This window comes from Lentzea sp. JNUCC 0626, assembly GCF_043632865.1.
Classification (GTDB): Bacteria; Actinomycetota; Actinomycetes; order Mycobacteriales; family Pseudonocardiaceae; genus Lentzea.
Genome location: NZ_CP171635.1, coordinates 8,209,475 through 8,264,969 on the forward strand (window position 1 = coordinate 8,209,475; position 55,495 = coordinate 8,264,969).

Below are 55,495 nucleotides of genomic sequence, written 5' to 3' on the forward strand. Positions count from 1 at the left end.
TTGATCCCGAAGAACAGGACCGTGTCGATCACGAAGCAGGTGCCCCCGACCAGGGCGAACTTGACTAGCTCACGATGCTTCAGCGCGATCGACCGGATCGGCTCCGGGAACCGCGAGATCACTGTTTCGCCTAGGGACACGAGGCGAGTCTACGGAGATCGGGTGAACGTGCCGGTCAGGTCGCGCACCAGCGTCGGGGAACACCCACCGGCGCATCGCCCAGAACTTGAACCCGGTGGCGAGCAGCATGCCGATGATGGAGCCCGACACGAAGTCCGCGACCTCTTCGGTCAGCACCGAGACGAACGGGGCCTGGAAGCCGAACAGGTGCCGCGACAGCCACAGCGGCAGGATGTTGATGGCCACGCCGAGGCCACTGACCAGGAAGAACAGCGCTGCCTCGTGGTGGCGTTCGCGGCCGCCGCGGGTGTGGAACGACCACTCGCGCGACAGGATGTACGAGGCGATGATCGCCACCAGGACGCCGATGACCTTCGCCGTCACGACCTTGTCGGTCAGCACGGTGAGCTTGAGCGCGTACCAGACGCCGTTGTCGATCAGGAACGTCGTGCCCCCGACCAGGGCGAATCTGATCAACTCGCGGTGCTTGTGCAGCAGGAACTGGAGTGGTTCGGGCAGCCGGCTCATGGCCCGGCGGACGACTGGCAGCACCGAGCCAGCTTACGGATCAAGGTAACGGTGCCTGCCTCCGGGTGTTACCTAACGCCACCCAGAGGCGCCTCACCTGCACGTTCAGTGACGAACGAAGATCAACATTTGATCAACTTCGAGGAGCCCGGCAGGCCCCACCAACCCCGGCAGGAGCCGGGTCAGCTCCGCGGCGGTTCGCAGTCCGGCCACCCGATGATCCCGCCGATCAGCCCGGGCAACAGCCCGTGCGGCGGCTCGCAAGGCTCCTCCGACCGAGGCGGAGTAGTCGTCGGCGGCACCGAAGGAGGCAACGACGGCGTCGGCAAGGTCGGCACCGTCGGCACGGTCGGAACCGTCGGCGAAGGCACCGTAGGCGTCTCCACCGGCGAAGTCGGCTCGGTGGACCCAGGCGTGGTCGGCTCGGTGGACCCCGGCTTGGTCGGCTCAGTAGGACGAGTCGGCTTGGTCGGCTGAGTCGTGGTGGGCACCGGAGTGGTGGTCGACGTCGGCGGGTTCGGCGGTTCCTCGCCCGGCGGATTCCCGGGCCACCCCTTCACCGGCACTGTCACGGTCTTCGTGGCGTTGCCGAGCGTCGCGGTGACGGTGATGTCGCCGCCCTTGCGCCCGAACGCCCAGAACGACATCCGGAACCGCTCCCCGCGCGGCAGGTCCGCGACGCAGTGGATCGCGTTCTCGCCGGCCTGCTTGCACTGCCGGTACGGCGCGAACACCACGAGGTTCTTGGAGGACGTCACGTCGATCTTCAACGTCCCGGCGCGCGGCCCCTTGTTCAGCACCGAGACGTCGGTGCGCGGGTGGTACCAGAACACGTCGTCCCAGGTCTTCACCGTCAGGTCGATGTCGTCGTTCACCGGCGGGACGTTGACCTCGACGCTGATGTTGACCGAGATCGCCGCGCCCGCGCTGATCACGCCGGTGATCCTGCCCGGCACGGCCGTGTCGGTCGCCCGCAGCCGGAACTGGAACGTCGCCTGCCCGCCCGGCGCGATCCCGGACGGCGTGACGCAGACGATCGTGCCGGTGCCGGCGGGGCACTCGACGGTCTGGTCGGCGGACCCGTCCGGCTGCAGCAGCCGCGCACCACCGAACCCGGCGGGTCCGCCGGTCGACACGACACCCGGAGGCAGGCTCAGCACCATGCTCGCGGGCGGTGCCGCCGTGCCACCGGTGTTGCGGATGGTGACCGGGAAGTCCTTGGGCTCCTCGCCGGGCGTGAGCGTGTACCCGTTCGGCACGGTCGGCGTGAACGACGGCGGCGTCGGTGCGGGCGGCTCGGGCGCCGGGGGTTCGGGAGCGGGCGGCGGCGCAGGGGGAGCGACCGAAGGAGGCGGCTCCGGAGTGGTCGTCGAGGGCGCCGGCGGCTCAGTCGTAGGAGTGGGAGCGGGAGGCACCGGCGGAACGGGCGGGCGCGGCGTCTGGACCTGCGTCTGCGCGGGCGGCGGCTGAATCGCCTCCACGACCGGCGCGGGCTGTTCCCCGCTGGCCGCGGCCAGCGCGATCACCACGGCGGCGGCCACGGCGGCAGCCGAACCTCCGACCGTCACGAGCTGACGGGGGATCGCGGCACCGATGGCACCGGCACCACCCGCGGCCGCACCGGCCCCGACGACCGCCGTGGTCGTCCCGGCCGTGACCAGGTACGCGGTGGCCCCGATGCCCAGCACCAGCGGCGCGACGAAGATCCGCAGCGCTCCGTTGACGTCCGCGAGTTCGGCGGCCAGCGCCCGGCACCGGCCGCACTCGTCGAGGTGCGCTTCGACCTGCGTCGCCTCGCGCTTGGACAGGCCACCGCGGGTCCACGCGCCCAGCCGGTCGACGGTCGCCTTGCAGCGTTCCGCCTCGGTCTCGGCCAGGTGCATCTGGAGGTACTGCTGCTTGAGGCCCTCACGGGCGCGGTAGGCGAGCGCGGACACGCCGTTGGCCGTCAGCCCGAGCAGCGGGGCGACCTCGGCGGGCGACTGGCCCTCGATCTCGGTGTGCCACAGCACCATCTGCCAGCGTTCGGGCAGGGCGGCGAACGCGCGCGCGGCCATCGACTTCTCGAGCCCGGCGACGGCGGTGTCGCTGAACGCGACGGGCGGCGCGACGTCGGTCATGTCCTCGGTGAGGTCGACCTTCTTGTCGCGGCGGGTCTTGTCGTACGCGGTGTGCCGCAACGCCGTGAGCAGGTACGCGCGGAACGCCGCATCGGGTCCGCGACCGGCCCTCAACGTGTCCAGGACCTTGGCGAACGCCTCGGAGACGAGGTCGTCGGCCTCGGCCTGCGAACGGGCCAACTGGCGGGCGAGGTTGTAGGCCGCCGAGACGTGGCGTTCGTACAACTGGCCGTAGGCGTCGATGGTCCCACCACGCACGGACTCGATGAGTTCAGCGTCGCTGGGTCCCTGGACGTCTGCAGGAACGATTGCCACAGTCTTCGTTTCCCTCCCTCGCGGCGCTCAGTGTGACTTACGGCGCCTGGCGGAGTCATCTCAATCCCCCGCGCGGGTTGCGTCACGAATCAGCGACGGGTGCGTCTCCCACCTGGAATCGGACGAGCCGAAGGGAGACCGGGTGGGTGTCGCACAAGCGGAACGCCTGCTGAAGTCCAGGTGGCGGACCGCCACCATGGCCGCCGGCTGGGCGTTCCCCGCAGACTGGCCGCTCGCCGAGGTCGACGACGTGTGCGCGGCGATGCTCGACGACGCGGACCCCGGCGACGCGCTGGTCCGGCTGGGCCGGGCACGGGCGGAGGCGGGCGCGGGGCTGAGCGAGACGCTGATGGACCTCGCCGCGCTGCACGCCGTGCTGACCGACGGGTCGCAGATCGTGTCGGCCAACGTCGACGCGCTCCCTTCACGGATGCTGCGCATGACAGCGCTGGGATGGGCGGACGTGGTGACGAAGCAGGCCGGCGAGTGCGCGGCCGAAGATCCTCTGACCGGGCTGGCGACTGCCGCCTACCTGCGAACACGACTGGGCGAGGTGTACCGGGAGACACCTGTCGCGCCGCTCGACTACGCGCTCGTGCTGCTCAGGCTCGACGTGCACCGCGCCACCGGCTGGTCCCGGGTCGTCGCGATGACGCTCGCGTCGGACGCGCTGCGCACCGTTTTCGACGGCGGCGAAACCCTGGCGACCCTCGGGCCGTGCGTCGCCGCGGTGCTCGTCCGCAGAGACGAACTGCTGGCCAGACGCGTCTCCAACCTGCGGGTGCTGGCGGCCGACCGGCTCGCCGACGACCCGAACGTCAGGCCGGTCGGACCCGCGAAGGTCTGGATCGAACGCCTGCCGGACACGCACGCGGAGGCGCGTGCCCTCCTCACCTCGCTAGGGCGCTGAACCCCCTGTCCCGCGCCTGGCGGCCCTCCCCGTGTCCCCACCGGGGTCGCTTCCCAACACGCTCAGAAGTGTTCTATTGTCCTAGTTCACTAGAACAATCTGGGGAGCGTGCGTGGTCGAGTTCCACGTTGACCGCGGCAGCGGCTTTCCCGCGTACCTGCAGCTAGGGCAGCAGGTCAGGGAGGCTCTGAGGCTCGGCTGGCTTCAGCCGGGTGATCGGCTGCCGACGGTGCGCGACGTCGTCGCCACGAGCGGCGTGAACGCGAACACCGTGCTCAAGGCCTACCGCGAGCTCGAGCTCGCCGGCCTCGTCGAAGCCCGACAGGGCTCCGGCACCTTCGTCAAGGCCACCTTGGGGTCCGCCGCCCCCGAGGACCTGGACCCGTTGCGCGAGGGACTCGCCAAGTGGGTCGCGGAGGCACGCTCCGCCGGGTTGGAGGACGAGGACATCTACGCGCTGCTGCGCGAAGTGCTGAGTGGGGGAGCGCAATGAGCGTGGTTGCGGCCGAAGTCTCGAAGTGGGCCGTGCGGAACGTCTCCTTCGAACTGCCGCCGGGCAGCGTCACGGCGATGGTCGGGGCCAACGGCTCCGGCAAGTCGACGCTGCTCAACGTGCTGGCCGGGCATCTCCCGGCCGATTCGGGGCACACGTCCATCGCGGGCCGCGTGGCGTACGTGCCCCAGCACAAGCCGATGTACAAGTCGTTCAAGGTCGCCGACGTCCTGAACTTCGGCCGCCGCATGAACGACGTCTGGGACAACGACCGGGCCGACGAGTGGCTCACCAGGTTCAAGGTCCCGCGCAGGCTTCAGATCGGCGACCTCTCCGGCGGCCAGCGCACGCACGTGACGCTGGCGCTCGCGCTGGGATCGCGCCCGGACGTGCTGCTGCTCGACGAACCGCTGGCCGAACTCGACCCGCTCGCGCGGCAGAGGGTCATGCGGGAGCTGCTGACCGAGGTGAACGACAGGGGCCTGACCCTGGTCTTCTCCACGCACGTCGTGGCGGAGATCGGCGGCGTCGCCGACCGGCTGCTCCTGCTGTCCAACGGCAGGCTGCTGGTCGACGGCGACACGGACGAACTGCTGGAAGAGCACGTCCTCTACACCGGTCCGCACGCCTCGAAATCACCCGTGGAAGGACCTGTGGTGCTCGCGAAGCACGGCAAGTCGCAGTCGTCGTTCCTGGTCCGCTCCGGCGGTCAGCGGATCGACGAACCCTGGACCGCCCGGTACGTGACGCTGGAGGAACTCGTCGTGGCCCACCTGGAGCGTGCGGCATGAGCCTCGACACGATCATCTGGCTGACCTGGCGCCAGCACCGCTGGCCGATCCTCGGTGTCACCGTCGTCGCCCTGCTCGCCTCCTACTCGCTGATCTTCACCGAGTCCGGGCCGGCGGCGATCGACTCGATGCCGATCACCGGCTTCTACGGGCTCATGGTGCAGCTCGGGTTCGGCGCGATCATCGGCATGTTCTGGGGAGCCCCGCTGCTCGCCCGCGAACTCGAGGAACGCACCTACTTCGTCGCGTGGGGCCAGGACGTCACCCCCGCGGAGTGGTTGCGCGGCAAGCTGCTCGCCTTCGGCGTGCTCACCCTGCTGCTGGGCGCGGTGATCGGCTTCGGCGACGGGTACGTCGGCTCGCGCCGGGTGTGGTCGGGCTTCGAGGCCAACCCGTTCGTGCAGGCCGGGTACGCGCTGCTCGGGCTGTCCCTGGGCGTGCTCATCGGCCTGCTGACCAGGCACGTCCTCACGGCGGTCGCGGGCACGCTGGTGTTCTTCGTGCTCGTGCGGTTCCTGCTGGCCTCCGCGCGCGACTACTACCTGCCGCCCGAACGCATCATCGTGCGCTGGGAGAACACCCCGGTCGTGCCGGAACGCGGGCTGACACTGGGCAGCGGGTTCGTCGGCCCCGACCTCGACCCGGTGTCGGTGCCGGACAACTGCCAGGTGGTCAACGAGAACACCTGCATGCGCAACACCAAGGCCGCCATCGGCACGTACGTCGACTACCAGCCGATCGACCGGATGACGTACTTCCAGATCTTCGAGATCTTCCTGTGCCTGCTGCTGACCACCGGGATCCTCTTCCTGACGTGGTGGCTGCTGCGCCGGGGTGGCGGGTGGAGGCCGACGCGGGCGCACCGGAAGGTGGGCGGCGTCGCGGCGGCCGGACCGGTGTCGGTCGTGTCCATCAGCGGTGCGGCGGTGGTCGTCGACGGGGCAATGGCCGAGCCCGAAGCCGGTGCGGTGGCGGTGCTCGTCGCCGATCCGGACGACGAGATCGAGTGGATGCCCGAACCCGAGAGCGCCGAGGCCCCGGAGGAGGAGCCCGAGGTCTCGACGGCTTCCGAGGTGCCCGAGGCGGATCAGAGCACGCCGGCCACCGATGCCGACAAGGCGGACGGGTAGCGCGGCCGGAAGCCGAGTTCCCGTTGGACGTGCTCGGTCGACACGATCCCGTTCCACGGGTCGAAGTCCTGCTGAACGGCCTCACCTGGGGGTAGGCCGTTCAGCAGGTGCAGTTCCAGCGCGGTGACGGGACTGTCGTCCGCGATGTTGAAGATCCCCTCGGCCCCGGCACCGAGCACCTTTTCGATCGCCTGGGCCACGTCCACGTGGTGCACCATGTGCAGCCGTTGGTGCGCGGGCCAGGTCGACGCCCACCGCAACGACTCCTCCAGGTGCGGGTCGTCGTCGCCGTAGACGAACGCCAGCCGCAGCACCGCAGCCGCCCGCGTGTCGAGAACTGCCTGCTCTCCCAACGCTTTGGTGCGCGGGTAGTCGCCGAACGCCGGGTCCGGCCCGGTCGGGTCGGTCTCCACGGCCGGCCGCCCCAGACCGTTGGGGTACACCAGGTTCGTGCTGATGTGGACGAACTGCGGCACCTTCGCGCTCAGCTCCGCCAGCGTGCGCGTGCCGTGCACGTTGACGCCCTCGAAGTCGGTGCTCGTGCGCAACGCGGCGGCCGCGTGCACCACGGCGTCCACGCCGTCGAGCAACTCCTTCACCGCCGCCGTGTCGGCGAGCCTCGTGGTCAGCGTGCGCACGTCGTGGCCCTGGTCCCGGAGCCGGGGGAGGAGCCTGCTGCCGACCCGTCCGGTCGACCCCGTCATCGCGATCTTCATGTGCTCCAGCGTCTTTCCGCGCCGCGCGACCAACCAGGGACAGTCGATCCCTGGCTACCTTGGAGGGCATGCAAGAGCTAGCGGGCTTTCTGCGCAGCCGTCGTGAACGGCTGGCACCCGTGCGTGACGGACGGAGGCGCACGCCCGGACGTCGTCGCGAGGAGGTGGCGGAGGCCGCGGGCATGTCCGTCGACTACTACTCACGACTCGAACAGGCGCGTGGGCCGCATCCGTCCGTGCCGGTGCTCAACGGGCTCGCACGGGCGTTGGAACTCGACGCCGACGAGCGCGCGCACCTGTTCCGGCTGGCAGGCGAGGCCGTGCCCGAGGAACCGGCGACGACGTCCATCCGGCCCGGGGTCCGGCTGCTGCTCGACCGGCTGCGCGACGACCTGGCCGTGGTGATCTCCGACCTCGGCGACGTGCTGGCCGCGACCCCGCGGGCCGAGGTGGTGTTCGGGGACGTGGTCGGGCGCAACCTGCTCCGGGACTTCTTCCTCGGCGACCAGAGCTGGGTGCCGGAGGAGGACCGCGAGGCCATCGCGCGTGGGCACGTTGCGGACCTGAGGGCGACCCTTGCGCGCAGGCCCGCCGCACGGCCGTTGGTCGACGAGTTGATGACTAGCCCGACGTTCGCGCGGTTGTGGGCGGGGCACGACGTGGCGGTGCGCCGGATGGCCCGCAAACGGCTGCGGCACCCGGTCGTGGGCCCGCTGGAGTTCGACTGCGAGGTGCTCGGCGCGCCTGAGCACGACCAGCGGCTCGTGATCCACGTCGCACCGGAGGGCAGCGTCACCGCGGCGCGGCTGGCTCTGCTGGTGAGCGCGGGAGAAGCCGCAGGTAGGATGCCTGAACCGTGGACTCTCGTACCCGTCTCCCCGTCGTCGGAATGATCGGCGGCGGGCAGCTCGCCCGCATGACGCACCAGGCCGCGATCCCGCTCGGGCAGTCGCTTCGCGTGCTCGCAGTCTCCGAGAACGACCCCGCCGCGCTCGTCGCGCGGGACGTGGTGCTCGGCACGCACACAGACCTCGACGCGTTGCGCGCGTTCGCGAAGGGCTGTGAGGTCGTCACGTTCGACCACGAGCACGTGCCGCAGGACCACCTGCGCGCGCTGGTCGCCGAGGGCGTCAAGGTGCACCCCGGGCCGGACGCTCTGCAATTTGCGCAGGACAAGTTGAAGATGCGCGTGCGGCTCGCCGAGCTGGGCCTGCCGGTGCCGCCGTTCGCGGAGGTGCACGAGGTCCGCGACGTGATGAAGTTCGGCGCGGCGAACGGCTGGCCGTGCGTGCTGAAGTCGATCCGCGGCGGCTACGACGGCCGTGGCGTGTGGATGCTGAACACCCCGCAGAGCGCCGAGCGGGTCGTGCCGGAGCTGCTCGAGGCCGGGACGCCGTTGATGGTCGAGCAGTGCGTGCCGATGCGCCGCGAGCTGGCCGCCGTCGTGGCGCGCTCGCCGTTCGGGCAGGGCGCCGCGTGGCCGGTCGTCGAGACCGTGCAGTCCGACGGCATCTGCGTCGAGGTGCTCGCGCCCGCTCCCGCGCTGGACGGTGCCGCGGCCCAGGAACTCGCGCTGAAGGTCGCCGACGCGCTGGGCGTCGTGGGCGTGCTGGCCGTCGAGCTGTTCGAGACCGCGGACGGCGTGGTCGTGAACGAGCTCGCGATGCGCCCGCACAACTCCGGCCACTGGTCGATCGAGGGTGCGCGCACGTCCCAGTTCGAACAGCACCTGCGCGCGGTCCTCGACTACCCGCTGGGCCGCACGGACCTGATGGCACCGGCCGTCGTCATGGCGAACGTCCTCGGGGCGGCGGAAACGCCCGCGATGGGCCCGGACGAGCGCGTGCACCACCTGTTCGCGCGGTTCCCGGACGCGCACGTGCACCTGTACGGCAAGGAGGAACGGCCGGGCCGCAAGGTCGGCCACGTGACGTTCCTCGGCAACGACATGACCGAGGTCCGCTCGCGCGCCCGGCTCGCGGCGGACTGGCTCTCCACGGGCGTCTGGTCAGACGGATACGACATTCACGGCGAAGAGCGGAGTGCGGAGTGACTCAGGTTGGCGTGATCATGGGCAGCGACTCGGACTGGCCGGTCATGAAGGCGGCCACCGAGGCGCTCGCCGAGTTCGACGTGTCGTTCGAGGTGAGCGTCGTCTCCGCGCACCGCACCGTGCAGCGCATGATCGACTACGCGAACTCCGCCGCCTCCCGCGGCCTGAGCGCCATCATCGCCGGCGCCGGCGGCGCGGCTCACCTGCCCGGCATGGTCGCCTCCGCCACCGTGCTTCCGGTGATCGGTGTCCCCGTCCCGCTGAAGTACCTCGACGGCATGGACTCGCTGCTCTCGATCGTGCAGATGCCCGCGGGCATCCCGGTCGCGACGATGGCCATCGGCGGCGCGCGAAACGCGGGCCTGATGGCCGTCCGCATCCTCGCCGCTTCCGACCCCGCCCTGCAGGAGCGAGTCGCCCGCTTCCAGGCGGAACTCGAGCAGCTCGTACTAGACAAGGACGCGGCTCTGCAGAAGTCCCTCTGAGTGCTCAACGGCACAGCAGCGCTCGACGTGAACGGGCGCTAACATCGTGCCGAGGACTCGCTACTGGGAGGTAACAAGGTGAACCCGAGCTTCGGCACCTATCAGCTCGCCGAGGAGCACGAGGCGCTGCGTGAGGCCGTCCGCTCGCTCGCCGAGAAGGAGATCAAGCCGCACGCGGCCGAGGTCGACGAGAACGAGCGCTTCCCGGTAGAGGCCCACAACGCCCTGGTCAAGGCGGGTTTTGCGGCCGTCCACGTGCCCGAGGACTACGACGGCCAGGGCGCGGACTCCGTGGCCACCTGCATCGTGATCGAGGAGGTGGCCCGCGTCTGCGCGTCCTCCTCCCTGATCCCGGCCGTGAACAAGCTCGGCACGATGCCGATCCTGCTCTCGGCCTCCGAAGAGCTGAAGCAGCTCGTCATGCCGTCCATCGCCTCGGGCGAGGCCATGGCCTCCTATGCCCTGTCCGAGCGCGAGGCCGGTTCGGACACCGCGTCCATGCGCACGCGCGCCGTCCTGGACGGCTCGGACTGGGTGCTCAACGGCACCAAGTGCTGGATCACCAACGCCGGCGAGTCCACCTGGTACACCGTCATGGCCGTGACGGACCCCAACGCCGCCAAGAAGTCCGCGGGCATCTCGGCGTTCGTCGTGCACAAGGACGACCCGGGCTTCTCCGTGGGCCCCAAGGAACGCAAGCTCGGCATCAAGGGCTCGCCGACCCGCGAGATCTACTTCGAGAACTGCACGATTCCTGCTAATCGCATCATCGGCGAGCCGGGCACGGGTCTGAAGACGGCACTCAAGACCCTGGACCACACCCGCCCGACCATCGGTGCCCAGGCCGTCGGCATTGCGCAGGGTGCTTTGGAGGCCGCGGTCGCGTACGTCAAGGACCGCAAGCAGTTCGGCAAGTCCATTTCGGACTTCCAGGGCGTCCAGTTCATGCTGGCCGACATGGCGATGAAGATCGAGGCGGCCCGCCACATGGTCTACGTCGCCGCCGCCAAGGCCGAACGAGGCGAGCCCAACATCGGCTTCATCACCGCGGCCGCCAAGTGCTTCGCCTCCGACGTGGCCATGGAGGTCACCACCGACGCCGTGCAGCTGTTCGGCGGCGCCGGCTACACCCGTGACTTCCCGGTCGAGCGCATGATGCGCGACGCCAAGATCACGCAGATCTACGAGGGCACCAACCAGATCCAGCGCGTCGTCATGTCGCGCGCGGTCCTGAACGGCTGAGGCTCCGAGTCGCCGTCCCGCTCGGCTCGTCGAGCGGGACGACGACGCAGCCACGCAGTTCGCGGATCACCGCCGAGGCAACGACTCGCCGCACCGCTGGGTCGTCGTACGTGAAGTTTCCGGCAGCAGCAACCGCTGGTGCGAGCACGCTCTTCTTGTAGAGCACTCCCCGGACGCCTACGACCGGACAGTCCTCCACCCGCACGGTCACCGCTCCTCGTTGCAGCGCAGGACACATGTGCATCGCCACCGGAACGCACGCCAGACACACCGGCGGTTCGACCGAAGCCATCCCGTTCGGCCATTGCGGCCAATCGCCGCGGTAATCCCGTTGCAGCCACAGGACTCCGTCGTCGTTCACGTCCGCTGGACCGCCACAAACCTGGCACAGCAACAGTTCCATCGCGCGCCTTTGCCGCAACGGATGGACTCGCGCGAACTCCGGCCGTCCGACTCGGTGTCGTAGCGCGGTCTGCTGCCACAACACTCCATGCCGGTCGCGGTCGCTCGGCAACTCCTTGGCGAACCCGATGCTGCCGTCGGCCCGTTCGACCAGCGTGCACGGCAGATCCTGTTCAGCACTCCACGCGGTCACGTACGGCGCGATGATGCCGGGCATGTCGACCACCTGTTCTTTAAAGAACTCAGCTCCGCTAGTGAAGCAAGTTCCATAAAGAACTGCAAGTCAGTCTTCCGAGGTGAACTTGTACTCGAGGATGTAGGCCGCCGAGTCGAGGACCATCTCGCTGATCTCGACGGGCTGGTCGGAGGCGGTGTACGCGGTCCTCGTGATCAGGACGATCGGCATGTCCGGCGTGAGGTCGAGAGCCTTGCGCTCGGCTTCGCGCGGCGTGCGCACCCGCAGCTCTTCGCGGAACTTGACCGGCTCATGACCCAGGTCCCTGAGCCTGGCGTAGGCGCCACCGTCGCCGGTGTTGACCTCGGTGATCGCAGATCCCGCGACCAGGGACTCCGGGTAGTACGACGTCGCGACCTGGACCGGCTTGTCGTCGACCACGTAGGTGCGCCGGCGAACGACCACGGTGGCGTTCTCGTCGAGTTCCAGCACCTCGGCGATCGAGGCGGGCGCGGCCTCCACGGCGACGGACACGTTCTCCGTCCTCGGGCGCGTGCCGACGTCGGTGGCCCAGATCGGTCGTCCCGATCCCCACGACGTGCTCGACCGCAAGCGGTCGGGAGACACTCGCCGGATCGGTTTGAACTCGCGGACGAACGTGCCCGAGCCCCGTTTCGCGATGATCAGGCCTTCGGACTTCAGCACGTCCAAGGCGTGACGTGCGGTCAGGTTCGCCACGCCGTAGCGGCTGATGATGTCGTTCTCGCCGGGAACCTTGCTGCCGGGCGGGAGCTCGCCGGAGTCGATCTGCCGCCGGAGGTCGTCCGCGATCTCGCGATAGCCAACCCGCCCTGGCTGGGCGTTGTCGGTCACGAGCTACCTCCTCGGCGGGGTGCATGTACAGCGACCAAAGTACCGGGCGCCCTGTTCAGGCCGTTCAGCACTCGTCCAACGATCCGGCGATCATCGCGCCCAACCAGTTGCGGTAGCCCAGGTTCAGGCTCTCCCACTCGGACAGCCCCCGATCCAGCTGATGCACCGCCAGCCGCCCCTTCCCGGTGACGGCCAGCGCGTACCGGTCCCCGCGAACGTGCTCGGCGACCACGGTTCTTCCACCTTCGACGTGCACCGCAGGCAGCCCAGCGGACCCGCTCCCGAACACCCGGAGCCGCCCGTCGACCACCAGCCCGCCGGTGTGCAGCACCACCGCACCCAGCCACGAGTCGACGTCGATCCCGAGCGCCGCCACGAGCGAGGGCCCGGCAGAGCTGGGCTCCAGCACGGTCACCGGGTACGGCGACTCGGCGACGGACCGGGTCACCGCCTCCCACGCGGACTTTTTCACGCCGCGCAGTCTGGCATCACCGGTCAGCCGGGCCGTGGACGACGACGGTCGCGTCGAGCGGCCCGAGCTTCGCGACGATCAACGGCTCGACGTCGGACCACACCAGGCCGCCGAGCCCGCACCCCAACGCTGGTACCGCGACCGACCGCAGTTCCAGCTCCTCGATCACGCGGGCCAGGTCGTCCAACCCGGCCGCCACGTCAGAGAGCTTCGAGCGCGACCGGAAGTGCTTCTTCGTCGGGAAGCTGATGAAGCAACGGTCCAGCGGGACCACGTGCACGCGTCCCAGCCGCACCTCACCGGTGGCACAGGCCGCCGCATAGGCCGAAAAGTAGGTGGGGTGGCGTTGCTTGAACTGCAACGCCAGTCCCTTGCCCATCACGCCGACGCAGTTCACCGCGTTGACCAAAGCCGCTACGTCGGCGTCCAACAGGTCGCCGGAACCCTGCACGATCACAACCCGCATCATGCAGGGCACCACCGACAAAAACCGTCAGGCCGAAACGCAGGTGCCGATCGCCTCGCCCACCGCGCCCTTCGCCCCCAGCACGCACGGCGACGAAGCCGTCAAGGACTTGTCGGCGAGTTGCTGGCCGAAGGCGATGGCCACGTTCATCACGCGCGTCGGGCTGCCGCTGTCCACGGCCGCCTTCACCGCCGCGGAACGTGCTTCCTCTGTGGTGCAAGAGATGTCGGTGCCGAACCCGGTGACGCGGGGCAGCCACAGGGCTTTCGTGCCGGCACCGCACGGCACGACGTCCCAGCGGGTTGCAGAGGCGTGCGCCGAAGGCGAGGACAGCACGGCGAAGCCGAGCACGAGGGCGAGAGCCACGAGGAAACGTCCCATGGCCCAGAACGTAACCAGACCCAGCGCCCACTACCGGGGAACCGTTGGCGCGAAAGGTGATTACGCAGCGAGAACAGACCACAAAGGACCTACAGCGTGGCGAGGACCTCGCCCAGGCGCTCGTACGAACGGCCCGCGCCGTCGGACATGCCGGTGGCCAGCACAGCGTCGCGGGCCTCCTGCGACACCAGCGTCATCGTGGTGGTCATGACGGTCCGGCCGCCCTCCTCCACGAAGGAAACAGTCGTCACGGCGGGCGGGTTGTCCTCGAAGATCTCGGTGTTCACGATCTTCGAGAACGGCGTGACCTCGGTGTACTCGCCGTACATCTCGAAAGCCGCAGAGCCGTCCGGCTGCGCCCAGCCGTAACGCCACTTGCCGCCCACGCGCAGGTCGACCTCGCAGATCGGCATCTCCCAGCCGTCGGGGCCGAGCAACCACCGGCGCAGCAGCGAAGGAGTGGTGAAAGCCTTCCACACCAACGAAGCCGGCGCGTCGAACGTGCGCGACATCGCGATCTCGGTGTCGGACGGGAGGGTGACGGTCGTGCCGAACTTGACGGTGCTCATCGCTCGTTCTCCTTCATCTCGGTCAAGAGTTCGTCCAGGCGTGCGTAGCTCGCATCCCAGAAGCGGCGGTAGTTCTCTGCCCACACGGAAACCTCCCGCAGAGGTGTCGCGTCGAGTTGGCAGGGACGCCACTGGGCCTCCCTGCCTCGGGTGATCAGGCCTGCCTTCTCCAGCACTCGCAGGTGTTTGGAGATCGCCGGGCCGCTGATGTCGAACGGCTCGGAGAGCTCCTTCACCGTTGCCGGGCCCTCGGTGAGCCGCGCGAGGATCGCGCGGCGCGTCGGGTCCGCCAGTGCGGCGAAGGTGGCGCTCAGTTGGTCCATCTCGTACCTAACCACTTGGTTATCTAACCTCTGGGTTAAGTAGACCCACGGGCAACGAGCCTGTCAACCCCCAACTTCAAGATCAACGACGTGGATAGCGCTTTCCAATCACGCACATCAGAACCAAAAATAGGCCAGAAGGACCGCTTTCCGCGAAGCATGGAATGGTAGCGGGGCTGAACAGAGTAATCTGCAAATTGCCGCTGGACAGCAGGTCAGAGGCCTCGCTACGTTCGCAAAGCCGCAAGTGAACCTCGTTTAGTGAGGTATTTCGAATGAGAGCGAAAAAAACTGTTTCGTTAGCGTTTGGATTTGTGCTGGCAGCTTCCGTGTTCGTGCCGACCGCGCAGGCGGCACCGAACGGCAGCTCCAGCAGCCTGGCCAGAACCTCCGACAACAAGATCCAGACGGCCGCCGCGGCCGAGCAGTACTGGACCGAGGAGCGGATGGCCAGCGCGATCCCGGCGCAGGCACCTGCCACGGTGAAGGCCGCTACCCCACACCAGCCCTCGGGTCGTGCGGGCAGCATCGAGGGCGTCGCACCCTCGGTGAAGGTCGCGAACCAGCAGGCGCAAGGCATCGGGACGATGCTCAACGAGTCGCAGACGGTCGGGAAGGTGTTCTTCACCAATCCGCAGAACGGCCTGAACTACGTCTGCTCCGGCGCGACCGTCAGCAGTGGCAAGAGGAAGCTCGTGCAGACGGCGGGCCACTGCGTGCACGGCGGTGCCGGCGGTACCTGGATGTCCAACTGGGCGTTCGTGCCCCGCTACCGCAACGGTGTGCGGCCGTTCGGCACGTGGAGCGCGTACACGTTGACCACGCGCACGGCGTGGATCAACTCCAGCAACCTCGACGAGGACATGGGCATCGTCGTCATGAACACCCTCGGCGGTCAGTCGATCGCGAACGTCGTGGGTGGCAACGGGTTGCGCTGGAACTGGGGCTACTCGGTGTTCGTCACGATCCTCGGCTACCCCGCGGGTCCGCCGTTCACCGGTGAGCTGCAGTACTTCTGCCAGGGCACGACCTGGAACGGCCACGGTCAGCAGGTGCGGGCCTGGTGCAACATGACCGGCGGCTCGTCCGGCGGTCCGTGGTTGCAGGAGTACAACGACCAGAACGGGCTGGGCTACATCAACAGCGTGGTCAGTCACCGGCACGCCGATCCGAACCAGATGGACGGGCCGTACTTCGACAACGACATCAAGAGCCTCTACGACTTCGCGGAGTCACTGTCCCCGTGACGTCGAATTCCGTTGGCCGGGCGCGGAAATCCCGCTCCCGGCCTTCGGGCAACCACATGCCCGCGCCGTTCCGTCCTACTCGCATGAGCACCCGAATCCTCCTCGCCGTCCTGCTCCTCGCCGCCACCACGGCCTGCGGCGCGAGCCCGAGCGACGCCCCGTACCAGGCCGCGAACCTGCGCGGGAAGGTCTACGTCTCGTCCTCGGTGCAGGAACAGGGCAAGCCGAAGACCCTGGTCGAGGGCACGAAGGTGGAGCTCAGATTCACCGACGACGACCGGCTGCTGGCCTCCGCCGGCTGCAACCAGATGCAGGGCCCGGTGACGCTCGACGGCGGCAAGGTCTCCGTCGCCGAACTCGGCATGACCGCGATGGGCTGCCCCAAGCCCGAACTGCACGAGCAGGACACGTGGCTGTCGAAGCTGCTCGAGGAGAAGCCCTCCTGGAAGCTCGACGGCACGAACCTCGTGCTCACCGGCGCGAACGCCGAGATCGTGCTCGCGGTCGAGCAGCCAGCCACCCTGGAGGGCACCTGGACCGTCGACGGCATCGTCGCGAACGACTCCGTCTCGTCCGTGCCCGCGGGCGCGAAGGTGACCATCACCTTCAAGGACGGCACCGTGGCCGTCGACAGCGGCTGCAACCGCAACGGCAACGCGGTGCCCTACGAGTTGTCCGGCCAGACGATCAAGGCGACGCTCGGCCCGCAGACCCTGAAGTCCTGCGGCGCGGTGGACGAGGTGGAAACGGCTGTGAACAAGGCGTTCGAGTCCGGTGCGGTCACCTACAAGATCAACCGCTCCTCGCTGATCCTCGACAACGCGTCGGGTGCCGGCGTGACGCTCAAGAAGTAGGTGCGGGTCATGGGAATCCGAGCGACGATCGTCGTCCTGGCCCTGCTGGCCACCGGGTGCGGCGCCAACTCCGCCGGTGGCGGCGGGGACGGCGTGCAGGGCAAGGTGTTCACGTCCACGTCGAGCACGCGAACCCTGGTCGAGGGCACGAAGATCGAACTGCGGTTCACCGCCGACGGCACGCTCAACGCGAACGCCGGCTGCAACCAGATGCAGGGCCCGGTCACGACTGACGGCGGCAAACTCGCGGTCGCCGACCTCAGCACCACCGACATGGCCTGTCCCACGCCGGGCGCGGGCGAACAGGACGCGTGGCTGTCGAAGCTGCTCACCGCACAACCGTCCTGGAAGCTCGACGGCACGAACCTGGTGATCACCGGGTCGGACGCGGAAGTCGTGCTGGTGCAACAACAACCGGCCACCCTCGAAGGCAAGTGGATCGTCGAGGGCGCCATCTCGGCGGACGCCGTGGAGTCGATGCCGGAGGGGAGCAACGCCACCCTGGAGTTCAAGGACGGCTTCATCTTCGTGACCGGTGACTGCAACAGCGGGTCCACCAAGGTGAGCAACGGCGATCAGTACGAAGTGGACGGTCAGACGATCACATTCGGAGAGCTCGCCGTCACCGCCATGATGTGCCCGCCGGACAAGATGGCCGCCGAGAGCGCGATGCTCACGGCACTGGGACGGCGGGAGGTGACCTTCCAGATCGAGGGCACCACGATGACCCTGACCAACGCCGACGGCAAGGGCGTCCAGCTGCGGAGGTGACCTGCGAACCTAAGGACTCGCTGTTGGGTTCCTGTCGAAATCATGAGGTCGTTCAAATCTGCACTACTTTTGGTTCGAGGTTGAACGACCTACAGCTGAACGACAGGATCGGGGAGCAAGAATCATGGTCAAGGACGTCGCCGCACTCATCGGCCGCATCGCCGTCGGCATCGTTTTCGTCGCGCACGGCTGGCAGAAGTTCACCGAGTGGGGCATGGCCGGCACCGCCGCGTCCTTCGAGAAGATGGGTGTGCCGCTGCCGGGGCTGTCCGCCTGGTTCGCCGCGACCGTCGAGGTCGCGGGCGGTCTCGCGCTGATCGCGGGCGTGGCGCTGCCGGTCGTCGGGATCCTGCTCGCGGTCGACATGCTCGGCGCGTGGCTGCTCGTGCACCTGCCGAACGGCCTGACCGGCGAGGGCGGCGCGGAGCTCGTGATCGTGCTCGGCGCGGCCGCCCTGGCCCTCGGCTTCAACGGTGGTGCCTACGCGGTGGACCGCGTGCTGTTCAAGAACAACAAGATCCTCAACCCTGCGGCTGCGTGATCTCCTGGGTGACCTTCTCGCTGTCCCGGCGCGCGGCCAGTCGGCCCGCGTCGGGACTGCTCACCTGAACCAGTGAGCCACCGGCCGCGAGCACGGCCAGAAACCCTTGCAGCACAGCGGCATCCGAGTCCCACTCCAGAGTGGACAGCACGCGCGGTTCGGAGTCGAACTGCTCGCCCAGCGAGCGGGCCGCCGCCACCACCTCATCCACAGTGGACTCACCCAGTGCGGGCGTCGAGCCCGGAACCGGTTCCCACGGCAGGAAGTCGTCGCCGTGCACGCGCACGTCGTCGTTGTAGTCGACCGGCGCGCCCGAACCCAGGCCCAGCGGGTGCAACGAGGCCACGGCCACGACGTCCGCGTCCGCCGTGCCACCGGGCGGCACGATCGCCACCTTCGCCGGGACACCGGCCCCGACCACGTGCGCACCGCACCACCAGGCGCCGAGCAGCACGCCGACGGTCTGCCAGTGCGCGGGCAGCAGCACCGCCACCGCGTCACCAGGTTCGACGTCGTGCTCGTCGCGCAGCCAGTTCGCCGTCTTCGCGGCCCAGTTCTTCACCGTCGCCCTGGACAGCTCGATCCGGGTGTCCGCCGCGTCGTCGTAGTGCGTGATCAACGGACGACCGGGGTCGGCCTTGAGCAACGGCGTGAAGAGGATCTCGGTGACGCTCACGCGGTGACTCCTAGTCGACGCAGGGCACATCCTGACGGGCTGCGACGGCATGGGCGCCGTCCAGCGAGAGCAGCTTTTCAGGACCGAACCGCGACGGCGCGGCCGGGGTGGACGGCGTTGTCGAAGACGGAGCCGGCTTCGCGGTCTCGCCGATGAGCTGCGCCACCCACGCCTTCACGGCCTCGCGGTCCACCGTCACGATGCTCTGCCCGCGGTCGTTGCGGGCGTCGATGCTCGTCACCGGGATCGTGGCGAACTCCACGTTGCCCGACGCGAGGCCCTGGGCCTGCGCCGCCAGCGTCGCGAGGTCGAGCTTCTGGTCCACCACAACGGACTTCGACACGGCGTCGAGCAGGCCGCTCATCTTGCCGGGGTCGGTGAACGTGCCCGCGGACAGCAGTTGCTTCATCGCCTGCGACATGAACACCTGCTGCCGCGTGATGCGGCCCAGGTCACCGCCGGGCATGTTCCGCTGCCGCACGAACGACAACGCGTCACCGCCCGAGATCAGCTGCGGCCCCGCCCGGAAGTTCGCGCCGGAGTTCGGGTCGGACGTGCCCGCCTTCAGGCACACCTGCACGCCGCCGATGACCTCGGTCAGCAGGTAGAAGCCGTAGAGGTTGATCTCCGCGTAGTGGTCGACGCGCATGCCCGTCAGATCCTGCACGGCCTGGACCAGGGCCTTGCGGCCCGCCTCGTCCGACTTCCGCTCGCGCTCGGCTTGGTCGCTCACGCCCTCGGCCTGAAGTCGTTCCGCGGTCAGGTACTTCACCGCGCCGTACGCCGAGTTGATCTTGTCCTCGCGGTAGCCGGCGATCGGCACGTACGTGTCGCGTGGAATCGAGATCGCGCTCGCCTTGCCGCCGTTGCGGGGGACGCGCATCACGATGATCGTGTCCGTGTTCACCGTGTCGGTGCCCTCGGTGCGCAACTTGCGCAACACGTCCGCGGGAAGCGGACGACCCTGTGCGTCCGTCCGGCTGTCGCTTCCCACCAGCAGGATGTCGGTCGCGCCGTCGTCCGCGGGCGGCGAGTTCGGGATGTCCTCCAGCACCTGCAGGATCTGCGTGGTGTTGGTGTTCTCCTTCACCAGCCGCAGGGCCGTCCAGAAGTAGCCCGAGAACGCCAACGTTGTCACGGCCACCAGCGCGACGACCGTACGGCCTATGACCCGTGCGGTCTTCTTCGCGCGTGCGGCAGTGCTCAACGTCCGGCCCCCCGTTGCTGTTCCTGAGTTCTCAGCGTAACTATCGTCAGAGCGTTACGCCGGGTTTCAGTTGACGCAGACCAGTCCGCCGGCCGTGATCGGCGGCACGCTGGAACTCGGGGCTGTCGAGGTGCCGGGAGCGCCCTGCACGTCGACGTCGGAGCTGTCGTCCTGCTGCTGGTAGTCGCCGCCGACGAAGACCTGCACCTGTCCCTTTCGGACGGACGCGTCCTCCTCGACACCCACGTTCGCACCGAGTTCCGCCGCGACCTTGCGGGCGGATCCCTCCTCGCCCGGCGCGTACCGGACGACCGTCGTGTCGCTGTTCTCCCGCGCGGAGTCCAGGGCGCCGCGCACGAAACCCTTGGCGGCCAACGTGTTCATCACCTGCGAGGCGAGGCCCTGGATGCCGGCCGCGTTGTAGACCGCGACGGTGATCGCCGAGTTCGGCGGCGCGGGCAGGTTCGTCGTCGTCACCGGGGCGGAGTTGCTCGTCGACGGCTTGTCGGCGGCCAGCGAGGTGATGAACTTGCGCACCTCGGCGGGGTTCACCGGCAGCACGTTGCCGTCGCTGTAGGTGTCCGTCGGGTCGCCCACCGGGATGGTCTTGAACTCGAAGTTGCCGCCCACCAGGCCCTGCATCTGCTCGGCGAACGTCGTGATGTCCCAGCCCGAGCTGAGGATCACCGACTTCTGCACCGCCTCGACGAGCCCGTTGAGCTTGGACGTGTCGGTCAGCGTGCCGGTCGACAGCACCTTCTTCGCGAGCGCTCCGATGAACACCTGCTGGCGCACGATCCGGTCGAGGTCGCCGCCGGGGAGGTTCTTGCGCTGCCGCACGAACGACAACGCGGACGCGCCCTCGATGGTCTGCTGGCCCGCCTGGAAGTTCGCGCCGGAGTCGCGGTCCTGCGTCGGCTCCTTCAGGCAGACCTCGACGCCGCCGATGGCCTGCGTGACCTCGTAGAAGCTGGCGAGGTTGACCTCGGCGTACCGGTCGATCCGCACGGTGCCGCCGGACATGTTCTCGATGGTCTTGATCAACGTCTTGCGGCCGGCCGCCATGGATTCGTCACGGATCCGCTTCTCGTCCGTGACGCCCTGCGACCGGAGCTTCTCGTCGACGGTGTTGCGCTGGCGGGCGAACGCCGAGTTGAGCTTGTGCTTGCCGAACCCGTCCGCCATCTCGACGTAGGAGTCGCGGGGGAACGAGATCGCGACCGCGCGCGTGCCGTCGACGGGGATGTGCACGAGGATCATCGTGTCGGTGTTCTGCTCGCCGTCGGGGATGCCGCCGTTGAGCATGGCCAGCACTTCCTGCGACAGCGGGTTGCCCTGCGCGTCGGTGCGGCTGTCCATGCCGACCAGCAGGATGTCCACCGCGCCGTCGAGCGGCTTGGGGCCCTGGATCGTCACGTCCTCCGCGATGACGTCGGTCTTGACGATGCCGTCGTTCGCGTTGCGGAGCTTGTTCCAGCCGTACGACGTGACGAGAAGCACAGCGACCGAGACGACCGCGACGACCGTCTTCCCCACCACGAGGAATGCGCGGAAAGCCGACGACGGCCGGGTGCTCACCACCCTGACCGGCAGAGTCCTGCCTTCCACAGTCGTTTCCTCCCCCACTACACCGAGTTTAGACGTTTATAAGTCACACGACGTGACGTTGCTGTGGGTTGCAGCGATTACGTAGGTGACAGACTGCTGTCGGGGTACACCACAGGAGGAAATGGCATGCGCGTACTGGTGACAGGTGGGGCCGGGTTCATCGGCTCGCACTACGTGCGGGAGTTGGTGAGCGGGTCCTACCCGGCGTTCGCCGGTGCCGAAGTCGTGGTGCTCGACAAGCTCACCTACGCCGGCAGCGAGACCAACCTCGCGCCGGTCGCGGGCAAGTTCGAGTTCGTCCAGGGGGACATCTGCGACGCGGCGCTGGTCGCGGACCAGATGCGCGGCGTGGACGTGGTCGTGCACTTCGCGGCTGAGTCGCACGTGGACAGGTCGATCACCGGATCCGCGGAGTTCGTCCTGACGAACGTCCTCGGCACCCAGACGCTGCTCCAGGGCGCTCTGAACGCGGGCGTGGGCAGGTTCGTGCACGTGTCGACGGACGAGGTCTACGGCTCGATCGAGACCGGTTCCTGGACCGAAACGCACATCCTCGAACCGAACTCGCCGTACTCGGCCTCGAAGGCCTCTTCGGATCTGCTCGCGCGCGCGTTCCACCGCACGCACGGCCTGCACGTGAGCATCACACGGTGTTCGAACAATTACGGGCCGTATCAGTTCCCCGAAAAGGTGATTCCGCTCTTCGTCACCAATTTGATCGACGGCGGGAAGGTGCCGCTCTACGGCGACGGCCTGAACGTGCGCGACTGGCTGCACGTCGCGGACCACTGCCGGGGCATCCAGCTCGTCGCCGAGGGCGGCCGGCCGGGCGAGATCTACAACATCGGCGGCGGCACCGAGCTCACCAACCGCGAGCTGACCGAGAAGCTGCTGGCCGCGACGGGCCGCGACTGGTCGGCCGTCGAGCCGGTGCAGGACCGCAAGGGCCACGACCGCCGCTACTCGGTCGACATCTCCAAGATCGCCTCCGAACTCGGCTACGCGCCGCAGGTCGACTTCACCGTCGGCCTCTCCGACACGGTCGAGTGGTATCGCGAGAACCGCGCGTGGTGGGAGCCGCTCAAGGAACGCGCCGCGCTGGCGAAGGGCTGATCTTCCGTGATCCTCGTTCCCGGTGGTCGTGGCCAGCTCGGCCACGACCTCGCTGAGCTGTCCTCCGACGTCCGTGCGCTGTCGTCCGCCGATCTCGACGTGACGAAGGTGACGGCCGACGACCTGGCGGGCGCGTCCGCGGTGATCAACTGCGCCGCCTACACCGCCGTCGACGCCGCCGAGACCGACGAGGACCGCGCGTTCGCGGTCAACGCCGTCGGTCCCGGCCTGCTCGCCGAGGCCTGTGCCTCGCTCGGCATCCCGCTCATCCACGTCTCCACGGACTACGTGTTCGCGGGTGACGGTGACCGCCCGTACGAGCCGTCCGACCCCGTGGGCCCGAAGTCCGCGTACGGCCGCACGAAGCTCGAAGGCGAACACCGCGTGCTGGAGGCGGGCGGCTACGTCGTGCGCACCGCGTGGGTCTACGGCGTGAACGGCTCGAACTTCGTGAAGACCATGGCGGCGCTGGAGTCCTCGCGGCCGTCGCTGTCCGTTGTGGACGATCAGCTGGGCTCACCGACGTGGTCGCACGACCTCGCGGCCGGGCTGCTCGAGCTGTCCTCGGTGCTGCCGGAACAGCGGTTGCTGCACGCGACCGGGGGCGGCGAGGTCACGTGGTTCGGGTTCGCCCGGGCCATCTTCGAGGAACTGGGCGCCGACCCGGCGCGCGTCCAGCCGTGCACCACCGCCGACTTCCCGCGACCGGCCCCGCGACCCGCCTACTCGGTGCTGTCGGGTGCGGCGTGGGCAGCAGCGGGACTACGTCCTTTGCCGCACTGGCGAAGCGCCCTTTCGGACGCATTCAAGGCGGGTGTGGTAGCTCCCCGTGCTGGTGCTGCGCCATTGGAGTGACCGGTCTGGCACGCTAGTTCCAAGTGCGGGACCCTTTTCGGCATGTTCGATTCCGGGCGCACACATCCGCGCCCCGCGACAGAAGAATCCGATCGGCGACGCTTCCTGACCTGCGTCGCCGTTGTCACGGGCTCGCGGCAGGTTTCGATGAGCCAGCTCGACAAGCGTTCGCCGAGGCCGCACTCTCGGTGAAGTCGTTGGGGCGTCAGGTCTTCCTGACGCCCCTCATCGTTTCTAGGCCCTGCTCAGCTGGTACGCCTCGACCGTCTTCTCCGCACACCGCCGCCAGGTGAACCCGGACGCGTGCGCCCGCCGTTCGCTCTGCGCTTCCGGGGTGGCCGGCGCCGCCACGGCCTGAGCCAGCCCGTCGGCCAGCGCCTCGACGTCCCCGACCGGCACGTGCAGGGCATGCCCACCCGCCACCTCGCGCAACGCGGGCACGTCCGAACAGACCACGGGGACGTTGCACGCCAACGCCTCCAGCACCGGCAGCCCGAAGCCCTCGTCCCGCGACGGCAGCACCAGCGCGGTGGCGCCGGCGACGACCGACCGCAGGTGCACGTCTGACAGGTACCCGGTCCGCAGCACCCGACCGTCCACACCGGACCGACCGGGTCCGACGATCACCAGCGGCGGCAGCGACGGGTCCGAGGCGTGCGCCTTGACCAGGTACTCGAGCCCCTTGCGCGGCCCGTCCGCGCCGACGAACAGCAGGTACTCCGACGGCAGCCCGAGGCGACCGCGCAACGTGGCCGACGGCGGGCGCGAGGCGAACCAGGCGGGGTCGACGCCCAGCGGCGTCACGACGATCTTCTCCAGCGGCACCGCGAACCGGTCCGCCACCACGGAGGCGACGGCCGCGGTCGGCGTGCAGATCACGTCCGCGCGGTGCGCCGAGAGCCGCACGAGTTCCGGCAGCCGGCGGTCGGACGGCGGCAGGTCGCCGGGCGCGTCCAGGAACGCCAGGTCGTGGATCGTGACGACGCGACCGGCCCGCACGGTCGGCGGCAGCACGAAGTTGGTGCCGTGCATCACGTCCGAGAACCCGGCCAGCATCTCGACCGGCGGGAACGGGGCGCGCAGCCACATCTGGCGCAACGCCCGTGCCGCGACGGGCAGGCCGCGCGCCGTGACGTCGTGCGGCAACACGGTCCGCAACGCGCGCCAGCCGCGCAGGGTGAACGCCACCGCCCGTACGTCGGCCTCTTCCGGCATGGAAGCCAGTTCTTCGGCCAGAGCCGCTGTGTAGCGGCCGATTCCGGTGCGATGTCCGAGCAGGGGTGTGCCGTCGAGCAGCACGGAGAGGGGTTTCTTGGGGGATCTAGCCATGCTTGCCACCACGCGCGATCTTGCGCAGACGCCCCGTCGCCCGCTTGGCCAACTCGGTCGGGCCACCCGCGTCCAGGTACTCGCGCACCAGCAGCAGGTCCCGCTTCACCTTGTCCGACCTGCTCAGCCCTGGTGTGCGCACCATGGGGGCCGAGCCGGGCAGACGGTCCGCGGCGGGCCTGGGATTGCGGCAGAACTCGGCCAGTGGCGCGAGTGCTGTCTCCCAGGTGAACCGCTCGCGTACGACGGCGATGCGCTCACGGCACGCGGCCGCGAACTCCTCGTCGTAGAGCACCTTCTCCAGCGCGTCGGCGAGAGCCTCCGGGTCCTCCGGCGGCACGACGACGCCCAAACCTTCCCGCAGCACCAGATCCGCGAACGAGTCGCCGGACGTGGTGACGATCGGCAGCCCCGCCCACAGGTAGTCGAGCACCCGCGTGCGGAACGCGAACGTGGTCTCCACGTGTTCGTAGTGCGTGGTGACACCGCAGTTCGCGTCGAGCAGCCAGTTCTGCCGCTCGGTGTACGGCACCCACCCGTCGTTGAAGAACACGTGCTCGCCGGTCAGCCCCAACTGTGCGGACAACGCCCGCGTCTGGCCGGCGATGTCCATGTCCGGGACCTCGGGGTTCGGGTGCTTCATGCCGAGGAAGTACAGCTTCGCGGACGGCTGCCGCTTGCGCAGGTGGTCCATCGCCTCGATCAGCGACAGCGGGTCGAACCAGCTGTAGACGCCACCCGCCCAGATCACGACCTTGTCCGCGTCCGTCACGCCCGGCACGACGCCCTTGATCGCGGGGCCGGTGCGCTGCGGCGGCTTGCCCGACAGTCCGAAGGGGACGATCCCGAGCAGCGACTGGGTCGTGGGGTCGTTGTCGTACAACGTCGGCGTGAGGCGGCCCAGCGCGGCCAGGTGACCGAGCCAGAAGTGCCGCTGCCGTTCCGACGCGCACAGGAAGAAGTCGCCGCGTTCGAGCTGCGTGTTCAGGACCTTGGTGACGGTCTCCAGGTCCAGCGCGCGCTTGTCGTCGGTGTCGTCCTTGCCCTGTTCCAGCAGTTCCAGGTGCATCGGGTCGTACATGTCGCAGACCACGATCTTGGTGGAGGACGCCTTCTTCAGCTCGGCGATCATCTCCAGCGCGTGGCCCTGCAGCACCACCACGTCCGCCCACGCGACGTGCGGCGGCAGTTCCTTCGGCCGGGCGCGCTCGACGGCGAACGGGGCGTCGGGCGGCGCGCACAGCGGGTTCGTCGTGACCAGCCGGACCTGGTGCTCGCCGGACAGCACGTCGGCCATGTGCCAGGCGCGGATCGCGGGACCGGCCATCCGGTCGGAGATCGCGTCACCGGTGATCACGAGGATCTTGCGCGGCTTGCCGAACACGTCGTCCAGGCCGAGCACGTCCACGAGGATGTCGTGCGCGGCGAGGTAGCGCGGCAGGGGATAGGCCGGTTCCAAAGCCTTGCGCATCAACGGAACCAGATCGGTGTCCGACATCCGGCGCGCGGCCTGCTCGATCTTGCGCGACTTCTGCAGCGACGGCATCGCCTCGACGAACTGGTCGATCGCGAGGAACCCGGCGAGGGCCTGGCGCGGCACCCCGACGGGCGCCTGGTCGTCCGCGGGATCGGCGGGGCGGCGGGTGATCTCCAGCTGCGTGGGATCGATCTCACCGCGGGCCGTCGCGCGGCGCACGCACAGTGCCAGCGCGGCCGGCAGCACCTTCGCCAGCGTCTCGTCGGAGAAGTTCTTGTACAGCGACATGAGCGCGTTGCGCTCCAGCAGGTACAGCTCGCGGCTGTGGTCGATCGAGCTCATCGACGCGTGGTGCCGGTGGAACGTGAGCGACGCCGGTTCGTAGCGGACCCGCCAGCCGCGCAGGTTGAGCCGCCAGCCGAGGTCGACGTCCTCGTAGAACATGAAGAACCGCTCGTCGAACCCGCCGAGCTGCTTGTAGAGCTCGGTGCGGACGAACAGCGCCGAGCCCGTGCCGAACAGCACGTCCTTCGGGCCGTCGTGGCTTCCGTCGTCGTCCTGGCCCGCGTGGCGCTTGTAGCCCATGCCGAACCAGGTCAGCCCGCCGTCGACGAAGTCGATCTTCTCGCCGTCCCAGTCGAGGACCTTGCTCGCGACCGCGCCCACCGCCGGTTCGGCGTGGAAGACCCTGATCGCGGCCTTGATCCAGTTCCGGTCGGCGCGCGCGTCGTTGTTGAGGAACGCGAGCACCCCGCCCGTCGCGTGGTCGACGCCGAGGTTGCAGCCGCCCGCGAACCCGAGGTTCTGCTCCGACGTGACGACCTTGACGCCCGGCAGCTCCGCCTTGAGCCGGGCCGTGTCGTGCGCCTCGTTGTCGACGACGATGACTTCGAGCAGCTCGGCGGGGTGGTCGACCTCCGCCAGCCCTCGCACGCAGGTGATCGTGTCCTCCGCGCCGCGGTAGTTGACGACGACGACGGACACGACGGGCAGTGAGGCTCGATCCACGTGCTAAGCCTGCCTCATCACTCTGCGCGCCCGCAGTGTGGTTGCACAGATCAGGAGCAAAGCGACAGCCGCGGGCACTCCGAAGACCCACTCGACCGACCAGTCGTTGCGGTGAGCGAGCAGCGGGCGCATCACGGGGTGCCGCAGCACGGTGGCCGGACCGGGCTCCACCCGCTTGTCCGCCTCACCCCGCACGGCGATCCGCAGCTCGGCGCCGTCGGGGCAGGTGACGTGGTGGACGTACGCCGGGTTGTCGAGTCCCGGCACATCCTCGACGCTGGTGATCACGCACGTCTGGGGCGTGCCGAGGGCGTCCATCAACGCGCGGTGACCGTCGCCGAGCAGCACCGCCGTGCCGGGGATCACGACCATGAACGCGGGCAACACGAGCCACGCCGTCCCGAGCTTGCCGACGCCCCACGCGAACGCGAGCGACAGCAGCAGGCACGGCACGAGCACCAGCAGGTCGTACTGCTCCGGCACGATCGCGCCCAGCACGACCGCGGCGGCCACGGCGGCGAGCCCGGTCACGATGAGTGGCACAGGCCGCCTCACGGCTGCTTCCTCAGCAGCCGGGCGACCGGAACGAGAAGGATCATCACTCCGGGGACGCTCGTGACCAGGAGGAGGTTCCATCGGGTGTACGAACCCCACAGCGGACGCAGCGGCTCGCCGATCGCCACCGGGGCCTCTGCGCCCTTGAGCCGCTCGTTCCAGTCGCGGTCCAGCTCGACCTCGCCGCTGGGGCAGGCCAGCACGTAGTCGACCCTGGGGTACTTGGCGGACGGGTGCTCTTCTTTCGAGGCGATCGAGCACATCTCGACGTGCCCGGTGCGTTGCATCAGCACGCTGTGCACGCCGAACGTCAGCACGAACGGGGCGACGAGGCCGAGCACGAACGCGGGCAGCGCGACCCACTTGCGCTGGGACAGGCCGCTGACGCCGAGGGCGTAGGCGAGGCCGCCGAGCAGGCAGAGGAACACGAAACCCTGGGTGAGGGTGACGCTCAGCGCGACCCCGGCCGCGATCGCGACCAGGCCGCCGACGATCAGCGGCCACACCGGGTACCAGGCGTCGTCGGCTTCCGGGCTCGGGCGCGACATCAGCGGCCGGCCCAGTCCTGCCACACCCGCTGCCTCGGCACCTTCGTGGTGATCCTGAGCCGCTGCACCACCGTCACCGGCAGCCTGAGCAGCACCTCGCCCAGTACCCGCGCCCTCAGTCCGACCCGGAAGTTGGCCGCGTCCGGCACGTCCTTGCGGAACGGCAGCATCGCCGTGATCGCGGCGAACCGCGCGAGCTGGGTGAGCGCGACCTTCGCCGGGGCGCAGCGCAGCAGCATCAGCAGGCGGTTGCGTTCGTTCCAGCGGTGGAAGAGCGCCGAACCGGGCCGCGTGCTGGCGCCGTGCCGGTGCCGCACCCGCGCCGGGCCGACCGAGATCACCCGGTGTCCGGCCAGCCGCAACCGCCAGGCCGTGTCGGTGTCCTCGTAGTAGCAGAAGAAACTCGCCGGGACGCCGCCGACGGCGGTCAGCACGTCGGTCCGGAGCAGGGCCGCGCCGCCGCAGAACCCGAACACCTCGCGGCCCGCCAGCACGACGTCCTTGCCGTGCCCGTCGGCGGTCAGCGCGACGCCGACGGACTGCGTCGACCCGTCGGTGAGCAGGATCGACGAGGTGGCGGCGGCCGCGCCGGGTTCGGTGTTGAGAGCGCTCTCCAGTTCGGCGAGCCACGACGGGTCCGGAGCCGCGTCGTCGTTGAGCCACGCGACGTACGGGGTGTCGACCATGCCGAGAACGGCGGCGAGCCCGCCCGCGTAGCCGACGTTGCGGGGGAGCCGGACGACCTCGTGCCCGCCGATCAGCTCGGCCGTGCCGTCGTCGGACGCGTTGTCCACGATGATCGTCCTGTGTGGACTCTTCTGGGCTTTCAGGGCGTCCAGGCACGCCGTGATGTGGTCACGGCCGCGCCACGTCACGACCACCACGGTGCTGACTGCCGACACGGCGTGAGACGGTACGCGACGTGCCCGAGCTAGTAGTGCTGACCGAGCAACTCAACGCCCCGGTCCCCGGCGGCACCGGCCGCTACACCGCCGAGCTGCTCGCCGCGTTGCGGAAGAGCACCCCTTCCGGCTGGTCCGTCACGACGGCGGCCACCGCGAACGCCGACCGCGTGCTCAAGGTGCCGCGCCGGGCGCTGGTGGCGTTGTGGGAGCGCGGCCTCCCGCCGCGGCTCGGCCCGCACGTGCACGCCCCGACCCCGCTCGCGCCGTTGCCGGGTGCCGTCGTCACCGTGCACGACGTGGTGCCGTGGACGCATCCGGAGACGCTGACGCCGCGCGGGGTCGCCTGGCACCGCAAGGTGATCGCGCGGGCCGCTGCGGAGGCGCGGGCACTGGTCGTGCCGACTCAGGCGGTCGCGTCTCAGCTGGCGGATTGTGTAACTGTGTCCGTTCCTGTCCTCGTCGTGCCCAATGGGGTGACCAGGCTGGCCGGGCCGCCCGCTGATGATCTTCCGGACCGCTACGTGCTCGCCGTCGGGACCATCGAGCCGCGCAAGGGGTTCGACCTCCTGGCACGCGCCTGCGAACGGTTGCGCGTGCCGTTGGTGGTGGTCGGTCCGCAGGGGTGGGGTGGCGTCGATCTGCGCGCGCCGCACGTGACGTTGCTGGGCCGGGTTTCCGACGCCCGGCTGGCATCCGTGCTGGCCGGGGCCACGTGCCTGGCCGCGCCGAGCCTCGCGGAGGGCTTCGGGCTGCCGGTGCTGGAGGCGATGGCGGCGGGCGTTCCGGTCGTGCACTCCGACGATCCGGCACTGGTCGAGGTGGCCGGCGGCGCGGGCACGGTCGTAAGACGGGGAGACCTCGCGTCGTTGACGGAAGGACTCCGTGCGGTGTTGGCTGATCCTCGTCACACGGTCGAGGCCGGGGTCACCCGCGCGAGTGAGTTCACCTGGGAAAAGACCGCACTGAGTGTTTGGAGAGCACACGCTTGACGACCGGATTAGTGCATTCCCGTCAGACGCATTCGCAAATGACATTACGCTAGCTGACCGTGCCCACCGTCGAACCCAGCGTGCTGATCGACGCCACCGCGATCCCCGCAGACCGTGGTGGCGTAGGCCGCTACGTGGACTCGCTCGTGGCGGCGCTGGACGCGGACGGGGCCAGGCTCTCGGTCGTGTGCCAGCCGCGCGACGAGGACCTGTTCACCAAGATCGCCCCGAACGCCCGCGTGATCCGCGCCGCCGACGCCGTGGCCACCAGGACGGCCCGCCTGGCCTGGGAGCAGACCACGTTGCCGCGCCTCGTGCGGAGTCTGGGCGTGGACGTCGTGCACTCCCCGCACTACACCTTGCCGCTGGCCGCGAAGGCCGCGTCCGTCGTGACGTTGCACGACGCCACGTTCTTCACCGACCCGGTGCTGCACTCGTCCGTCAAGGCCCGCTTCTTCCGCGCCTGGACCCGAGCCTCGCTGCGCCGAGCCGACCTCTGCGTGGTCCCGTCGCAGGCGACCGCCGACGAACTGGCCCGCGTGGCCGGAGCCGACCGCACCGGCCTGCACATCGCCCAGCACGGCGTGGACACCGAACGCTTCCACCCGCCGTCCCCCGACGAGGTCCTGGCGGTGCGCCGCTCCTTGTCGTTGGGCGACACGCCTTACGTCGCGTTCCTGGGGGCGTTGGAGCCGCGCAAGAACGTTCCGGCGTTGATCCGCGGCTTCGCCCAGGCGATGGTCGGACGCGCCGAGCCGCCCGCGTTGGTGCTGGCCGGGCAGCCTGGGTGGGACAGCCAGGTCGAGCGCGCTCTGGACTCCGTGCCGCACCGGATCCGGGTGATCCGTGCCGGGTACCTGCCGTTCGAGCAGTTGGCCGGGTTTCTGGGCGGGGCTGAGTTGGTCGCCTACCCGTCGTTGGGTGAGGGCTTCGGGCTGCCTGTCTTGGAAGCCATGGCCTGTGGTGCTTGTGTGCTGACCACTCGGCGGTTGTCGTTGCCCGAGGTTGGCGGCGAGGCTGTGGCCTACTGCGGTGTCGGGGCCGGGGACATCGCGGCTGCCATCGCCGATCTGCTCGACGATCCTGCTCGGCGTGCCTCTTTGGCCGCTTCCGGTCAGCGGCGGGCCAAGGACTTCTCGTGGGCCGTCAGTGCTGATCGTCATCGTGAGGCTTACGAGCGGGCCGTGATGGTGCGTCGCCGGGGCTGAGGTGGGCGGCGCTAGGGTGGCGCGCGTGAACTACGGCGATGGACTTGGTGTCGTGACGGTCACGTACTCGCCGGGCGAGACGCTGGCCCCCTTCGTGGACACCCTCGAGAAGGCCACCTCCCGGTCGGTGCAGGTGATCCTCGCCGACAACGGGTCCACTGACGGGGTGCCCGAGGCCGTTGCTGCTTCTCGGCCTTCTGTGACTTTTCTGTCCACCGGCGGGAATTTGGGGTACGGCGGTGGGGCCAATCGCGGGGTGGCCGCGCTGGGATCGGACGTCGGGTGGGTGTTGATTTCCAACCCCGACATCGAGTTCGCGCCTGGGTCTGTTGATGCGTTGATTGAGGCGGCTTCGCGGTGGCCTCGGGGTGGGATGTTCGGGCCCCTGATTCGGGAACCTTCTGGGGAGGTTTACCCGTCCGCCCGGTTGTTGCCTTCGCTTGGGCGTGGGGTTGGGCATGCGCTGTTCGGGTCTGTTTGGAAGTCGAACCCCTGGACTCGGGCTTATCGGCAGGAGAAGGAGCCCGTCGAGAGGACTGCCGGGTGGTTGTCCGGGTCCTGTTTCTTGATGCGGCGTGAGGCTTTTGACTCCGTTGGTGGGTTTGATGAGCGGTACTTCATGTACTTCGAGGATGTTGACCTCGGGGAACGTGTTGGTGCGGCCGGGTGGTTGAACGTTTACGTGCCTGAGGCTGAGGTTGTGCACATCGGGGGGCACTCGACTGCTCGGTCTTCGGATCGGATGTTGCGGGAGCATCATCGGAGTGCTTACCGGTACTTGGCTGATCGGCATGCTGGGGTGTTCTGGGCGCCGTTCCGGGCTGTGTTGAAGGCTGGGCTGGCGTTGCGGGTGAAGATTCTCACTCGTTGAGCGGGTCGCGCCTGTTTCGTTGGTGGGCGCGTTGGGGCTGGCGGGTTCCTGTTTCGTGCGCGGGGCTCCGCCCCGGACCCCGCCAATCTGATCAAAAGCCGGGGCCAGCGCCGTTCGAGGGTTGATGGCACGCCTGTTTGTGTTGGGCGGCTTGCGGTTTCGTAGTTTGGTTGCGTTGGTGGGGTGGCTTCGTCACGAGTCGAGCCAAGAGCGGGCCACATGCAGGTAGGGGTGTCAACTCGACGAAAAGCGTGTCGAGTTGACACCCCTACCTGCATGCAGCAAGAGCTGTGGCACGACTCGTGACGAAGCCACCCCACCCGGCGCGTATTGGAAAGACGGCTCGCCTTCGGCTTCGCAGTGCGGTTGGTGTGCTCGATGTGCGTGCTCTTTCGGGCTCGCCTTCGGCTTCGCGGGAGTGTCAGACCCTCGCCGTAAGTTGGGTCGCGGGGGATTCCAACCCGAGGGGACCCCTGCGTCAGCCTGCCCTGCGGTGCGCGCCGGGGGTGCTCACATGTCGCCGCTGAGCCTCTGCGACAGCGTGTTCCGCTTCTGCTGGTGGTTCGACACCGTCGGGATCAGGCCCGGCTGGACGACTTGAGTGATCTCCGCGTCATCTGACGGCGCGCCCGGCTGGCCGTGTGGTCCCTGTGGGCCCTGCTGCATCGGTGGCGCCGCCTGCTGAGGCATCGGCTGGGTCGGCATCGGCGGGGAACCTGGACGCTGTTGCATGCCCATCTGGGCCGGGGCCAGGATCATGGTCGAGTCCGGGTCTCGGCGCGGGTCCACGGCGTTGACCAGGCTCCGAGGGATCTGTTGCGTGTCCGAAGCGTCCATCGGGGACGTCATGTTGTCCGGCGTCACGATGTTCCGCCCACGTGCGCGGGCGCGGGCGAGCATGGCGTCGGCCCGGTCGCGGGGGTCCATGTCGGATTTAGCTCCTTGCCGGGACCAGATCCCATATGACGATCTGCTTCGTGTCAGAGTATTCCGTCGAACGGCTCGCTGTAACGCGGAGGAGGAAAAAGGTGCACGGCGTCGAAGCTGTGGTGCTGGTCGGGGGCAAGGGCACCCGCCTTCGCCCGCTGACCCTGTCCGCTCCCAAGCCCATGCTCCCGACCGCGGGGGTGCCATTTTTGACGCACTTGCTCTCGCGGATCAAGGAGGCCGGCATCACCCACGTGGTGCTGGGTACCAGTTACAAGGCCGAGGTGTTCGAGGAGTACTTCGGGGACGGATCTCGGCTCGGGCTCGAGCTCGAGTACGTGGTGGAAGAGGTGCCGCTGGACACGGCCGGGGCGATTCGCAACGTGGCGGACAAGCTGCGTGAGCCCGACGTGATGGTGTTCAACGGCGACATCCTGTCGGGGGTCGACCTGACGGGGATCGTGGACACGCACCGCAAGCACGAGGCGGACGTGACGCTGCACCTGGTGAAGGTGGCGGACCCGCGGGCCTTCGGGTGTGTGCCGACGGACGACGAGGGGCGCGTTCAGGCGTTCCTGGAGAAGACGGAGAACCCGCCGACGGACCAGATCAACGCCGGGTGTTACGTGTTCCGGCGTGAGGTGATCGACGCGATTCCCGCTGGGCGGCCGGTGTCGGTGGAGCGTGAGACGTTCCCCGGGTTGTTGTCTGAAGGCAAGAGGTTGCAGGGGCACGTGGACGCCACCTACTGGCTCGACCTCGGCAAGCCGGAGGCGTTCGTGCAGGGGTCCGCGGACCTCGTGCGCGGTGTTGCGCCGTCGGCTGCGGTTGCACAGCCCGGTGACTACCTGGTGCTCGAAGGTTCGTCTGTCCATGAAGGCGCCACGCTGAAGGGTGGGGCCACGGTCGGTGCGAACTGCACGGTCGCTGAAGGTGCCGTGCTCGATGGCGCGATTCTGTTCGACGGCGCTGTTGTGGGTGAGAACGCCGTGGTCGAGCGTTCGATCGTGGGTGCCGGTGCGCTCGTGCAGGCCGGTGCGGTGCTGCGGGACGCCGTGGTCGGCGACTCCGCGGTGATCGGCGCGCGGTGCGAGTTGATCGGCGGAGCGCGGGTCTGGCCCGGGGTCGTGTTGCCCGAGGCCGGAGTGCGCTTCTCGACGGATGCCTAGCAGAGCCTGGACTCCACCGTTCCCACTCGATCTGGGAGCGGTGCTCGGCACGTTGCGCCGCGGGCCCGGCGATCCGTCCTTCTCCACGGAGGGCGGCGTCTGGTTCGCGGCCAACACGCCGTGCGGTTCCGGCACGATGCACATCACCAGGACGAACGGCGAGGTGCTCGCCGAGGCGTGGGGTGAGGGCGGGCCGTGGCTGCTCGACGGCCTGCCCGCCCTGCTCGGCGCGGACGACACGGTGGACGAGTTCGTCGCCCACCACCCGATCATCGCGGAGGCGCGCAGGCAACGGCCCGGGCTGCGGCTCGGTGCCGCGAACCGCGTGTGGGACCTGCTGTTCGCTTCGATCCTGGAGCAGAAGGTCACCGGGATGGAGGCGTTCCGGACGTGGCGCGAACTCGGCCGCCGGTTCGGTGAGAGCGCTCCCGGCCCGAAGCCGCTGAAGGTTCCGCCGACGCCCCAACGGGTCCTGAGCCTCCAGGACTGGGAGTGGCACCAGTGCGGTCTCGACGGCGCGCGCAGAAGAACGCTGATCAACGTCGCCCAAGTCGCGCACCGGCTGGAGAAGGCCGCCGAGATGCGCAGCCGTGAATTGCTCGAGAAGGTGCCCGGCATCGGCGTGTGGACGTCCGCCGAGGTCGCGCAACGGGCGTGGGGCGACCCGGACGCGGTGAGCGTCGGCGACTACCACGTCGCCAAGAACGTCACGTGGGCGTTGACCGGCACGCCCGGCGACGACGCCGCGATGATGGAGCTCCTCCAGCCGTACCAGCCGCAACGCCACCGCGCCGTCATGTACCTGGAATCAGCGGGCATGCGACGGCCGCGGCGAGCACCGAGGTTCTCGCCGCGCGACTACCGCAGGTTCTAACCCAGCCTGGTGAGAGCGCTCTCGATCAGCGGGTGCAGGTCGTCCACGTTGTCCGGCAACTGCTCCAGTGGCCACCACTGCAGGTCGACGGACTCCGCCGACCGCACCGGCTGCGCGCCCACGGGTGCCCGCACCAGGAACCGCACGTCGAAGTGCCGGGTCGGCTTGCCGAGCGAGCACGTGATCGGGTGCACGTCGAGGTGGATCGGCGTCGGCTCGATCCGCAGCCCGCGCATGCCGGACTCCTCGGTGGCCTCGCGCAACGCGGCACCGGCCAGGGTCTCGTCCTCCGGCTCGCAGTGGCCGCCCAGTTGCAGCCACCGGCCCACGCGCGGGTGCAGCGTCAGCAAAGCGTGCTCCGCGGTGGCGTCCAGGACGAGCGCTGAGGCCGTGATGTGGCCGGGTTCGCAAGATCGCATACAAGCGTCCTCGCGGGCCGCCAGGAAGCCCAGGTAGGCCTCCTTCAACGCGTCCTGGCCCGAGAACCGGCTCAGCGTCGAGACGGTGTCGGCGTGCAGTGTCATCAATGTCTCCGCTGGAAGGCCCAGCTCACCGACTGGGAATGATCAAGCCTGATTGGTCCGATTCGTGAAGAACGCGACTATCGCGCCGAGCTCTTCGCGATACTTTCATTCGCATGCGAACGGCGTACAAGTGTCGGGCCTACCCGACCCCCGAGCAGGTGGCGGCGTTGAACCGCACGTTCGGGTGCGTGCGTCTGGTGTGGAACAAAACCCTGGGAGCGCGCAATCTTCGTCACCGCCTCGAAGGCGTTCGCACGTCGTACCGTGAGACCGACGCTGCGCTGACTCAATGGAAACGGACCGAGGAACTGGCGTTTCTCTCGGAGGTCTCGTGTGTGCCGCTGCAGCAGACGCTGCGCCACCAGCACAGGGCGTTCCAGAACTTCTTCTGCGGGCGCGCTCGCTACCCAAGGTTCAAGTCCCGTACCGGTCGGCAGAGTGCGCACTACACACGCTCGGCGTTCCGAATGCGCGATGGTGTCCTGACACTGGCCAAGACCGCTGCACCGCTGCGCTTCGTCTGGTCCTTTCACGATGTCGACCTCTCCGGGCTCGACCCCTCGATGATCGTGATCTCTCGTGATCCGGACGGTCGCTGGCATGTGACGTTCGCCATCGACGTTGCCCCGCCAACGCCGTCCGTGGGCGGCCTCGATGGTGTGGGAGTCGACCTCGGATTGATCGAGTTCATGGTCACCAGCGACGGTGAAAGGGTTGCCAATCCTCGACACTTGGCGCGCAAGGCTCGCAATCTCGTTCGCTACCAACGTCGGATTGCGCGATGCCGACAAGACAGCGCCAATCGGCGGAAAGCCAGGGCCAAGGTTGCTCGTGCCCACCGCAAGGTCCGCAACGCCCGATCGGACTTTCTGCACCGTGTCACGACCAAGCTGGTGCGGTCCGCTCAGCTGATCGCGATCGAAGACCTCAACGTCGCGGGCATGCTGCGCAATCGACGTTTGGCAGGCGCGATCTCCGACGTCGGCTGGGGTGAGTTTCGCAGGCAACTCGAGTACAAGTGTGCACGCGCCGGTCGTGAGCTTGTGGTGATCGACCGCTGGTACCCCTCCACCAAGACCTGCTCCGACTGCGGCCATGTGCTTGCGGAACTGTCCCTCTCCGCCCGGCAGTGGTCGTGCCCGGAGTGCCGTGCTCGGCATGATCGAGACTTCAACGCGGCGAAGAACATTCTTGCGGCTGGTCGAGCCGTAGCCCGAGGCGACTCGGGTGATGCCTGCGGAGCTGATGTCAGACGGCAAGGGTTCTCCTTTCCGCGATCGGCGATGAAACAGGAAACCCGTACCGCGAGGTGCAGCACGTGAGTGCTACCTGCTGCAAGCAGGTGGGATGTCCCGTCCGTCACGACGGGACGAAGTCAAAGCTCGATCAGCCCTTCCAACGGCTCGCGCGGCGTCAGCGGCTCCACCGGGTGCCCGACCGCGACGGCGCCGAGCGGCTCCCAGTCGTCGGCCACACCCAGCACGGAGCGCACGACGTCCGCGCAGAAGATCGTCGACGACACCCAGCACGAGCCGAGCCCCTCGGCGGCGAGTGCCACCAGCAGGCCCTGCACGGCGGCGCCGCCGGCGACCGTGAACATGGTCTTCTCGGCGTCCGCGCGCCGGTCGTCCGGGTAGCTGTGCGCGCCGTCGCGGACCAGGAACGGCACGACGATCTCCGGCGCCTCCACCAGCAGGTCGCCGCGCCGGACCCGGCGGGCGATCTGGTCGGGGGTGAAGCCGTCGGCGAGCAGGTCGGTCTCCCACTGCTCGCGCATGGCCTGCAGGAGTTCCGCGCGCTTCTCCCGCACCAGCACGAACCGCAACGGCTTCGTGTGGTGCGGCGCGGGCGCGGTCAACGCCGCCCCGACGGCACGGCGCACCGCCGCGAGATCGACGGGCTCGTCCGAGTAGAACCGCACGGACTTGCGCATCAGCACGGCCTGAGCGCGCCCGAGAGCGAGCGCCTCCTCCGTGCCGAGGCTGAACAGGTCGTCCTCGACGGGCCGGTTCAGGTCGCGGGCCGTGGATCCGTCGTCCACCACGTCGAACCCGCGCAGCACCGCCACCGGCACCGCGCCGAGCTTGCCCTTCACCAGGTCCGCGGCCGCCGCGATCTCGTCCGCGACCGCGACCATCGTCACCGCGAGTTCGTTGCCGTGCTCGTCCACCGCGCCCGCGTAGTCGTGCAGCACGCGGATGCCGGACGCGCCGATCGCGGCGTCGGTCTGGCCCATCCGCCAGGCGCGGCCCATCGTGTCGGTGATCACCACGGCGACCTCGACGCCCAGCGACTCCTTCAGGGCCGCGCGCAACGACGCCGCGGAGCCGTCCGGGTCGACCGGGAGCAGCGCGATCTCGTCGCCCGCCACGTTCGAGGCGTCCACTCCGGACGCGGCCTGCACGATGCCGAGCTTGTTCTCGGTGATCAGCGTGCGCATCTTGCGGGCGAGCACCCGCACCGACTCCGCGGCGACGTGCTCGCGCCGGATCCGGTCCCGCTCCTCGGGGTCGGCCGGCACGCGGACGAGCCGTCCCTCCACTTTGGACAGGACCTTGGACGTGACGATCAGCACGTCGCCGTCGCGCAGCCACCCGGCGGCCTTCGTAATCGCTCCGGCCAGGTCGTCGCCGGGGCGAAATTCCGGCAGGCCGGTGACGGGCAGCAGTTCCAGCGCCGCCGCGGCGTGGTCAGTCAACTTCGACTCCGGCCAGCTCCAGCGCGTCGCGGGCCATCTGCGCCGTGGTGTCCACATCGGACATCAGCAGCGGAACCGCGCGAACGGCGACACCGGGTACATCGGCGCGGTCGCCGGTGTGCACCAGCCACGCGTCCAGGATGCCGTCCTCCGAGCACTTGCGGGAGCCGTAGAGCCGCCCGACCGCCTCGGCCGAGGTCTCCACCCCGATCGCGTCCAGACAAGCGTCGGCCATGCCCCGCAACGGTTTCCCGCCGATGATCGGGGACAGGCCCACGACGCCCGCCTCGGTCTTGCGCAACGCGTCGCGCACGCCGGGCACGGTGAGGATCGTGCCGACGCTGACCACCGGGTTGGACGGGGCCAGGACGACCGCGTCGGCCTCGGCGATCGCGTCCAGCACGCCGGGACCGGCCGTCGCGGTGTCGGCGCCGACGTACGCGAACGACTGCGCGGGGATGCCGGCCCGGTGCTTGACCCACCACTCCTGGAAGTGGATGGCCTTCGTCTCACCGTCGATCTCCACGACGACGTGCGTCTCCATGCGGTCGTCCGTCATCGGCAGCAGCCGCACGCCCGGCTGCCACCGGTCGCACAGCGCCTCCACGACCGCGGACAGCGGGTAGCCGGCGCGCAGCATCTGGGTGCGAACGAGGTGCGTCGCCAGGTCCCGGTCGCCCAGGCCGAACCACGACGGTTCGGCCCCGTAGGCGGCGAGCTCTTCCTTGACGGTCCACGACTCGTCCGCGCGACCCCAGCCGCGTTCGGTGTCGATGCCCTCGCCCAGCGTGTACATGCAGGTGTCGAGGTCAGGGGTGATGCGCAACCCGTGCATCCACACGTCGTCGCCGGTGTTGACCACCGCCGTGACGTCTGCCCCGAGTGCTTTGAGGCCCTGCAGGAACCTCGCGCCGCCGACCCCGCCGACCAGTGCTACGACCTTCACGCCCGCCCATGCTTCCACAGCGCCGGTTCGCCCTTACAGGTAGCGCCAGAACATGAAGGTGTCGTTGCCGGTGAACGCCGCGAACGGGTCGCCGCCGATGAGCTGGAACACGTCCATCGACAGGCCGAAGAACACCGCACTGACCTCGGAGAAGGCGATCAGGAGGGCGAACAGGACCAGCGCGCCCCACGGCCGGGCCTTCGCACCGAACCGCTGCGCGCTGTAGGGCAGGAACGGTTCGATGGCGCCCCAGCCGTCCAGTCCGGGCACCGGCAGGATGTTGAGCACGAACGCGAACACCTGCAACAAAGCCAGGTACGAAATGGCGGCGGCGAGCGCGGCGGGCGGCGAGAAGATCGCGACGACCAACGCGAGCAGCACGCCGATCACGAGGTTCGAAACCGGTCCCGCGAGTGAGACCAACGACTCGATCTTCTTGTTCCGCAGCGCGTGGTGGTTGATCCAGACGGCACCACCCGGAAGTGGGATTCCGCCCATGACCAGCAGCACCAGCGGCAGCACGATGCTGAGCACGGGGTCGGTGTAACGACGGATGTCGAGGGTCAGATAACCCTTGTCACGTACGGAAAAATCGCCGCCCTTGTACGCGACGGCGGCATGCCCGAACTCGTGCAGGCACAGCGTCACCGCCCACCCGGCGAGTACGAAGAGGATGGTGCCCGACTTGATCGCGACGTTGCTGTCGAGCAGGGTGAGGGCGGCACCGGCGACGGTTGCCGCGAGCAGGCCGAGGAACAGTGGGCTGGGGCGAACCGCTGATCGCTTCACCCCACCAGTGTGGCGTGTCGGATGGCGTTGTGGGCCGAACGAGGACGGGTTGCGACACCTGAATCACTGTCTGTGCAGTCAGTCAAGGTTTTTGCGGCCATCTGCGCGAATATCCCCCGACGTGTGGACTCCGCTTGACCGCCCGCTGTGACGCAGGTGTAATCACATCGGTGTCATTCGTCGTTGTGGGAACGGCGTCTGGCGTCCGCCAACCGGGGAGAGCGGAAGGCGAGGAGGCGGACGAAATGCAGGAATTCGAAGAGCTCGAAGAAGATCACGTCACGCAGCCGGTCGTGCAGGGCGAGCTGTCGTACCTGTTCGACCCTGCCGACGAGCAGGACTGGCAGGAGCGCGCGCTCTGCGCCCAGACGGATCCCGAGGCGTTCTTCCCCGAAAAGGGTGGTTCGACGCGGGAGGCCAAGCGCATCTGCCTGGGCTGCGAGGTTCGTTCGGAGTGCCTGGAGTACGCGCTCCAGCACGACGAACGCTTCGGCATCTGGGGCGGTCTCAGTGAACGAGAGCGCCGCAAACTGAAGAAGAGAGCTGTCTAGAAGCGTGATCTTCTTGCCTTAACTTGGGGACGTGACAAGTCCTCACCCGAGGCTCCGGACAGCGCCGGTGCTGTGCGTCCTGGTCTGCCACGACGGCGACCAGTGGCTCAGCACGGCGCTGTCTGCCTTGCGGCGCCAGCGAATTCGTCCACGGCACGTGATCGCGGTCGACACCGGATCAACCGACCGGACGGCGAAGGTGCTGGCCGAGGCGGAAGATCTGCTGGACGGCGTGCTGACCGCGCCGCGCGGCACGGGCTTCGGCACCGCCGTGCGCATCGCGGTGGAACACGCTGTTCAACGCTGGGGTGATCCCGGCAAGTGGGTGTGGCTGCTGCACGACGACAGTGCGCCCGAACCCGACTGCCTGGCGGCTTTGCTGACCGCCGCCGAGGTGTCCCCGTCGGCCGCGGTGCTCGGTCCGCTGTGCCTCGATTGGGTGGATTCTCGGCTCGTCGTCGAGGCCGGTCTCTCGACGGATTCTTCAGGACATCGACAGACGGGTCTGTCCTCTGCGGAACATTCCGCATCGTTTCAGCAGAGCACCGAGGTTCTCGCCGTCTCGTCCGCCGGTTCGTTGATCAAACGTGAGGTGTGGCACTCCCTCGGCGGTTACGACGAAGCGATGCCGATGCTGCGCGACGATCTCGACTTCGGCTGGCGCGCTAATCGCTCAGGTCATTTGGTCCTGTGCGTACCGGTCGCACGCATGCGACATGCACGCGCCGCAACTAAAGGCACACGCCGTTTGGACGCGGCCATGGCACGGCCGGGTCCGTCATTTCGTGGCGTCGACCGGGCGCACGGCATGCGCACTTTCTTGGTCAATTGTTCAGGTTTCTCGTTTCTGGTGGGACTTCCGCGCCTGCTGATCTTGTCGTTGCTGCGGGCTCTCGGCTTCCTTCTCCTCCGGCGTTTCGCCGACGCACACGCCGAGGTCGGCGCCGCTCGTTACCTCCTGACGCGAGGCCGTTTGCTCGAAGGTCGACGCGCCCGCCGCGGCTCGGCCGTCGTGCGCGGGCTCTTCACCAGCAGACTCACCCGGCTGCGCAACGCCGTTCGGGCCGGAGCGACGTTCCTGATCCGTCGCCGCGTGCTCGCCGACGCCGCTCTGGGTCGTTTGCCCGCAACCGATTCCGGAGCGACCTGGCTCGAACCGTCCGAAGTGGACTCTCGCCCGGTCGGTCCGTCCGCTCTGCCGGCCGGTGCGTCGCGTGGGCGTCCCCGTGTCGCCGGTCTGCGTCGGCCTCCTGTTGTGGTGCCTGTCGACGCCGCGTTGCCGGGTGCCTTGCGTCCGTCGCCGCGTCCTCGTCCTTCTCCTGGACCTCGTGGCGCTCCCGGGATGGTCTTCGTCGAGGTCGACCAGTCCCGGGTGTTGCGGTCTCTGTTGCTGGCGCCGCCGGTGTTGCTGTTGCTCGGGCTCTCCGCTGTCGCTCTGGTCGCCAACTGGTCGCGGCTCGGGCTGGATCTCGCCGGTGGCCGGCTGCTGCCCGTCGGGTCGGCGGGGGAGGTGTGGTCGACCTACCTGGCGTCCTGGCATCCGGTCGGGGGCGGTACCGCGGCTCCCGCTCCGGCGGCGTTGGCTGTTCTGGGGCTGATTCCTGGCGGGCCGTCGTTCGCTGTCGCGTTGTTGTTGCTCGGGGACATCCCGTTGGCGGCGTTGTCGGCGTACATCGCTTCGCGCGGGCTGCGGGTGCGACGTTCTGTGCGCGCTGTGGTGGCTGCCTTCTACGGGCTGTTGCCCGTGGCCACTACCGCGGTGTCCGAAGGTCGGTTGGACGTCGTCGTCGTGCACATCGTCACGCCGGTGGTGTTCGCCGGGGTGTACGCGGTGTTGCGCGCGTCGTCCACGCACGCCTGGTTGCCCATGGCGTCCGGTACTGCCATCGGGGTTGCCGTTCTCGGTGCGTTCTCGCCGTTGACGCACGTCGTGATCATCGTGGGGGCGTTGGCCGGGTTCGTGGCCGTGACGGGTGGGGCTCGTCGGATCGCTGCTTTGTTCGCGATCGTGTTGTTGCCGATGGCGTTGTTGCTGCCTTGGCCTGCTGTGCTGTTGCAGCACCCCGACATGGTGTTGAACGGGCTTGGCGCTGCTTACTCCTCGCCGCCGCCCAACCTGATCGTGTGTTCGGTGTTCGTGGCTGCCGCGTTTGCTGCTGCTGTGCTGCGGCCCAATGCGTTGATGTTGCCCGGGCTGTTGGTGATCGTGCTGGCCATCGGGGCCCTTGCCGCTGTGGCTGCTGTGGGTGCTTGGCCCGGGACGCCGTTGGTGTTGTTGGCTTGGGGGCTTGTCTGCGTGGTGCTGGCCGGGTGTCAGCGCGGGGTGCCGCCGGGTATCGCTCGGTTGGCTCGGGTTCGGCGGGCTGTGTACGTGGTCGGCGTGGTGACGTTGGTCAGCTTGGGGGTCGCCGGGCTGTTGGATCTGCGGTCCGGGCCGTTGCAGGCTGGTGGTGGGGTTGCCCTGAATTCTTCTTTGACCGCGGAGTTGGAGAGGACCGGGCGGTCGGTGTTGATCCTCGGGTCGCCGGTGCGCCAGGTGGCCGGACGGTTGCCGGCTTTTGGGGATGACGATCTGGTGCCGACGGTGTCGTCGCCTGCTCGGTTGCGGCGGTGGAACTCGTCGTTGTTGGACGGGGCCGGGCCTGCGGTGAAGGTGGCGTTGGCTCAGGCTGCGTCTTCTGGGGTTTCGTTCGTGGTGTTGCCGTCGGATGAGGCGGCGGCTCGGGTGCGGGGGGCCGCTGGGGAGCTGGTGTCCGAGGCGCCTCGGGCTCCCGATGGGCGGCCGGTGTTGCGGATGCGGCTTGTCGCCGATACCGGGGTTTTGCTGGCGCCTGATCTGGCTCGGCGGGCTCGGACCGGTGGGGAGCCGCCTGAGGCTGTCGGGGCCGATGGGGTTTCGCCGGTCAACGTGACCCTGCCCGAGGTGGCCGTGAAGGTGTCGCCTGGTGGGGAGGGGCGGGTGTTGGTGCTCGCGGCCGAGGACGAGCCTGGGTGGCGGGTGTTCGTTGACGGGGTTGAGGTGCCTGTGGTTCGGGCTTGGGGGCATTTGGTCGGGGTGCCGTTGCCACCTGGTGGGGCTGAGGTTCGGGCATCCATGAGTACGACGTTGAGGGACTTTTTGTTGCTTGGGCAGGCGGCGGCTGCGTTGTTCACGTTGTTGACCGCTGTGCCTACTCGGCGGCGGGGCGCGTCGGGTCCGTAGGTGGTTCTTGTTGCGTTGGCGGGTTGCTGTTGCGTGCTTTCCCTGGGGGCTCTGCCCCCAGACCCCCGGCAATCTCTTGGGTTCTAGTGGTCGTTGCAACACCTGAGTTCAGGGGTTGTGATGTTCGAGATCCGGGCCGATCGGTCGGGGCGGGTGAAGCTGGTCCGGGAACGGGCCACTTATCTTGATCTTGTGGCGAGTGGTGTGAGCAGCCGGGAGGCGTGCCGGATCGTCGGCGTCAATTATCGGACCGGAAAGCGATGGCGTAACGGCAAGAAGCAGTCGAAGTGGAACAAGGCGGCGCCACCGATCACCGCGGTGGCGCCGCCTTGTGAGGCCTCCCGGTTCCTGCGCGAGGACGAGCGGATCCTGATCGCCGACCGCGGGCGGGAGAAGGCCACGATCCGGCAGATCGCGGCGGAGTTGGGGCGCAGCCCGTCCACGATCAGCCGAGAACTGCGCCGCAACGCGCATCCGGTCAGCGGGCAGTATCGTCCGCACGCCGCTCAGGCCCGTGCCGACGCCCGCCGGCCACGCCCGAAAACCGGCAAGATCGCCGCGACCCCCCTGCTGCGCCAGGTCATCCAGGACGGCCTGGACCTGCGCTGGAGCCCGAAGCAGATCGTGCAACGCTTGCGCCGGGATTTCCCCGACCGCCCGGAGTTGCACGTGGTTCACGAGACGATCTACCAGGCCCTCTACGTCCAGGGACGCGGTGAACTGCGCCGTGAGCTCACCGCGGCGTTGCGCACCGGCAGAGCGCTGCGCCGCCCGCGCCGCCAGGCACAGCAGCGCACACCGCGGATGGCCACCCCGATGGTCATGATCAGCGAACGCCCGGCCGAAGCCGAGGACCGCGCGATCCCGGGACACTGGGAAGGCGATCTGATCATCGGCAAGGACAAGAAGTCCGCCATCGGCACTCTGGTCGAACGCGCCACCCGCTACGTCATGCTCGTGCACCTGCCCCACGGCCGCACCGCCGACCAGGTCCGCGACGCCCTCGTTGACACCGTCCAGACCTTGCCCGCCCACCTCTGGCGGTCACTGACCTGGGACCAAGGCGCCGAAATGTCAGGCCACGCACGATTCACCGCCGCCACCGACATCCCGGTCTACTTCTGCGACCCGCACTCACCCTGGCAGCGCGGCAGCAACGAGAACACCAACGGCCTGCTACGCCAATACTTCCCCAAAGGCACCGACCTGTCCGTCCACAACCGCGCACACCTCGACGCCGTCGCGGTCCAGCTCAACGGCCGCCCACGCGAAACCCTCGGCTGGGACACCCCAGCCGAACGCATGGCTAAACTCCTCGCCCAAGCCAGTTGATCATCCGTGTTGCGACGACCCCTGGAATCCACCTCTGATCAGGGGGCCAGCGCTGTGAGCGGGTTGATGGCACGCCTGTTGCTTGGAGCGGCTGCCGGTTGCGTTGGTGGTTGCGTTGGCGGTGGGGTCCCACCGCCGGAGCCTCTTGGCTAAAGGCAAAAGCCAAGAGCGCCTCGGCTTCGCCGTCGGGGCGGCTCGCCTTCGGCTTCGCGTTCCGTTAGGCGTTTCTTGATCACCTTGGCTGTGAGGGGCGTCTCAGCCCTCGTCCACCACGTCCGGGTCCAGGCCCAGGTAGTTCGCCACCTGTTCCACGAGGACGTCGTGCACCAGGTCGGCCAGGTCCGCGCCGTCCTTCGCTCGCGCCTCCAGCGGGCGGCGGTAGAGAACGATCCGGGCACGGTTGTCCGAGCCTGCCGGCAGCAGGCGGGCCAGGGGGACGTTGCCGTCCTCGACCACGCCGTCCTCGCCCTCGACCTGCACCTCGGGCACGTCGTCCACGGCCACGTCGAGTTGGGTGAGTTCGGTGCGCCAGCGGGTCTCGATCGGTTCCAGCGCCTCGATGACCAGGGCGTCGAAGCGTTCTGCCCGCGAGCGGGCCGCTGGGAGGGTCGCCGGGTAGAGCGGGCCGCGCAGGCCTCGGCCGTGCCGGTCGCGGTTGCGTCGGCGCGGCGAATTCTGCCGCTGTGAACCCCGTGCCATCACCACAACCCAGCAGCCTAGTTGTTCGCCCCGACGACTAAACACAGCGTGCCTCACACACAGCATCCCGTGGACGCGCTATCGTCCCCGATCGTGCGGAGCGTGAGACGGTGCTCGCGAACCGGGTGTGCTAACCCGGCTGTCGCCACGCTCACCTACGCCTATGCGGACTCCACCGCGGTCGTCGGGCCGCTTGCCACGTACTCCGAACCGCACAGTTACGACCTGTGCGAGGAGCACGCGCTGCGGCTCACTGCGCCACGCGGTTGGGAGGTCGTGAGGCACCAGGGTGAGTTCGCGGCGCCCGAGCCGAGCGTGGACGACCTGACGGCCCTGGCCGAGGCGGTGCGCGAGGCCGGGCGCGCTGACGTGTCCCCGAAGCTGCCCGACGTGCCTGCGGGCAGTGCGGGGAGTCATCGGCGTGGTCACCTGCGGGTATTGCCCGATCCGCACGAGGACTGAGCGACCACACGCACCACTAATCTTCTCGCCGGTAGGCTGCCGACCAGTGGCCGTCAAGAGCGAGTTTCCTGGGAGTGTGCGGCGTGCGTGACCTGTCCGGCATCGTCAAGGCGTACGACATCCGTGGGGTGGTCGGCGAGCAGCTGGACGCCGGCCTCGTTCGTGACTTCGGCGCGGCCTTCGCCCGCCTCGTCGGCGGACCGACCATCGTCATCGGCCACGACATGCGCGACTCCTCGCCCGAGCTCAGCAGGGCGTTCGCCGCGGGCGCGCAGGCGCAGGGCGTGAACGTCATCAGCATCGGCCTGGCCAGCACGGACATGCTCTACTTCGCGTCCGGCAAGCTCGACCTGCCCGGCGCCATGTTCACCGCGAGCCACAACCCGGCCCAGTACAACGGCATCAAGCTCTGCCGCGCGGGCGCGTCGCCGGTCGGCCAGGACTCCGGTCTCGGGCAGATCCGGCAGGACGCCGAGAACCAGGTCGCCGACGCCGAGGGCGTCACCGAGGGCACCTTCGAAGAGCGGAACATGCTCGCGGAGTACGCCGCGTACCTGAACCAGCTGGTCGACCTCAAGGGAATCCGCCCGCTCAAGATCGTCGTGGACGCGGGCAACGGCATGGGCGGCTACACCGTGCCGCAGGTCTTCGAGGGCCTGCCCATCGAAGTGATCCCGATGTACTTCGAGCTCGACGGCAGCTTCCCGAACCACGAGGCGAACCCGCTCGACCCCAAGAACATCGTGGACCTCCAGGCCCGCACGAAGGCGGAGGGTGCCGACGCCGGTGTCGCGTTCGACGGCGACGCGGACCGCTGCTTCGTGGTGGACGAGAACGGCGACCCGGTGAGCCCCTCGGCGATCACCGCGCTGGTGGCCGTGCGCGAGCTCGCGAAGGACCCCGGCGGTACGATCATCCACAACCTGATCACCTCGCACGCGGTGCCGGAGATCGTCAAGGAGCACGGCGGCAACCCCGTGCGCACGCGCGTGGGCCACTCGTTCATCAAGGAGGAGATGGCCAAGACCGGCGCCATCTTCGGTGGTGAGCACTCCGCGCACTACTACTTCCGCGACTTCTGGCGCGCTGACACCGGCATGCTGGCCGCGCTGCACGTGCTGGCCGCGCTGGGTGAGCAGGACGGTCCGCTGTCGAAGCTGACCGAGGTCTACAACCGCTACGCCGCCTCCGGTGAGATCAACTCGACCGTGGCCGACCAGGCCGGTCGCATCGCCGCCATCAAGGACGCGTACGGCTCCAAGGACGGCGTCACGATCGACGAGCTCGACGGTCTCACCGTGCAGCTGGCGGACGGGTCGTGGTTCAACCTGCGGGCCTCGAACACCGAGCCGCTGCTGCGCCTGAACGTCGAAGCCGCCACCCCCGAGGCCGTCGCCGCGCTCAGCGACGAGGTCCTCGCGATCGTGCGGGCCTGAGGAGAGAACCGTGGCCGTCAAGCTCGAAGAGCAGTTGCTGGAAATCCTCGCCTGCCCGTGCCCCGAGCACGCGCCGTTGCAGGTCGGGACGCCGAACGACCCCGAGGCCGACTTCCTCACGTGCACGTCGTGCGGCAGGTCGTTCCCGGTGCGCGACGGCATCCCGGTGCTGCTGCTGGACGAGGCGGTCGAGCCGCCGTCGGCTGGGTGACGTAGGTGCTCGACGACACGCTGCTCGACGACTCGAGCCGCCTCGCCGACGCCGACACGGGTGGTTGGCTGCGCGCCGCCGCACGGGCGGGGGCCCAGGTCCGTTCCACCGCTGAGGCCGCGGCCGAGGCGGGGGTGGAGCGGATCTTCGCCGAACGCCCGCGCGCGGTCGTGCTGGTCACCCGGCCCGGCCACGCGGTGGCGGTTGCCAACGTCGTCATGGCGTTGCTCGGGTCCAGCTGCTCGGTGCCGGTCGTGCTGGCCGACGAGGTGCCGCCGTGGGTGGGCGCGCTCGACGTGGTGCTCGCGCACACCGAGGATCCCGGTGACCGGGTGCTCGCCGTCTCGATCGACCGGGCTGTCCGCCGGGGCGCCCGCACGTTGCTGACGGCACCGGACGCGGGTCCGATCGCCGCGGCGGCTGCCGGGCGGGCCGTGCTGCTGCCGCCGCGCATCGACGTGCCGCCGGGGTTCAGCTTCCCGCGCGCGCTCGCGGCGTGGCTGCTCGTGCTGCACTCGCTCGGGTTGCTCAAGGTCGACGTCGACCTGATCGCCGACGAGCTCGACCGCGAGGCCGAGCGCGATCATCCGATGCACGAGTCGTTCGTGAACCCGGCGAAGTCGCTCGCGTTGCGCGTCGCCGACCGCACGCCGTTGCTGTGGGGCCTCGACGAGGTCGCCACGGCTGTCGGCGGGCACGGCGCGAGCGTGCTGGCGACGTTCGCCGGTGTGGCCTCCGACGTCGCCGGGTATCAACAGGCACTGACCCGCTCGGTGCTGCACCGCCGCGCGGTGCAGGGAACCTCTGGTGCAGATCTCTTCGCGGACCCGGACGACGAGCCGGGCAGCGGACTCGTGCGCGTGCTGTTGCTGGCCGTGCGCCAGGGCCCGGTGGCCGATGCTGTCCGGCACGCAGCCGAGGACGCCCTGCCGGGAGCCGACGTGCTCGAACCGGCCGTCGAGGTGGCGGGAGGCGACGCGGTCAGCGCCGCCCTGCTCGCGCTCCGGTTCGAACTGGCCGCGCTGTACCTCGGGCTCGCCACCGGTTCTCTCGGCGGCAACCCGTACTGATTTGGGAGCTGACTTAGAAGTGGACCTGCTGCACAACGCGGTCAGGCCGTACGCGTGGGGATCACGCACGGCCATCGCCGAGCTGCTCGGGAAGGAGGTGCCCGCACCCCATCCCGAGGCAGAGCTGTGGATGGGCGCCCACCCCGGCGACCCGTCCCGCGTCGTCGGCGCGGACGGCACCGAGCGTTCGCTGCTCGAGTTGCTGACGGCGGACCCCGACGGTCAGCTCGGCGCGCGCGTGGCCGAGCAGTGGGGCAGCAGACTCCCGTTCCTGCTCAAGGTCCTCGCCGCCGAGGAGGCGCTGAGCCTGCAGGCGCACCCGTCGGCAGCGCAGGCGGCCGAGGGTTTCGCGGCCGAGGAAGCACGTCTCGTGCCGCTCGACTCCCCGGTCCGCAACTACAAGGACCCGGCCGCCAAGCCGGAACTGATCTGCGCGTTGACCGAGTTCCACGCTCTCGCCGGCTTCCGCGCACCGGACCGCACGGTCGCCCTGCTGCGCACGCTGGACGCGCCCGCGTTGGCCCCGTACACCGAAATGCTGGTCGCCCAGCCCGATTCGTCGGGCCTGCGCGCGTTGTTCACGATGCTGATCACGCTGCCGCAGACCTCGCTGTCGTCGTTGCTGCCGCAGGTCCTCGACGCGTGCGTGCTGCACGTGAAGGAACACGGCGAGTTCGACATGGAGTGCCGCACGATCCTGGAACTCGGCGAGTCCTACCCCGGCGACGCGGGTGTGCTCGCGGCGTTGCTGCTGAACCGGATCGTGTTGCAGCCGGGCGAGGCGATCCACCTGCCCGCCGGCAACCTCCACGCGTACCTGCGGGGAACGGGCATCGAAATCCTGGCGAACTCGGACAACGTCCTGCGCTGCGGCCTCACCCCGAAGCACGTCGACGTGCCCGAGTTGTTGCGCGTGCTCGACTTCACGTGCGGCGACATGGAAGTCCTGCTGGGCGAGGAGGTCCAGCCGGGCGTCCGCGTCTACCGCACCCCCGCGCCGGAGTTCGAACTGTCCAGGTTGGACCTCACGGGCGAGACCCGGATCAACCACCACGGCCCGCAGATCATGATCTGCACCTCCGGCGCCGTGGTCCTGTCGAACGCCCGCGGCGAGGAACTCCGACTGTCCCGCGGCGAGTCCGTGTGGCTGCCCGCGGCGGATCCGGCTGTCCTCGTGCGACCGGATGGTGTCGAATCCGCGGAACTTTTCCGCGCGACGGCCGGAACAGACTAAGGTTCGCCCGGACAAACCGGACTGGTTGCAAGGAGACAGGCGTGTCAGCAGGGGGCGGGACCAAGGCGATCGTCGCGGCGTTGGTGGCGAACGCCGGTATCGCGGTGGCCAAGTTCGTAGGATTCTTGATCACCGGCTCGTCGTCGATGCTGGCCGAGTCGGTGCACTCGGTCGCGGACACGTCGAACCAGGGCCTGCTGCTGCTGGGCCAGAAGACGGCACAGCGCCGGGCGACCAAACTCCACCCGTTCGGCTACGGCCGCGACAGGTACTTCTGGTCGTTCGTCGTGGCGCTGATGCTGTTCACCCTCGGCTCGGTCTTCGCGCTGTACGAGGGCATCCACAAACTCCAGGAACCCGAGGGCCTGTCCAGCCCGCTCGTCGCGGTCGGCATCCTCGTCGTGGCGATCGGCCTGGAGAGCTACAGCTTCGCCACCGCGATCAGCGAGTCGAAGAAGATCAAGGGCGACGCCAGCTGGTGGGGCTTCATCCGCAACTCCCGCACGCCGGAACTGCCCGTCGTGCTGCTCGAGGACCTCGGCGCGCTCGTCGGTCTGGTGCTGGCCCTGCTCGGCGTCGGCCTCACGACGATCACCGGCGACCCGGTCTTCGACGCCCTCGGCACCATCTCGATCGGTGTGCTGCTCGGCATCATCGCGGTCATCCTGATCATCGAGATGAAGTCGCTGCTGATCGGTGAGGGTGCTTCGGACAAGGACCTCGACGTGATCATCGATGAGCTGGCTGCCGGGAAGGTGCAGCGGGTCATCCACATCAAGACGCAGTACATCGGGCCGGAGGAGATGCTGGTCGCGGCGAAGATCGCGCTGGAGCCTCGGTTGTCGCTGGACGAGGTGGCTCAGGCGATCAACGACGCGGAGCAGCGGGTGCGGAACAAGGTGCCGCACGCTCGGTTGATCTACTTGGAGCCGGACCTCGACCGGTCCACGGTCGCCACTTCCTGATCTCGTTTCTCGCGAAGCCGGTCATCCTTGTTGGGGTGGCCGGCTTTGTCGTGTCACCTGGTGCGGTGGCCGGGTTTGGTGCAAAGACAACTGCGGACGAGAGTGGTTTCGTCATCGCCGCTTCGCGTCGATAGGGATTGGGGCTTGACTTCGGGGCCCTTGCGAGGCGCTGGTCGGACCGGAAAGGCCGGGCTGAAAAGCGCCCGGCCGAGCCACGAGTGGTAGCACCTCGCACCCAAAGTCAAGCCCCAATCCCACGCGTACGTGGGCACGTTGGGCAGGCACGTCACCACACCGGCTGACCGGTTCAGCTACGACTGTCGGTCTGGCCTTCGGCTTCGTTCCCCTCAAGCCATTGGTCACTCAGCTCTTGGCTGCCCGACGTTCAGTTGCCGCGCGCTCGGCGACCTTGTCCCGTGCCTCCCTCCAAGGCTCCGTTCCAGGTGAACACCTGGGGTGCCTTTGTCGTATCGAGACAGAACGCCGGACAAACCACGGACGAGAGCTATAGGCATCTCACCTGGTGGTTACCTCTAGGGTGGGCCGAACAAGTTCCATCAAGGAGGTATGCACCGTGCCGGGGAACGGGTTGTGGCGCACCAAGTCGATCGAGCAGTCGATCTCGGACACCGACGAGCCGGGTACCAAGCTCCGCAAGGATCTGACGGCGTGGGACCTCACGGTCTTCGGTGTCGCGGTCGTCATCGGTGCCGGCATCTTCACGCTCACGGCGAGCACCGCCGGGAACATTGCGGGGCCCTCGGTCTCGCTGTCGTTCGTGCTGGCGGCGATCGCCTGTGCGCTGGCCGCGTTGTGCTACGCCGAGTTCGCCTCGACGGTGCCGGTCGCGGGTAGCGCTTACACGTTCTCGTACGCGACGTTCGGCGAGTTCGCGGCGTGGATCATCGGGTGGGACCTCGTCCTGGAGTTCGCGGTCGGGTCGGCCGCGGTGGCCAAGGGGTGGTCGGCCTACCTCCAGACGACGCTGGGGTTGTTCGGGCTCGACGTGAAGACCGAGGTCGGTGACGGCATCAAGTTCGACTGGGGTGCTGTGCTCCTGGTCGCGGTGCTCACGGTCCTGCTGGTGGTCGGCACGAAGTTGAGTTCGCGGGTCAGCGCTGTCATCACGGCCATCAAGGTCGCGGTGGTGTTGCTGGTGATCGTGCTCGGCGTCGGCTACATCAAGGCCGAGAACTACTCGCCGTTCATCCCGCCCGCCGCCGAAGCAGGTCCTGCGGCGCACACGGGGATCGAGCAGTCGCTGTTCTCGTTGATCACCGGGTACTCGGGCAGCACCTACGGTGTGCTCGGCATGTTGGCCGCGGCGAGCATCGTGTTCTTCGCGTTCATCGGGTTCGACGTCGTGGCCACCACGGCGGAGGAGACGAAGAACCCGCAGAAGGCCGTGCCGCGCGGCATCCTCGGTTCGCTCGCGATCGTCACGGTGCTGTACGTGGCGGTGACGCTGGTGATCACCGGCATGGTGCCCTACAAGGAGCTGGCGACTCAGCCGGACGGCACGCGGGCGACGCTCGCGAGTGCGTTCGCGCAGAACGGGGTCGACTGGGCGGCGACCGTGATCTCGGTCGGAGCGCTCGCCGGTCTGACGACCGTGGTCATGGTGCTCATGCTCGGGCAGAGCCGCGTGTTGTTCGCGATGTCGCGGGATGGGTTGTTGCCGCGCAAGCTGGCCAAGACCGGCAGCCACGGGACGCCCACGCGCATCACGATCATCATCGGTGTGCTGGTCGCGATCGCCGCCGGGTTCTTCCCCGCCGGCAAGCTCGAAGAGATGGTGAACGTCGGCACGTTGTTCGCGTTCATCCTCGTGTCGGCCGGCGTGATGGTGCTGCGCAAGACGCGGCCGGATCTCGAACGCGGGTTCCGGGTGCCGCTCGTGCCGTTGGTGCCGATCCTCGCGATCATCGCCTGCACGTGGCTGATGTTGAACCTGACCGCGCTCACCTGGGTTCGGTTCCTCATCTGGATGGCGCTCGGCGTGGTCGTCTACTTCGTCTACAGCCGACGCAACTCCGTGCTCGGCAAGCAGGGTGAACGCGCCGGAAAGTCCGACAGCACCAACTAATCTGCGCACCATGGGAAACGCGCGGTGGCTCTCCGAGGAGGAGACGAGCGCCTGGCACCACTTCGTCCAGGCGTATCACCTCCTCGAGAGGCAGATCGAACAGCAGTTGCAGCGCGACGCGGGTCTCTCGCACGCGCAGTACAACGTGCTGGTCGTGCTCGCCGAGCGACCGGGCAACCGCATGCGCATGACCGAACTGGCGCGCAGGGTCGTCGTGTCCAAGAGCTCGCTGACCTACCAGATCGGCAAGCTCGAGAAGGCGGGACTCGTGCGGCGTGAACCGCACGAGTCCGACGAGCGCGGCATCCTCGCCGTGCTCACCGACGCGGGCAGGGAGCTGCTGGCCACGGCCGCTCCCGGCCACGTCACCACGGTGCGCGAGTACCTGATCGACCTCTTCACGCCGGAGCAGCTCGCGCAGCTGGGGTCGTTCATGCAGACCGTGCACGAGAAGGCGGACGACCAGTGATCCTCTGCCTCGACGTCGGTTCGACCTGGACCAAGGCCGCGCTCGTCAGCGACGAGGGCGAGCTGGTCAAAACCGGTCAGCACCCCACCACGCCGCCCGAGGTGTTGCACGGCATCGACGCGTTGCGCGCCGAGGTCGGCGACGGCGAGATCCTCGCGTGCTCGTCGGCGGGCGGTGGGCTGCGGCTCGCGGTCGTCGGCCAGGAACGCGTCGTCAGCGCGGAGGCGGGCTACCGGGTCGCGTTGAGCGCGGGCGCCAAGATCGTGCACGTCAGCGCCGGTCCCGTGGACGTGAAAGCACTCCGCGCCGCCGAACCCGACCTGGTGCTGCTCGTCGGTGGCACGGACGGCGGTGACCAGAAGGTCCTGCTGCACAACGCCGCGAAGCTCGCCCGCGTGGCCGTGCCGATCGTGCTGGCGGGCAACGTCGAGGCGCAGCCGGAAGCGTTGGCGTTGCTGGGGAAACGCACCGTGGTCGCGTGTCCGAACGTGTTGCCCGACGTCGGTCAGCTCGCCCCGGAACCGGCCCGCAAGGCGATCCGCTCGGCGTTCCTCCAGCACGTGATCGGAGGCAAGGGGCTGTCGCGCGGCCAGCGGTTCCGGCGGCTTGTCAAAGCCGTGACCCCGGACGCCGTGCTGGCCGGGGTTTCCCGGCTGGCACAACAGGATCGGGAGGGCGCGGTGCTCGTCGTCGACGTCGGCGGCGCGACCACGGACGTCTACTCGGCCGTGTCCACGATGGACAGTGAAGGTCTGGAGAGGACGGTCGCGCTGCCGCCGGACCGCCGCACCGTCGAGGGCGACCTCGGCATGCGCTGGTCCGCACCGAGCGTCGTCAAGGAGGCGTTGACCGAACGGCTCACCACCGAAGACCTGACCGCGGAAGCCTGGTACCGCGCCGAGAACGTCGGCTGGATCGCGGACAACCCGGCCGTGGACCTGAAGCTCGCGTCGTTCGCGGCGATTCTGGCCGTGCGCAGGCATCTCCGGCAGGTCGACGGCCAACTCGGGCCGCACGGCGCGGGGCTGCTGGTGTTGTCGGGCGGGGTCTTCCGGCACGCGGAGGACATCTCACCGGTCGTCGACGCACTGCGCGAGGACCCGGTGCTGCGGCCGGTGCTGCGGACCGCCGAGATCACCGTCGACCGCGACTACGTGCTGGCGCCGGTGGGTCTGCTGGCCGAGTCGGGGCGGCTCGAGGCCGCCGACCGACTCGCGAAACGGCTGGGTTAAGCGCTTTCCTCGTCGTCCTCAACGAACTCGAGGAGATCTCCGGGCTGGCACTCCAGCACCCGGCACATGGCCTCCAAGGTGCTGAACCGCACGGCTTTCGCACGCCCGTTCTTCAGCACCGCGACGTTGGCGGGGGTCAGCCCGACCTTCTCCGCGAACTCGCCGACGCTCATCTTGCGCTTGGCCAGCTCGACGTCGATGCGCACGATGATCGCCATCAGATCACCGACTCCATCTCGGAGCGCAGCGTCGTGGCGCGCTGCAGCAGCGCCCGCATGACGACCAGCACGAGC

59 protein-coding genes (2 of these 59 cut by a window edge) are annotated in these 55,495 nt (G+C 68.8%); 32 read left to right on the forward strand and 27 right to left on the reverse strand.

The features are described 5' to 3' along the window. The 3 genes from JNUCC0626_RS38305 to JNUCC0626_RS38315 all read right to left on the reverse strand — a co-directional run. A protein-coding gene (locus tag JNUCC0626_RS38305; RefSeq protein WP_394615549.1) for a GtrA family protein crosses the window boundary here: on the reverse strand, positions 1-140 show its beginning. It extends 394 nt beyond the left edge of the window; the window shows 140 of its 534 coding nt (coding positions 1-140); its start codon is at positions 138-140; its stop codon lies off the left edge, out of view. Then, positions 70-669: a GtrA family protein gene (locus tag JNUCC0626_RS38310; RefSeq protein ID WP_394622194.1), complete on the reverse strand. Its 600-nt coding sequence runs from the start codon at positions 667-669 to the stop codon at positions 70-72. The genes JNUCC0626_RS38305 and JNUCC0626_RS38310 overlap by 71 nt, the downstream gene beginning before the upstream one ends. A 161-nt stretch (positions 670-830) precedes the next feature. After that, positions 831-3,083: a sigma-70 family RNA polymerase sigma factor gene (locus tag JNUCC0626_RS38315; RefSeq protein WP_394615550.1), complete on the reverse strand. Its 2,253-nt coding sequence runs from the start codon at positions 3,081-3,083 to the stop codon at positions 831-833. 142 nt (positions 3,084-3,225) lie between these two features. Here JNUCC0626_RS38315 and JNUCC0626_RS38320 point away from each other — a divergent pair, with 142 nt between their 5' ends. From JNUCC0626_RS38320 to JNUCC0626_RS38335, 4 genes are all read left to right on the forward strand, one after another. Beyond that, complete coding sequence (locus JNUCC0626_RS38320) at positions 3,226-3,993, forward strand: GGDEF domain-containing protein (protein ID WP_394615551.1); 768 nt, start codon at positions 3,226-3,228, stop codon at positions 3,991-3,993. A 112-nt stretch (positions 3,994-4,105) separates the two neighbouring features. After that, positions 4,106-4,486 carry a GntR family transcriptional regulator gene (locus JNUCC0626_RS38325; protein WP_285644042.1) on the forward strand — a complete coding sequence of 127 codons (381 nt, stop codon included), beginning with the start codon at positions 4,106-4,108 and terminating at the stop codon, positions 4,484-4,486. Beyond that, positions 4,483-5,277, forward strand: coding sequence for an ATP-binding cassette domain-containing protein (locus JNUCC0626_RS38330; RefSeq protein WP_394615552.1), 795 nt, complete (start codon positions 4,483-4,485; stop codon positions 5,275-5,277). Before JNUCC0626_RS38325 ends, JNUCC0626_RS38330 begins: the two co-directional genes overlap by 4 nt. Further along, the gene (locus JNUCC0626_RS38335) at positions 5,274-6,407 is read left to right on the forward strand and encodes a hypothetical protein (protein WP_394615553.1); all 1,134 of its coding nucleotides are present in this window, start codon (positions 5,274-5,276) and stop codon (positions 6,405-6,407) included. The genes JNUCC0626_RS38330 and JNUCC0626_RS38335 overlap by 4 nt, the downstream gene beginning before the upstream one ends. On the opposite strand, the gene JNUCC0626_RS38340 is transcribed toward JNUCC0626_RS38335, so the two are convergent. Beyond that, positions 6,365-7,123: an NAD-dependent epimerase/dehydratase family protein gene (locus JNUCC0626_RS38340; protein ID WP_394615554.1), complete on the reverse strand. Its 759-nt coding sequence runs from the start codon at positions 7,121-7,123 to the stop codon at positions 6,365-6,367. The genes JNUCC0626_RS38335 and JNUCC0626_RS38340 overlap by 43 nt on opposite strands. 68 nt (positions 7,124-7,191) lie before the next feature. On the opposite strand from JNUCC0626_RS38340, the gene JNUCC0626_RS38345 reads away from it, so the two are divergent. From JNUCC0626_RS38345 to JNUCC0626_RS38360, 4 genes are all read left to right on the forward strand, one after another. Beyond that, positions 7,192-8,016 (forward strand): helix-turn-helix transcriptional regulator, encoded by an 825-nt coding sequence (locus tag JNUCC0626_RS38345; RefSeq protein WP_394615555.1) that lies wholly within the window; start codon positions 7,192-7,194, stop codon positions 8,014-8,016. Beyond that, entirely contained in the window at positions 7,980-9,176 is a 1,197-nt protein-coding gene (locus JNUCC0626_RS38350) for a 5-(carboxyamino)imidazole ribonucleotide synthase (protein WP_394615556.1), read from the forward strand. Before JNUCC0626_RS38345 ends, JNUCC0626_RS38350 begins: the two co-directional genes overlap by 37 nt. After that, positions 9,173-9,661, forward strand: a complete 489-nt coding sequence (purE, locus tag JNUCC0626_RS38355) for a 5-(carboxyamino)imidazole ribonucleotide mutase (protein WP_394615557.1) — start codon at positions 9,173-9,175, stop codon at positions 9,659-9,661. The genes JNUCC0626_RS38350 and purE overlap by 4 nt, the downstream gene beginning before the upstream one ends. 78 nt (positions 9,662-9,739) lie before the next feature. After that, the gene (locus JNUCC0626_RS38360) at positions 9,740-10,903 is read left to right on the forward strand and encodes an acyl-CoA dehydrogenase (RefSeq protein WP_394615558.1); all 1,164 of its coding nucleotides are present in this window, start codon (positions 9,740-9,742) and stop codon (positions 10,901-10,903) included. Here JNUCC0626_RS38360 and JNUCC0626_RS38365 read toward each other — a convergent pair. From JNUCC0626_RS38365 to JNUCC0626_RS38395, 7 genes are all read right to left on the reverse strand, one after another. Continuing rightward, positions 10,875-11,522 (reverse strand): hypothetical protein, encoded by a 648-nt coding sequence (locus JNUCC0626_RS38365; RefSeq protein ID WP_394615559.1) that lies wholly within the window; start codon positions 11,520-11,522, stop codon positions 10,875-10,877. The two genes, JNUCC0626_RS38360 and JNUCC0626_RS38365, sit on opposite strands and share 29 nt — an antisense overlap. Before the next feature lie 66 nt (positions 11,523-11,588). Next, positions 11,589-12,353: a GntR family transcriptional regulator gene (locus JNUCC0626_RS38370; RefSeq protein WP_394615560.1), complete on the reverse strand. Its 765-nt coding sequence runs from the start codon at positions 12,351-12,353 to the stop codon at positions 11,589-11,591. A 64-nt stretch (positions 12,354-12,417) separates the two neighbouring features. Then, positions 12,418-12,825, reverse strand: coding sequence for a DUF2625 family protein (locus tag JNUCC0626_RS38375; protein ID WP_394615561.1), 408 nt, complete (start codon positions 12,823-12,825; stop codon positions 12,418-12,420). Positions 12,826-12,841: 16 nt separating this feature from the next. Next, complete coding sequence (locus JNUCC0626_RS38380) at positions 12,842-13,294, reverse strand: macro domain-containing protein (RefSeq protein ID WP_394615562.1); 453 nt, start codon at positions 13,292-13,294, stop codon at positions 12,842-12,844. A gap of 24 nt (positions 13,295-13,318) precedes the next feature. Beyond that, the gene (locus JNUCC0626_RS38385; protein WP_394615563.1) at positions 13,319-13,672 is read right to left on the reverse strand and encodes a hypothetical protein; all 354 of its coding nucleotides are present in this window, start codon (positions 13,670-13,672) and stop codon (positions 13,319-13,321) included. A gap of 89 nt (positions 13,673-13,761) precedes the next feature. Beyond that, positions 13,762-14,241: an SRPBCC family protein gene (locus tag JNUCC0626_RS38390; protein WP_394615564.1), complete on the reverse strand. Its 480-nt coding sequence runs from the start codon at positions 14,239-14,241 to the stop codon at positions 13,762-13,764. Then, the gene (locus JNUCC0626_RS38395; protein ID WP_394615565.1) at positions 14,238-14,564 is read right to left on the reverse strand and encodes an ArsR/SmtB family transcription factor; all 327 of its coding nucleotides are present in this window, start codon (positions 14,562-14,564) and stop codon (positions 14,238-14,240) included. Before JNUCC0626_RS38395 ends, JNUCC0626_RS38390 begins: the two co-directional genes overlap by 4 nt. Positions 14,565-14,878: 314 nt before the next feature. Here JNUCC0626_RS38395 and JNUCC0626_RS38400 point away from each other — a divergent pair, with 314 nt between their 5' ends. From JNUCC0626_RS38400 to JNUCC0626_RS38415, 4 genes are all read left to right on the forward strand, one after another. After that, entirely contained in the window at positions 14,879-15,811 is a 933-nt protein-coding gene (locus JNUCC0626_RS38400) for a trypsin-like serine peptidase (protein ID WP_394615566.1), read from the forward strand. Between the two features lie 83 nt (positions 15,812-15,894). After that, a complete protein-coding gene (locus tag JNUCC0626_RS38405) occupies positions 15,895-16,665 on the forward strand; it encodes an META domain-containing protein (RefSeq protein WP_394615567.1) in 771 nt (256 codons plus the stop codon). Positions 16,666-16,674: 9 nt separating this feature from the next. Then, positions 16,675-17,436, forward strand: a complete 762-nt coding sequence (locus JNUCC0626_RS38410; protein ID WP_394615568.1) for an META domain-containing protein — start codon at positions 16,675-16,677, stop codon at positions 17,434-17,436. A gap of 124 nt (positions 17,437-17,560) precedes the next feature. Continuing rightward, the gene (locus JNUCC0626_RS38415; RefSeq protein WP_394615569.1) at positions 17,561-17,977 is read left to right on the forward strand and encodes a DoxX family protein; all 417 of its coding nucleotides are present in this window, start codon (positions 17,561-17,563) and stop codon (positions 17,975-17,977) included. On the opposite strand, the gene JNUCC0626_RS38420 is transcribed toward JNUCC0626_RS38415, so the two are convergent. The 3 genes from JNUCC0626_RS38420 to JNUCC0626_RS38430 all read right to left on the reverse strand — a co-directional run bounded on the left by JNUCC0626_RS38420 (position 17,958) and on the right by JNUCC0626_RS38430 (position 21,486). Beyond that, positions 17,958-18,653 carry a TIGR03089 family protein gene (locus tag JNUCC0626_RS38420; RefSeq protein ID WP_394615570.1) on the reverse strand — a complete coding sequence of 232 codons (696 nt, stop codon included), beginning with the start codon at positions 18,651-18,653 and terminating at the stop codon, positions 17,958-17,960. The two genes, JNUCC0626_RS38415 and JNUCC0626_RS38420, sit on opposite strands and share 20 nt — an antisense overlap. A gap of 10 nt (positions 18,654-18,663) precedes the next feature. Next, positions 18,664-19,860 (reverse strand): LCP family protein, encoded by a 1,197-nt coding sequence (locus tag JNUCC0626_RS38425; protein ID WP_394615571.1) that lies wholly within the window; start codon positions 19,858-19,860, stop codon positions 18,664-18,666. A 66-nt stretch (positions 19,861-19,926) separates the two neighbouring features. Then, on the reverse strand, positions 19,927-21,486 hold the full coding sequence (locus JNUCC0626_RS38430; RefSeq protein ID WP_394615572.1) for an LCP family protein: 1,560 nt from the start codon (positions 21,484-21,486) through the stop codon (positions 19,927-19,929). A gap of 108 nt (positions 21,487-21,594) precedes the next feature. Between JNUCC0626_RS38430 and rfbB the strand changes: the two genes are divergently transcribed. Together rfbB and rfbD are read left to right on the forward strand one after the other, a co-directional pair. Beyond that, complete coding sequence (gene rfbB / locus JNUCC0626_RS38435; protein ID WP_394615573.1) at positions 21,595-22,581, forward strand: dTDP-glucose 4,6-dehydratase; 987 nt, start codon at positions 21,595-21,597, stop codon at positions 22,579-22,581. 6 nt (positions 22,582-22,587) lie between these two features. Continuing rightward, positions 22,588-23,436 carry a dTDP-4-dehydrorhamnose reductase gene (rfbD, locus tag JNUCC0626_RS38440; RefSeq protein ID WP_394615574.1) on the forward strand — a complete coding sequence of 283 codons (849 nt, stop codon included), beginning with the start codon at positions 22,588-22,590 and terminating at the stop codon, positions 23,434-23,436. A 234-nt stretch (positions 23,437-23,670) separates the two neighbouring features. Here the strand turns inward: rfbD and JNUCC0626_RS38445 are convergent, their stop codons facing one another. The 5 genes from JNUCC0626_RS38445 to JNUCC0626_RS38465 are packed head-to-tail and all read right to left on the reverse strand — an operon-like array spanning position 23,671 to position 29,255. Beyond that, a complete protein-coding gene (locus JNUCC0626_RS38445) occupies positions 23,671-24,765 on the reverse strand; it encodes a glycosyltransferase family 4 protein (RefSeq protein ID WP_394615575.1) in 1,095 nt (364 codons plus the stop codon). Then, positions 24,758-27,250 (reverse strand): glycosyltransferase, encoded by a 2,493-nt coding sequence (locus tag JNUCC0626_RS38450; protein ID WP_394615576.1) that lies wholly within the window; start codon positions 27,248-27,250, stop codon positions 24,758-24,760. The genes JNUCC0626_RS38445 and JNUCC0626_RS38450 overlap by 8 nt, the downstream gene beginning before the upstream one ends. Before the next feature lie 3 nt (positions 27,251-27,253). Further along, on the reverse strand, positions 27,254-27,805 hold the full coding sequence (locus tag JNUCC0626_RS38455) for a hypothetical protein (RefSeq protein WP_394615577.1): 552 nt from the start codon (positions 27,803-27,805) through the stop codon (positions 27,254-27,256). After that, the gene (locus JNUCC0626_RS38460) at positions 27,802-28,377 is read right to left on the reverse strand and encodes a hypothetical protein (RefSeq protein WP_394615578.1); all 576 of its coding nucleotides are present in this window, start codon (positions 28,375-28,377) and stop codon (positions 27,802-27,804) included. Before JNUCC0626_RS38460 ends, JNUCC0626_RS38455 begins: the two co-directional genes overlap by 4 nt. Continuing rightward, a complete protein-coding gene (locus JNUCC0626_RS38465; protein ID WP_394615579.1) occupies positions 28,353-29,255 on the reverse strand; it encodes a glycosyltransferase family 2 protein in 903 nt (300 codons plus the stop codon). Before JNUCC0626_RS38465 ends, JNUCC0626_RS38460 begins: the two co-directional genes overlap by 25 nt. A gap of 20 nt (positions 29,256-29,275) precedes the next feature. Here JNUCC0626_RS38465 and JNUCC0626_RS38470 point away from each other — a divergent pair, with 20 nt between their 5' ends. The 3 genes from JNUCC0626_RS38470 to JNUCC0626_RS38480 all read left to right on the forward strand — a co-directional run bounded on the left by JNUCC0626_RS38470 (position 29,276) and on the right by JNUCC0626_RS38480 (position 32,326). Then, positions 29,276-30,247 carry a glycosyltransferase family 4 protein gene (locus tag JNUCC0626_RS38470; protein WP_394615580.1) on the forward strand — a complete coding sequence of 324 codons (972 nt, stop codon included), beginning with the start codon at positions 29,276-29,278 and terminating at the stop codon, positions 30,245-30,247. A gap of 80 nt (positions 30,248-30,327) precedes the next feature. Continuing rightward, entirely contained in the window at positions 30,328-31,455 is a 1,128-nt protein-coding gene (locus JNUCC0626_RS38475; RefSeq protein WP_394622195.1) for a glycosyltransferase family 4 protein, read from the forward strand. A 25-nt stretch (positions 31,456-31,480) separates the two neighbouring features. Then, positions 31,481-32,326, forward strand: coding sequence for a glycosyltransferase family 2 protein (locus JNUCC0626_RS38480; protein ID WP_394615581.1), 846 nt, complete (start codon positions 31,481-31,483; stop codon positions 32,324-32,326). Between the two features lie 510 nt (positions 32,327-32,836). Here the strand turns inward: JNUCC0626_RS38480 and JNUCC0626_RS38485 are convergent. Next, entirely contained in the window at positions 32,837-33,253 is a 417-nt protein-coding gene (locus JNUCC0626_RS38485) for a hypothetical protein (RefSeq protein ID WP_394615582.1), read from the reverse strand. A gap of 35 nt (positions 33,254-33,288) precedes the next feature. Here JNUCC0626_RS38485 and JNUCC0626_RS38490 point away from each other — a divergent pair, with 35 nt between their 5' ends. Further along, positions 33,289-34,422, forward strand: coding sequence for a sugar phosphate nucleotidyltransferase (locus tag JNUCC0626_RS38490; protein ID WP_394615583.1), 1,134 nt, complete (start codon positions 33,289-33,291; stop codon positions 34,420-34,422). Further along, positions 34,415-35,296 (forward strand): DNA-3-methyladenine glycosylase family protein, encoded by an 882-nt coding sequence (locus JNUCC0626_RS38495; protein ID WP_394615584.1) that lies wholly within the window; start codon positions 34,415-34,417, stop codon positions 35,294-35,296. The genes JNUCC0626_RS38490 and JNUCC0626_RS38495 overlap by 8 nt, the downstream gene beginning before the upstream one ends. Here JNUCC0626_RS38495 and JNUCC0626_RS38500 read toward each other — a convergent pair. Continuing rightward, positions 35,293-35,820, reverse strand: coding sequence for an NUDIX hydrolase (locus tag JNUCC0626_RS38500; RefSeq protein WP_394615585.1), 528 nt, complete (start codon positions 35,818-35,820; stop codon positions 35,293-35,295). The two genes, JNUCC0626_RS38495 and JNUCC0626_RS38500, sit on opposite strands and share 4 nt — an antisense overlap. 113 nt (positions 35,821-35,933) lie before the next feature. Between JNUCC0626_RS38500 and JNUCC0626_RS38505 the strand changes: the two genes are divergently transcribed. Next, positions 35,934-37,142 (forward strand): RNA-guided endonuclease InsQ/TnpB family protein, encoded by a 1,209-nt coding sequence (locus tag JNUCC0626_RS38505; protein WP_394615586.1) that lies wholly within the window; start codon positions 35,934-35,936, stop codon positions 37,140-37,142. A 53-nt stretch (positions 37,143-37,195) separates the two neighbouring features. On the opposite strand, the gene JNUCC0626_RS38510 is transcribed toward JNUCC0626_RS38505, so the two are convergent. From JNUCC0626_RS38510 to JNUCC0626_RS38520, 3 genes are read right to left on the reverse strand one after another with little or no spacing between them, the layout of a single operon-like run. After that, positions 37,196-38,518 (reverse strand): coenzyme F420-0:L-glutamate ligase, encoded by a 1,323-nt coding sequence (locus JNUCC0626_RS38510; RefSeq protein ID WP_394615587.1) that lies wholly within the window; start codon positions 38,516-38,518, stop codon positions 37,196-37,198. Continuing rightward, positions 38,511-39,464 carry a 2-phospho-L-lactate transferase gene (gene cofD, locus JNUCC0626_RS38515; RefSeq protein WP_394615588.1) on the reverse strand — a complete coding sequence of 318 codons (954 nt, stop codon included), beginning with the start codon at positions 39,462-39,464 and terminating at the stop codon, positions 38,511-38,513. Before cofD ends, JNUCC0626_RS38510 begins: the two co-directional genes overlap by 8 nt. Positions 39,465-39,497: 33 nt before the next feature. Beyond that, the gene (locus tag JNUCC0626_RS38520) at positions 39,498-40,253 is read right to left on the reverse strand and encodes a site-2 protease family protein (protein ID WP_394615589.1); all 756 of its coding nucleotides are present in this window, start codon (positions 40,251-40,253) and stop codon (positions 39,498-39,500) included. A gap of 245 nt (positions 40,254-40,498) precedes the next feature. Here JNUCC0626_RS38520 and JNUCC0626_RS38525 point away from each other — a divergent pair, with 245 nt between their 5' ends. The 3 genes from JNUCC0626_RS38525 (at position 40,499) to JNUCC0626_RS38535 (ending at position 45,338) form a co-directional block, all read left to right on the forward strand. Further along, positions 40,499-40,804: a WhiB family transcriptional regulator gene (locus tag JNUCC0626_RS38525; protein WP_051784712.1), complete on the forward strand. Its 306-nt coding sequence runs from the start codon at positions 40,499-40,501 to the stop codon at positions 40,802-40,804. Positions 40,805-40,835: 31 nt separating this feature from the next. Beyond that, positions 40,836-44,006, forward strand: a complete 3,171-nt coding sequence (locus JNUCC0626_RS38530) for a glycosyltransferase family 2 protein (protein WP_394615590.1) — start codon at positions 40,836-40,838, stop codon at positions 44,004-44,006. Between the two features lie 204 nt (positions 44,007-44,210). Next, positions 44,211-45,338, forward strand: coding sequence for an IS30 family transposase (locus JNUCC0626_RS38535; protein WP_394622069.1), 1,128 nt, complete (start codon positions 44,211-44,213; stop codon positions 45,336-45,338). A gap of 255 nt (positions 45,339-45,593) precedes the next feature. On the opposite strand, the gene JNUCC0626_RS38540 is transcribed toward JNUCC0626_RS38535, so the two are convergent. Continuing rightward, on the reverse strand, positions 45,594-46,037 hold the full coding sequence (locus JNUCC0626_RS38540; protein ID WP_382434148.1) for a metallopeptidase family protein: 444 nt from the start codon (positions 46,035-46,037) through the stop codon (positions 45,594-45,596). A 93-nt stretch (positions 46,038-46,130) separates the two neighbouring features. Between JNUCC0626_RS38540 and JNUCC0626_RS38545 the strand changes: the two genes are divergently transcribed. The 9 genes from JNUCC0626_RS38545 to JNUCC0626_RS38585 all read left to right on the forward strand — a co-directional run bounded on the left by JNUCC0626_RS38545 (position 46,131) and on the right by JNUCC0626_RS38585 (position 55,202). After that, on the forward strand, positions 46,131-46,499 hold the full coding sequence (locus tag JNUCC0626_RS38545; protein WP_285643984.1) for a DUF3499 domain-containing protein: 369 nt from the start codon (positions 46,131-46,133) through the stop codon (positions 46,497-46,499). A gap of 83 nt (positions 46,500-46,582) precedes the next feature. Continuing rightward, entirely contained in the window at positions 46,583-47,935 is a 1,353-nt protein-coding gene (locus JNUCC0626_RS38550) for a phosphomannomutase/phosphoglucomutase (RefSeq protein ID WP_394615591.1), read from the forward strand. A 10-nt stretch (positions 47,936-47,945) separates the two neighbouring features. Next, the gene (locus tag JNUCC0626_RS38555) at positions 47,946-48,146 is read left to right on the forward strand and encodes a Trm112 family protein (RefSeq protein ID WP_285643981.1); all 201 of its coding nucleotides are present in this window, start codon (positions 47,946-47,948) and stop codon (positions 48,144-48,146) included. A gap of 5 nt (positions 48,147-48,151) precedes the next feature. Then, positions 48,152-49,216, forward strand: coding sequence for a hypothetical protein (locus JNUCC0626_RS38560; protein WP_394615592.1), 1,065 nt, complete (start codon positions 48,152-48,154; stop codon positions 49,214-49,216). A gap of 19 nt (positions 49,217-49,235) precedes the next feature. Beyond that, positions 49,236-50,450 carry a mannose-6-phosphate isomerase, class I gene (manA, locus tag JNUCC0626_RS38565; protein WP_394615593.1) on the forward strand — a complete coding sequence of 405 codons (1,215 nt, stop codon included), beginning with the start codon at positions 49,236-49,238 and terminating at the stop codon, positions 50,448-50,450. Positions 50,451-50,491: 41 nt separating this feature from the next. Then, positions 50,492-51,415, forward strand: a complete 924-nt coding sequence (locus tag JNUCC0626_RS38570) for a cation diffusion facilitator family transporter (RefSeq protein WP_394615594.1) — start codon at positions 50,492-50,494, stop codon at positions 51,413-51,415. A gap of 574 nt (positions 51,416-51,989) precedes the next feature. Next, positions 51,990-53,501 carry an amino acid permease gene (locus JNUCC0626_RS38575; protein ID WP_394615595.1) on the forward strand — a complete coding sequence of 504 codons (1,512 nt, stop codon included), beginning with the start codon at positions 51,990-51,992 and terminating at the stop codon, positions 53,499-53,501. A 10-nt stretch (positions 53,502-53,511) separates the two neighbouring features. Further along, positions 53,512-53,970: a MarR family winged helix-turn-helix transcriptional regulator gene (locus tag JNUCC0626_RS38580; RefSeq protein WP_394615596.1), complete on the forward strand. Its 459-nt coding sequence runs from the start codon at positions 53,512-53,514 to the stop codon at positions 53,968-53,970. Next, entirely contained in the window at positions 53,967-55,202 is a 1,236-nt protein-coding gene (locus tag JNUCC0626_RS38585; RefSeq protein WP_394615597.1) for a glutamate mutase L, read from the forward strand. Before JNUCC0626_RS38580 ends, JNUCC0626_RS38585 begins: the two co-directional genes overlap by 4 nt. On the opposite strand, the gene JNUCC0626_RS38590 is transcribed toward JNUCC0626_RS38585, so the two are convergent. Both JNUCC0626_RS38590 and JNUCC0626_RS38595 read right to left on the reverse strand, forming a co-directional pair. Beyond that, positions 55,199-55,420, reverse strand: coding sequence for a helix-turn-helix domain-containing protein (locus JNUCC0626_RS38590; RefSeq protein ID WP_382444084.1), 222 nt, complete (start codon positions 55,418-55,420; stop codon positions 55,199-55,201). The genes JNUCC0626_RS38585 and JNUCC0626_RS38590 overlap by 4 nt on opposite strands. Further along, positions 55,420-55,495: the 3' end of a DUF2975 domain-containing protein gene (locus JNUCC0626_RS38595; protein ID WP_394615598.1), read on the reverse strand. 404 nt of this gene lie beyond the right edge of the window; the window shows 76 of its 480 coding nt (coding positions 405-480); its start codon lies off the right edge, out of view — the gene reads right to left on this strand; the stop codon is at positions 55,420-55,422. The genes JNUCC0626_RS38590 and JNUCC0626_RS38595 overlap by 1 nt, the downstream gene beginning before the upstream one ends.

Excerpts from the sequence above, each read along its gene's own strand:
- JNUCC0626_RS38330 (WP_394615552.1), top strand. The coding sequence starts at position 4,483 with ATGAGCGTGGTTGCGGCCGAAGTCTCGAAGTGGGCCGTGCGGAACGTC.
- JNUCC0626_RS38335 (WP_394615553.1), top strand. The coding sequence starts at position 5,274 with ATGAGCCTCGACACGATCATCTGGCTGACCTGGCGCCAGCACCGCTGG.
- JNUCC0626_RS38340 (WP_394615554.1), bottom strand. The coding sequence starts at position 7,123 with ATGAAGATCGCGATGACGGGGTCGACCGGACGGGTCGGCAGCAGGCTC.
- JNUCC0626_RS38345 (WP_394615555.1), top strand. The coding sequence starts at position 7,192 with ATGCAAGAGCTAGCGGGCTTTCTGCGCAGCCGTCGTGAACGGCTGGCA.
- JNUCC0626_RS38365 (WP_394615559.1), bottom strand. The coding sequence starts at position 11,522 with ATGCCCGGCATCATCGCGCCGTACGTGACCGCGTGGAGTGCTGAACAG.
- JNUCC0626_RS38380 (WP_394615562.1), bottom strand. The coding sequence starts at position 13,294 with ATGATGCGGGTTGTGATCGTGCAGGGTTCCGGCGACCTGTTGGACGCC.
- JNUCC0626_RS38385 (WP_394615563.1), bottom strand. The coding sequence starts at position 13,672 with ATGGGACGTTTCCTCGTGGCTCTCGCCCTCGTGCTCGGCTTCGCCGTG.
- JNUCC0626_RS38390 (WP_394615564.1), bottom strand. The coding sequence starts at position 14,241 with ATGAGCACCGTCAAGTTCGGCACGACCGTCACCCTCCCGTCCGACACC.
- JNUCC0626_RS38395 (WP_394615565.1), bottom strand. The coding sequence starts at position 14,564 with ATGGACCAACTGAGCGCCACCTTCGCCGCACTGGCGGACCCGACGCGC.
- JNUCC0626_RS38405 (WP_394615567.1), top strand. The coding sequence starts at position 15,895 with ATGAGCACCCGAATCCTCCTCGCCGTCCTGCTCCTCGCCGCCACCACG.
- JNUCC0626_RS38410 (WP_394615568.1), top strand. The coding sequence starts at position 16,675 with ATGGGAATCCGAGCGACGATCGTCGTCCTGGCCCTGCTGGCCACCGGG.
- JNUCC0626_RS38415 (WP_394615569.1), top strand. The coding sequence starts at position 17,561 with ATGGTCAAGGACGTCGCCGCACTCATCGGCCGCATCGCCGTCGGCATC.
- rfbB (WP_394615573.1), top strand. The coding sequence starts at position 21,595 with ATGCGCGTACTGGTGACAGGTGGGGCCGGGTTCATCGGCTCGCACTAC.
- JNUCC0626_RS38445 (WP_394615575.1), bottom strand. The coding sequence starts at position 24,765 with ATGGCTAGATCCCCCAAGAAACCCCTCTCCGTGCTGCTCGACGGCACA.
- JNUCC0626_RS38485 (WP_394615582.1), bottom strand. The coding sequence starts at position 33,253 with ATGGACCCCCGCGACCGGGCCGACGCCATGCTCGCCCGCGCCCGCGCA.
- JNUCC0626_RS38490 (WP_394615583.1), top strand. The coding sequence starts at position 33,289 with ATGACGATCTGCTTCGTGTCAGAGTATTCCGTCGAACGGCTCGCTGTA.
- JNUCC0626_RS38495 (WP_394615584.1), top strand. The coding sequence starts at position 34,415 with ATGCCTAGCAGAGCCTGGACTCCACCGTTCCCACTCGATCTGGGAGCG.
- JNUCC0626_RS38500 (WP_394615585.1), bottom strand. The coding sequence starts at position 35,820 with ATGACACTGCACGCCGACACCGTCTCGACGCTGAGCCGGTTCTCGGGC.
- JNUCC0626_RS38505 (WP_394615586.1), top strand. The coding sequence starts at position 35,934 with ATGCGAACGGCGTACAAGTGTCGGGCCTACCCGACCCCCGAGCAGGTG.
- JNUCC0626_RS38525 (WP_051784712.1), top strand. The coding sequence starts at position 40,499 with ATGCAGGAATTCGAAGAGCTCGAAGAAGATCACGTCACGCAGCCGGTC.
- JNUCC0626_RS38540 (WP_382434148.1), bottom strand. The coding sequence starts at position 46,037 with ATGGCACGGGGTTCACAGCGGCAGAATTCGCCGCGCCGACGCAACCGC.
- JNUCC0626_RS38580 (WP_394615596.1), top strand. The coding sequence starts at position 53,512 with ATGGGAAACGCGCGGTGGCTCTCCGAGGAGGAGACGAGCGCCTGGCAC.
- JNUCC0626_RS38590 (WP_382444084.1), bottom strand. The coding sequence starts at position 55,420 with ATGGCGATCATCGTGCGCATCGACGTCGAGCTGGCCAAGCGCAAGATG.